At 68.6% G+C, this 56,613-nt stretch carries 55 protein-coding genes, 2 tRNA genes, 1 pseudogene and 1 riboswitch (2 of these 59 only partly in view); of the genes and pseudogenes, 20 read left to right on the top strand and 38 right to left on the bottom strand.

Going from position 1 to position 56,613, the window contains the following annotated elements:
* Positions 1-1,029, top strand: the 3' portion of a protein-coding gene (locus ACGFIV_RS12810; RefSeq protein ID WP_358551788.1) for an NlpC/P60 family protein. It extends 51 nt beyond the left edge of the window; 1,029 of the gene's 1,080 nt are visible here — the last part of the coding sequence; the start codon falls outside the window, past its left edge; it ends in the stop codon at positions 1,027-1,029.
* 167 nt (positions 1,030-1,196) lie between these two features.
* Here ACGFIV_RS12810 and ACGFIV_RS12805 read toward each other — a convergent pair whose 3' ends face one another.
* From ACGFIV_RS12805 to ACGFIV_RS12780, 6 genes are all read right to left on the bottom strand, one after another.
* A complete protein-coding gene (locus ACGFIV_RS12805) occupies positions 1,197-1,388 on the bottom strand; it encodes a LuxR C-terminal-related transcriptional regulator (RefSeq protein ID WP_307784623.1) in 192 nt (63 codons plus the stop codon).
* A 465-nt stretch (positions 1,389-1,853) separates the two neighbouring features.
* The gene (locus tag ACGFIV_RS12800; RefSeq protein ID WP_358551766.1) at positions 1,854-1,979 is read right to left on the bottom strand and encodes a hypothetical protein; all 126 of its coding nucleotides are present in this window, start codon (positions 1,977-1,979) and stop codon (positions 1,854-1,856) included.
* Between the two features lie 70 nt (positions 1,980-2,049).
* A complete protein-coding gene (locus ACGFIV_RS12795; protein ID WP_358551764.1) occupies positions 2,050-2,832 on the bottom strand; it encodes a type III pantothenate kinase in 783 nt (260 codons plus the stop codon).
* Complete coding sequence (locus ACGFIV_RS12790; RefSeq protein ID WP_358551762.1) at positions 2,832-5,462, bottom strand: L-aspartate oxidase; 2,631 nt, start codon at positions 5,460-5,462, stop codon at positions 2,832-2,834. The genes ACGFIV_RS12795 and ACGFIV_RS12790 overlap by 1 nt, the downstream gene beginning before the upstream one ends.
* Before the next feature lie 108 nt (positions 5,463-5,570).
* Complete coding sequence (gene panC / locus ACGFIV_RS12785; RefSeq protein WP_392834488.1) at positions 5,571-6,416, bottom strand: pantoate--beta-alanine ligase; 846 nt, start codon at positions 6,414-6,416, stop codon at positions 5,571-5,573.
* A gap of 23 nt (positions 6,417-6,439) precedes the next feature.
* Positions 6,440-7,330 (bottom strand): DUF2520 domain-containing protein, encoded by an 891-nt coding sequence (locus tag ACGFIV_RS12780; RefSeq protein WP_358551760.1) that lies wholly within the window; start codon positions 7,328-7,330, stop codon positions 6,440-6,442.
* Between the two features lie 272 nt (positions 7,331-7,602).
* Here ACGFIV_RS12780 and ACGFIV_RS12775 point away from each other — a divergent pair, with 272 nt between their 5' ends.
* A complete protein-coding gene (locus ACGFIV_RS12775; RefSeq protein ID WP_358551758.1) occupies positions 7,603-8,544 on the top strand; it encodes an SAM-dependent methyltransferase in 942 nt (313 codons plus the stop codon).
* On the opposite strand, the gene ACGFIV_RS12770 is transcribed toward ACGFIV_RS12775, so the two are convergent.
* From ACGFIV_RS12770 to ACGFIV_RS12760, 3 genes are all read right to left on the bottom strand, one after another.
* Positions 8,525-9,733: a cytochrome P450 gene (locus ACGFIV_RS12770; RefSeq protein WP_392834446.1), complete on the bottom strand. Its 1,209-nt coding sequence runs from the start codon at positions 9,731-9,733 to the stop codon at positions 8,525-8,527. The genes ACGFIV_RS12775 and ACGFIV_RS12770 overlap by 20 nt on opposite strands.
* A gap of 45 nt (positions 9,734-9,778) precedes the next feature.
* On the bottom strand, positions 9,779-10,555 hold the full coding sequence (locus tag ACGFIV_RS12765) for a TerC family protein (protein ID WP_358551754.1): 777 nt from the start codon (positions 10,553-10,555) through the stop codon (positions 9,779-9,781).
* A 219-nt stretch (positions 10,556-10,774) separates the two neighbouring features.
* Entirely contained in the window at positions 10,775-11,560 is a 786-nt protein-coding gene (locus ACGFIV_RS12760) for an ATP phosphoribosyltransferase regulatory subunit (RefSeq protein ID WP_392834442.1), read from the bottom strand.
* A 263-nt stretch (positions 11,561-11,823) separates the two neighbouring features.
* Between ACGFIV_RS12760 and ACGFIV_RS12755 the strand changes: the two genes are divergently transcribed.
* Positions 11,824-12,588 (top strand): class I SAM-dependent methyltransferase, encoded by a 765-nt coding sequence (locus ACGFIV_RS12755; protein ID WP_358551750.1) that lies wholly within the window; start codon positions 11,824-11,826, stop codon positions 12,586-12,588.
* Between the two features lie 38 nt (positions 12,589-12,626).
* Here ACGFIV_RS12755 and ACGFIV_RS12750 read toward each other — a convergent pair whose 3' ends face one another.
* Both ACGFIV_RS12750 and ACGFIV_RS12745 read right to left on the bottom strand, forming a co-directional pair.
* Positions 12,627-13,718 (bottom strand): alanine racemase, encoded by a 1,092-nt coding sequence (locus ACGFIV_RS12750; RefSeq protein ID WP_358551748.1) that lies wholly within the window; start codon positions 13,716-13,718, stop codon positions 12,627-12,629.
* A gap of 36 nt (positions 13,719-13,754) precedes the next feature.
* Positions 13,755-14,519: a GntR family transcriptional regulator gene (locus ACGFIV_RS12745; protein WP_358551746.1), complete on the bottom strand. Its 765-nt coding sequence runs from the start codon at positions 14,517-14,519 to the stop codon at positions 13,755-13,757.
* A gap of 211 nt (positions 14,520-14,730) precedes the next feature.
* Between ACGFIV_RS12745 and ACGFIV_RS12740 the strand changes: the two genes are divergently transcribed.
* The 6 genes from ACGFIV_RS12740 to ACGFIV_RS12715 all read left to right on the top strand — a co-directional run bounded on the left by ACGFIV_RS12740 (position 14,731) and on the right by ACGFIV_RS12715 (position 19,765).
* Positions 14,731-15,159: a hypothetical protein gene (locus ACGFIV_RS12740; RefSeq protein ID WP_358551744.1), complete on the top strand. Its 429-nt coding sequence runs from the start codon at positions 14,731-14,733 to the stop codon at positions 15,157-15,159.
* A 400-nt stretch (positions 15,160-15,559) separates the two neighbouring features.
* Positions 15,560-15,835, top strand: coding sequence for a hypothetical protein (locus ACGFIV_RS12735; RefSeq protein WP_392834436.1), 276 nt, complete (start codon positions 15,560-15,562; stop codon positions 15,833-15,835).
* Between the two features lie 173 nt (positions 15,836-16,008).
* Entirely contained in the window at positions 16,009-16,320 is a 312-nt protein-coding gene (locus tag ACGFIV_RS12730) for a hypothetical protein (protein WP_358551740.1), read from the top strand.
* Between the two features lie 189 nt (positions 16,321-16,509).
* Complete coding sequence (locus tag ACGFIV_RS12725) at positions 16,510-16,866, top strand: helix-turn-helix transcriptional regulator (RefSeq protein WP_358551739.1); 357 nt, start codon at positions 16,510-16,512, stop codon at positions 16,864-16,866.
* A gap of 171 nt (positions 16,867-17,037) precedes the next feature.
* Positions 17,038-17,153: riboswitch (SAM riboswitch) on the top strand.
* A 161-nt stretch (positions 17,154-17,314) separates the two neighbouring features.
* Positions 17,315-18,565: an aminotransferase class V-fold PLP-dependent enzyme gene (locus tag ACGFIV_RS12720; protein ID WP_392834485.1), complete on the top strand. Its 1,251-nt coding sequence runs from the start codon at positions 17,315-17,317 to the stop codon at positions 18,563-18,565.
* 18 nt (positions 18,566-18,583) lie between these two features.
* A complete protein-coding gene (locus ACGFIV_RS12715; protein WP_358551738.1) occupies positions 18,584-19,765 on the top strand; it encodes an NADH-quinone oxidoreductase subunit D in 1,182 nt (393 codons plus the stop codon).
* 160 nt (positions 19,766-19,925) lie between these two features.
* On the opposite strand, the gene ACGFIV_RS12710 is transcribed toward ACGFIV_RS12715, so the two are convergent.
* From ACGFIV_RS12710 to dacB, 11 genes are all read right to left on the bottom strand, one after another.
* A complete protein-coding gene (locus ACGFIV_RS12710; RefSeq protein ID WP_358551736.1) occupies positions 19,926-20,381 on the bottom strand; it encodes a DUF3180 domain-containing protein in 456 nt (151 codons plus the stop codon).
* 150 nt (positions 20,382-20,531) lie between these two features.
* The gene (folK, locus tag ACGFIV_RS12705) at positions 20,532-21,038 is read right to left on the bottom strand and encodes a 2-amino-4-hydroxy-6-hydroxymethyldihydropteridine diphosphokinase (RefSeq protein WP_358551734.1); all 507 of its coding nucleotides are present in this window, start codon (positions 21,036-21,038) and stop codon (positions 20,532-20,534) included.
* Positions 21,038-21,421: a dihydroneopterin aldolase gene (gene folB / locus ACGFIV_RS12700; protein WP_358551732.1), complete on the bottom strand. Its 384-nt coding sequence runs from the start codon at positions 21,419-21,421 to the stop codon at positions 21,038-21,040. The genes folK and folB overlap by 1 nt, the downstream gene beginning before the upstream one ends.
* The gene (locus ACGFIV_RS12695) at positions 21,418-21,855 is read right to left on the bottom strand and encodes a nuclear transport factor 2 family protein (protein ID WP_358551730.1); all 438 of its coding nucleotides are present in this window, start codon (positions 21,853-21,855) and stop codon (positions 21,418-21,420) included. Before ACGFIV_RS12695 ends, folB begins: the two co-directional genes overlap by 4 nt.
* Complete coding sequence (folP, locus tag ACGFIV_RS12690) at positions 21,852-22,712, bottom strand: dihydropteroate synthase (RefSeq protein ID WP_358551728.1); 861 nt, start codon at positions 22,710-22,712, stop codon at positions 21,852-21,854. The genes ACGFIV_RS12695 and folP overlap by 4 nt, the downstream gene beginning before the upstream one ends.
* Before the next feature lie 98 nt (positions 22,713-22,810).
* Positions 22,811-23,398 (bottom strand): GTP cyclohydrolase I FolE, encoded by a 588-nt coding sequence (folE, locus tag ACGFIV_RS12685; protein ID WP_358551726.1) that lies wholly within the window; start codon positions 23,396-23,398, stop codon positions 22,811-22,813.
* Between the two features lie 3 nt (positions 23,399-23,401).
* On the bottom strand, positions 23,402-25,420 hold the full coding sequence (gene ftsH, locus ACGFIV_RS12680; protein WP_358551724.1) for an ATP-dependent zinc metalloprotease FtsH: 2,019 nt from the start codon (positions 25,418-25,420) through the stop codon (positions 23,402-23,404).
* 278 nt (positions 25,421-25,698) lie between these two features.
* The gene (gene hpt / locus ACGFIV_RS12675; protein WP_358551722.1) at positions 25,699-26,256 is read right to left on the bottom strand and encodes a hypoxanthine phosphoribosyltransferase; all 558 of its coding nucleotides are present in this window, start codon (positions 26,254-26,256) and stop codon (positions 25,699-25,701) included.
* A 15-nt stretch (positions 26,257-26,271) separates the two neighbouring features.
* Positions 26,272-27,249 (bottom strand): tRNA lysidine(34) synthetase TilS, encoded by a 978-nt coding sequence (gene tilS, locus ACGFIV_RS12670; protein ID WP_358551720.1) that lies wholly within the window; start codon positions 27,247-27,249, stop codon positions 26,272-26,274.
* Between the two features lie 144 nt (positions 27,250-27,393).
* On the bottom strand, positions 27,394-28,485 hold the full coding sequence (locus ACGFIV_RS12665) for a zinc-dependent metalloprotease (protein ID WP_358551718.1): 1,092 nt from the start codon (positions 28,483-28,485) through the stop codon (positions 27,394-27,396).
* 28 nt (positions 28,486-28,513) lie between these two features.
* A complete protein-coding gene (dacB, locus tag ACGFIV_RS12660) occupies positions 28,514-29,911 on the bottom strand; it encodes a D-alanyl-D-alanine carboxypeptidase/D-alanyl-D-alanine-endopeptidase (protein ID WP_392834424.1) in 1,398 nt (465 codons plus the stop codon).
* 103 nt (positions 29,912-30,014) lie between these two features.
* Here dacB and ACGFIV_RS12655 point away from each other — a divergent pair, with 103 nt between their 5' ends.
* A complete protein-coding gene (locus ACGFIV_RS12655; RefSeq protein WP_358551049.1) occupies positions 30,015-30,542 on the top strand; it encodes an inorganic diphosphatase in 528 nt (175 codons plus the stop codon).
* Positions 30,543-30,694: 152 nt separating this feature from the next.
* Here ACGFIV_RS12655 and ACGFIV_RS12650 read toward each other — a convergent pair whose 3' ends face one another.
* The 9 genes from ACGFIV_RS12650 to ACGFIV_RS12610 form a co-directional block, all read right to left on the bottom strand.
* Positions 30,695-31,345, bottom strand: a complete 651-nt coding sequence (locus tag ACGFIV_RS12650; protein ID WP_358551047.1) for a hypothetical protein — start codon at positions 31,343-31,345, stop codon at positions 30,695-30,697.
* On the bottom strand, positions 31,329-32,897 hold the full coding sequence (locus ACGFIV_RS12645; protein ID WP_358551045.1) for a hypothetical protein: 1,569 nt from the start codon (positions 32,895-32,897) through the stop codon (positions 31,329-31,331). Before ACGFIV_RS12645 ends, ACGFIV_RS12650 begins: the two co-directional genes overlap by 17 nt.
* Before the next feature lie 403 nt (positions 32,898-33,300).
* Positions 33,301-34,401 (bottom strand): saccharopine dehydrogenase family protein, encoded by a 1,101-nt coding sequence (locus tag ACGFIV_RS12640; protein ID WP_392834418.1) that lies wholly within the window; start codon positions 34,399-34,401, stop codon positions 33,301-33,303.
* Between the two features lie 86 nt (positions 34,402-34,487).
* The gene (locus ACGFIV_RS12635; RefSeq protein WP_358551041.1) at positions 34,488-35,261 is read right to left on the bottom strand and encodes an FxLYD domain-containing protein; all 774 of its coding nucleotides are present in this window, start codon (positions 35,259-35,261) and stop codon (positions 34,488-34,490) included.
* A gap of 151 nt (positions 35,262-35,412) precedes the next feature.
* A complete protein-coding gene (locus ACGFIV_RS12630; protein ID WP_358551039.1) occupies positions 35,413-37,023 on the bottom strand; it encodes an ATP-binding cassette domain-containing protein in 1,611 nt (536 codons plus the stop codon).
* Between the two features lie 168 nt (positions 37,024-37,191).
* Positions 37,192-38,640 (bottom strand): multicopper oxidase family protein, encoded by a 1,449-nt coding sequence (locus tag ACGFIV_RS12625; protein WP_358551037.1) that lies wholly within the window; start codon positions 38,638-38,640, stop codon positions 37,192-37,194.
* 932 nt (positions 38,641-39,572) lie between these two features.
* The gene (locus ACGFIV_RS12620) at positions 39,573-40,742 is read right to left on the bottom strand and encodes a zinc-dependent alcohol dehydrogenase (RefSeq protein ID WP_358551035.1); all 1,170 of its coding nucleotides are present in this window, start codon (positions 40,740-40,742) and stop codon (positions 39,573-39,575) included.
* 35 nt (positions 40,743-40,777) lie between these two features.
* The gene (locus tag ACGFIV_RS12615) at positions 40,778-41,698 is read right to left on the bottom strand and encodes an SRPBCC family protein (RefSeq protein WP_358551033.1); all 921 of its coding nucleotides are present in this window, start codon (positions 41,696-41,698) and stop codon (positions 40,778-40,780) included.
* 311 nt (positions 41,699-42,009) lie between these two features.
* Complete coding sequence (locus ACGFIV_RS12610) at positions 42,010-42,693, bottom strand: TetR/AcrR family transcriptional regulator (protein ID WP_358551031.1); 684 nt, start codon at positions 42,691-42,693, stop codon at positions 42,010-42,012.
* A gap of 320 nt (positions 42,694-43,013) precedes the next feature.
* On the opposite strand from ACGFIV_RS12610, the gene ACGFIV_RS12605 reads away from it, so the two are divergent.
* From ACGFIV_RS12605 to ACGFIV_RS12595, 3 genes are all read left to right on the top strand, one after another.
* Positions 43,014-44,393 carry a glycoside hydrolase family 6 protein gene (locus ACGFIV_RS12605; protein ID WP_358551029.1) on the top strand — a complete coding sequence of 460 codons (1,380 nt, stop codon included), beginning with the start codon at positions 43,014-43,016 and terminating at the stop codon, positions 44,391-44,393.
* Between the two features lie 168 nt (positions 44,394-44,561).
* Positions 44,562-45,461 carry an aminoglycoside phosphotransferase family protein gene (locus ACGFIV_RS12600; protein ID WP_392834408.1) on the top strand — a complete coding sequence of 300 codons (900 nt, stop codon included), beginning with the start codon at positions 44,562-44,564 and terminating at the stop codon, positions 45,459-45,461.
* Positions 45,462-45,781: 320 nt separating this feature from the next.
* Entirely contained in the window at positions 45,782-46,438 is a 657-nt protein-coding gene (locus tag ACGFIV_RS12595; RefSeq protein WP_358551025.1) for a DUF2306 domain-containing protein, read from the top strand.
* A 146-nt stretch (positions 46,439-46,584) separates the two neighbouring features.
* On the opposite strand, the gene ACGFIV_RS12590 is transcribed toward ACGFIV_RS12595, so the two are convergent.
* The gene (locus tag ACGFIV_RS12590) at positions 46,585-47,154 is read right to left on the bottom strand and encodes a hypothetical protein (RefSeq protein WP_358551023.1); all 570 of its coding nucleotides are present in this window, start codon (positions 47,152-47,154) and stop codon (positions 46,585-46,587) included.
* A 190-nt stretch (positions 47,155-47,344) separates the two neighbouring features.
* Here ACGFIV_RS12590 and ACGFIV_RS12585 point away from each other — a divergent pair, with 190 nt between their 5' ends.
* Together ACGFIV_RS12585 and ACGFIV_RS12580 are read left to right on the top strand one after the other, a co-directional pair.
* Entirely contained in the window at positions 47,345-47,578 is a 234-nt protein-coding gene (locus tag ACGFIV_RS12585; protein WP_358551021.1) for an RNA-binding S4 domain-containing protein, read from the top strand.
* Positions 47,579-47,775: 197 nt separating this feature from the next.
* Positions 47,776-47,848, top strand: a tRNA-Arg gene (locus tag ACGFIV_RS12580).
* A gap of 257 nt (positions 47,849-48,105) precedes the next feature.
* Here ACGFIV_RS12580 and ACGFIV_RS12575 read toward each other — a convergent pair.
* Positions 48,106-48,510 (bottom strand): hypothetical protein, encoded by a 405-nt coding sequence (locus ACGFIV_RS12575; RefSeq protein ID WP_358551019.1) that lies wholly within the window; start codon positions 48,508-48,510, stop codon positions 48,106-48,108.
* Between the two features lie 254 nt (positions 48,511-48,764).
* Between ACGFIV_RS12575 and ACGFIV_RS12570 the strand changes: the two genes are divergently transcribed.
* Positions 48,765-49,457, top strand: coding sequence for a DUF4365 domain-containing protein (locus ACGFIV_RS12570; protein WP_392834402.1), 693 nt, complete (start codon positions 48,765-48,767; stop codon positions 49,455-49,457).
* Positions 49,376-49,823: pseudogene (locus ACGFIV_RS12565) on the top strand (response regulator transcription factor). The gene ACGFIV_RS12570 and the pseudogene ACGFIV_RS12565 overlap by 82 nt, the downstream one beginning before the upstream one ends.
* Positions 49,824-49,850: 27 nt before the next feature.
* On the opposite strand, the gene ACGFIV_RS12560 reads toward ACGFIV_RS12565, so the two are convergent.
* A complete protein-coding gene (locus tag ACGFIV_RS12560) occupies positions 49,851-50,306 on the bottom strand; it encodes a MaoC family dehydratase (RefSeq protein WP_358551015.1) in 456 nt (151 codons plus the stop codon).
* An 87-nt stretch (positions 50,307-50,393) separates the two neighbouring features.
* On the bottom strand, positions 50,394-50,825 hold the full coding sequence (locus ACGFIV_RS12555; RefSeq protein WP_358551013.1) for a TIGR03668 family PPOX class F420-dependent oxidoreductase: 432 nt from the start codon (positions 50,823-50,825) through the stop codon (positions 50,394-50,396).
* A 600-nt stretch (positions 50,826-51,425) separates the two neighbouring features.
* Here ACGFIV_RS12555 and ACGFIV_RS12550 point away from each other — a divergent pair.
* The 3 genes from ACGFIV_RS12550 (at position 51,426) to ACGFIV_RS12540 (ending at position 52,995) form a co-directional block, all read left to right on the top strand.
* Positions 51,426-51,839, top strand: a complete 414-nt coding sequence (locus ACGFIV_RS12550) for a ribonuclease domain-containing protein (protein ID WP_358551011.1) — start codon at positions 51,426-51,428, stop codon at positions 51,837-51,839.
* Between the two features lie 7 nt (positions 51,840-51,846).
* The gene (locus ACGFIV_RS12545; protein ID WP_358551009.1) at positions 51,847-52,224 is read left to right on the top strand and encodes a barstar family protein; all 378 of its coding nucleotides are present in this window, start codon (positions 51,847-51,849) and stop codon (positions 52,222-52,224) included.
* Between the two features lie 249 nt (positions 52,225-52,473).
* The gene (locus ACGFIV_RS12540) at positions 52,474-52,995 is read left to right on the top strand and encodes a phospholipase (RefSeq protein ID WP_358551007.1); all 522 of its coding nucleotides are present in this window, start codon (positions 52,474-52,476) and stop codon (positions 52,993-52,995) included.
* Positions 52,996-53,142: 147 nt separating this feature from the next.
* Here ACGFIV_RS12540 and ACGFIV_RS12535 read toward each other — a convergent pair whose 3' ends face one another.
* The 3 genes from ACGFIV_RS12535 to ACGFIV_RS12525 all read right to left on the bottom strand — a co-directional run.
* Positions 53,143-54,606, bottom strand: coding sequence for a methyltransferase domain-containing protein (locus tag ACGFIV_RS12535; RefSeq protein ID WP_358551005.1), 1,464 nt, complete (start codon positions 54,604-54,606; stop codon positions 53,143-53,145).
* Between the two features lie 1,253 nt (positions 54,607-55,859).
* Positions 55,860-55,949: transfer RNA gene (locus ACGFIV_RS12530), tRNA-Ser, on the bottom strand.
* A 374-nt stretch (positions 55,950-56,323) separates the two neighbouring features.
* A protein-coding gene (locus tag ACGFIV_RS12525) for a YceI family protein (RefSeq protein WP_358551001.1) crosses the window boundary here: on the bottom strand, positions 56,324-56,613 show its 3' portion. Its footprint extends 274 nt past the window's final position; the window shows 290 of its 564 coding nt (coding positions 275-564); the start codon falls outside the window, past its right edge; the stop codon is at positions 56,324-56,326.

Raw genomic sequence — 56,613 nt, 5'->3', positions numbered from 1 at the left:
CGAGAACGGAGCCCGCGTTCCTGGCTCGGCACGGTCCTGGGAGCGCCCCGACGCCTCCCGCGCCGTATCGCGCTCGTCACCGTCACCCTGACGGCCGTGACCTTCGGGTCGCCCCTGATGAACGCCACCGCCGATCCCAAGCCCAGCCTGAACCAGCTGAAGACCCAGGTCGAGCACCTCTACAACGAGATCGAGTCGCTCACCGAGCAGTACAACGGCCAGAAGGAGCGTCTCGAGCAGGCGCGGCGCTCGGCCGACCTCGCCAAGAAGACGCTGGCCAAGAGCCAGACCGATCTGGAGGAGAAGCGCCGCAAGGCCGGGCTGTACGCGCAGGACGCCTACATGACCGGCGGCATCGACTCCTCGCTGGCGCTCGCCATGTCCGGCGACCCCGCGGGCTACCTCGACCGGGCGGCCACGACCTACGCCCTCCAGTTGCAGCAGGGCGAGGAGGTCTCGCAGATCACCAAGGCCATGGACATGGCCGAGCGCGCCAAGGCGAGCGCCAAGGCCCGCGAGGTAGAGGTCAAGCAGCTCGTCACCGACCTTTCGGTCCAGCGCGACAAGATCCGCGCCCTGGTCACCAAGACCGAGACCAGCCTGTTCAGGCGGGCGCTCTCCCAGGTGGGCCAGTCGTTCGGCAGGGCGACGAAGGTCGACATCCCGATCCCGGGACAGGGCAAGGCCGCGGAGGCCACCAAATGGGCGCTGACGCAGCAACTCAGGCCGTACGTCTGGGGCGCCGCGGGCCCGACCACCTTCGACTGCTCCGGCCTGGTCATGTGGGCCTACCAGAAGGTCGGCATCAGCCTGCCCCACTACACCGGCGACCAGTGGACCGCCGGCACCCACGTGAAACGGGAGGATCTTCGCGCCGGCGACCTGGTCTTCTTCTATAGCGACCTGCACCACGTGGGCATCTACATCGGCGGCGGCATGATGGTGCACGCGCCTCACACGGGTGACGTGGTGCGGGTGGCCCCGCTGGGCAACCGGCCGTTCGCCGGCGGCGTGCGCATCGCCGACTGACAGTGCCCCAAGATGTCACAGGTGCCCGTACGGGCCTGGGGCAGCCGTCGAGGCGACACGGCGGGCAGGCGGTGGTTCATGCCTGCCCGCGTGCTTCCCTCGCCACACGGCGCGCACGCTCGGCTGGATCAGCCCACGACGCGCCGTCCTCAGCCGGCCGCCCTCGGTCAGATGAGCCTGCGTCGCGCCGCCCAGGCCACCGCCTCGATGGCGGTGGCGACGCCGATGCGATCGCAGATGCCCCGGAGGCGCCGCCGCACCGTGCGGCCGCTCACGTCCAGCCGGCGACCCACTCTGTCGACCGTCACGCCCTTGGCCAACTCGGCGAGCAGAAGAAGATCATCGTCGCTCAATCCCACACCGTCTGATCCCGGGGGAATGTCATTCCCCCGGGAAACCAGATCCGGATACGCCATCGGGTGTCCTCCCCCACGACGAACTCGGCAACATACTGAATGCTTCGGCCCGCCCGTCAGGAACGGTAAACGCCATCTCGAAAGGTCGTCAAGCGCCGACCTCGATACGCGTTCCGTTCGTGATTGACATACCAGTCCATATGTGAACTACTCATGACATGTCTGCGAACCTATAGGTTGGCCGGACACCGACCGAGATCAGCGTGAGCACCCGTCACGGCCCGGCGAGACGCGACCGCGGTCCTGGTGGATGGCGGGTTCCCGGCCCGGCCTCGGGATCATCCTCGGGCACGGATATATGATCAGCGCTCATTTCCGCTCATGAAATGATGGGTTGTTTCAGACTTTTTCCGACTGGCCGCACCCGGCTGCGCGACATGCCACCGTGCCCTGATTTGTCGCTATCGATCACGCCCTGGCGTCGTAATCGGCGCGGCCCGCCTCCACGTCCTCGATATGGATCTCCGCCCGCCGCTTGATCACAATCATGCCCGGCAGGAGCGACACGCTCAGTGCCGTCAGCTCGTACCTCACATGAGCGGCTCGCGGGCGGTGATGTTCGGGGGGCGCCTGGCGCCGGTGTCCTGAAGGCGGACCGCGGGGCTCAACCGATGTTGCGGTTGTAGATGAGACGCAGGCCGATGAGCGTGAGCCACGGCTCGTGCACGTCGATGGAGCGGGCCTCATCGACCACCAGCGAGGCGAGGGAGCCCGTGGCCACGACGGTCACGTCGTCGGGGTCGGCGGCGAGCTCCGGCGCCATGCGCTCGACGATGCCGTCGACCTGGCCGGCGAAGCCGTAGATGATGCCGGCCTGGAGCGCCTCGACGGTGTTCTTGGCGATCACCGAGCGCGGCCGTACGAGCTCGACCTTGTGGAGCTGCGCTCCCGCCGCCGCGAGCGCGTCCACCGAGATCTCTATGCCCGGGGCGGTCACCGCGCCCACGTACTCGCCCTTGGCGGAGACGGCGTCGAACGACGTCGCCGTGCCGAAGTCGACGATCACGCACGGCCCGCCGTACAACGTGATGGCGGCGAGCGCGTTCACGATGCGGTCGCTGCCGACCTCCTTGGGGTTGTCCATGCGCACCGGCACCCCGGTGCGGACGCCGGGCTCCACGATCACGGCGGTGACGTCGCCGTAGTAGCGCCTGCACATCTCGCGCATCTCGTTGAGCACGGAGGGGACCGTGGAGCATATGGCTATGCCGCTGATGTCGGCCCCCTTGAGCAGGGGGCTCTGGCCGAGCAGCCCCTGGAGGACGACCGCGATCTCGTCGGCGGTGCGCCGCGCGTCGGTGGCGAGGCGCCAGTGCTCGATGACCTCCTCGCCTTCGAACAGGCCGAGCACGGTGTGGGTGTTGCCGACGTCGATCGTTAGCAGCATCAAGCCTCCCGAAGGTCCAAAGCGATGTCGAGTGCGGGCGCCGAGTGGGTCAGCGCACCGACAGCAAGGTAGTCAACACCGGTTTCGGCCACTTCACGCGCCGAATCCAGGGTGAGTCCTCCGCTGGACTCAAGGCGTGCCCTGCCGTCCACGAGCCGGACGGCGTGCGCCAGCTCCTCCACGCTGAAGTTGTCCAGCAGGATCTCCTCCGCCCCTTCCGCGAGCACCGGTTCGAGCTGGTCGACGCGATCGACCTCGACCTCTATCGGCAGCCCGGGATAGGCCTGTCGCACAGCGCGGAACGCCTCGGCGACCCCACCGGCCGCCACCACGTGATTGTCCTTGATCAAGGCCGCGTCGGAAAGCGACATCCGGTGATTGACCCCACCGCCGCACCGCACGGCGTACTTCTCCAGGGCTCGCAGGCCGGGCAGGGTCTTGCGGCTGTCACGGATGCGCGCGGTCGTCCCCGCCACCGCCTGGACCCAGCGGTGGGTCAGGGTGGCGATGCCGGACAGGTGGGTGAGCAGGTTGAGCGCCGTGCGCTCGGCGGTGAGGAGGTCGCGAGCCGGCCCGGAGACCGTCATCAGCACGTCACCTCGCGAGACCCCCTCGCCGTCCTTCACGTGGCGCTCGGCGGTCAGGCGGCCCCGGGAGGAGAAGGAGAACACCGCTTCGGCGACCGCGAGCCCGGAGACCACGCCGTCGGAACGCGCCACGACGTCGCCGGCGGCCACCTGGTCGTCCGGGATCGTGGCGATGGTGGTCACGTCGCCTTCCTGGGACAGGTCCTCGGCGATCGCGGTGCCGATCAGCGCCATGACCGCCGCCGGGTCGAGGCCCGCCACGACGAGGTCGGTCTCGACCTGGTGCGGGAGCATGGTCGTGCGGTCCTCGTCGTGCTGCCGGTAGGTCATGGCAAGTCCCTCCTCGGTCAGGGTCACGTCAAGGTGCCCCAGCCACCAGGCATCATTTCGTTCGGGGAAGTCCTCGCGCCAGTGCGATCCGCGCGTCTCCTCCCGCGCCCGCGCCGCCGTGACGAGCGCGGTGGCCACGGTGAGCAGGTTCGTGGCCTCCCAGGATTCCGTGCAGGGCTCGACGGCCACAGGGGTCCAGCGGGCGTCCAGGAGGCCGCGGGCGACCTCGGACAGGCTCCGCTCGCTCCGCAGCACTCCCGCGCCGCCGCTCATCCGTCCCTGGACGCGCGGCCGTACCCGGGGGTCGACGAGCCCGGCGGCCCGCCCGTCGTCGACCGGCTCACCCAGCGCGGGCCGTACGGCCGCTGACCCGGCGGGCGCGAGCTCGTCCGACGCGGGGCCTGCGTCCGACGCGGGGCCTGCGTCCGACTTGGGCCGCAGGGAGACCAGGTCGGCCGCGATGCGCTCGGCGAAGACGAGCCCTTCGAGCAGGGAGTTGGAGGCGAGCCGGTTCGCCCCGTGCACGCCCGTGCAGGCCACCTCACCGCACGCGTAGAGGCCCGGGACGCTCGTACGGCCGCGCGGGTCGGTGCGGACGCCACCGCTGGCGTAGTGGGCGGCCGGCGCCACGGGGATCGGCTCGCGCACCGGATCGATGCCGTGTTCCAGGCAGATCGCGTGGATCGTGGGGAAGCGCGAGCGCCACTTCTCCTCGCCGAAGTGCCGGGCGTCGAGGTACACGTGGTCCGCGCCGGTCTCCAGCATCCGGCGCATGATCGCCTTGGCGACCACGTCACGCGGGGCGAGCTCCGCCAGCTCGTGGACGCCGGTCATGAACCGCTCGCCCGCCCCGTCGACCAGGAGGGCGCCCTCCCCCCGCACCGCCTCGGAGATGAGCGGCTGCTGGCCGGTCGACCCTTCTCCAAGCCACAGGACGGTCGGGTGGAACTGTACGAACTCCAGGTCGCGCACGACCGCCCCGGCCCGCAGGGCGAGGGCCACCCCGTCACCGGTGGACACCACGGGATTCGTCGTCGCCGCGTACACCTGACCCATGCCGCCGGTGGCGAGCACGACGGCGCCCGCGCGCACCGCCCCCACGCCGTCCCTCGCGCCCTCGCCCATCACGTGCAGCGTGATGCCGCACGCGGCCCCGGAGGCGTCCTTGAGCAGGTCGAGCACCAGCGCGTGCTCGATGATCTCGACGCTCCCGCCGTCGGACGCGCTCGCCCGCACCGCCTCCACCAGGGCGCGCTGGACCTCGGCCCCGGTCGCGTCCCCGCCCGCGTGGACGATGCGGTCGCGGCGGTGGCCGCCCTCGCGGGTGAGCTGGAGCTCGCCGTCCGGTTCCCTGTCGAACCGGGCCCCGTGGTCCATGAGCCGCCGCAGCGCGGCCGGCCCCTCCGTCACCAGGGTCCTCACGGCCCGCTCGTCGCAGAGACCGACTCCGGCGATGAGCGTGTCGCTGAGGTGGTCGGCCGAGGAGTCGTCGGGGTCGAGCACTGCGGCGATCCCGCCCTGCGCCCAGCGCGTCGACCCCGCCGAGAGCACGTCCTTGGTGACGACCAGCACGCGGGCGCCGGGGGCGAGCTCCGCGTACCGGAGTGCCACGGTGAGCCCGGCGATGCCGGACCCGACCACGACGACGTCTGCGTGGACGGACCAACCGGGCTCGGGCGCGGTGAGCCGCCGGGGGATGGGCGGGTGGGTCATGGGTCGCTCCCTCATTTCGTCACTATGACGATAGGGCATGACCGAACGACGCTCGCAAAGGGGTGGGGCACCCCTGCCGGAGTGCGTCGCCGGTGCCCGCGAGGGCTGTCAGAGGGCGAGCGTCAGGACGACGTTGTCGATCAGCCTGGTCGTGCCCACCCTGGCGGCGACCGCGAGCACGGCCTCACCTCGGTGACCGTCGGCGACGGGAGTGAACGTCGCGGGGTCCACCAGGCTCAGGTAGTCGAGCACCAGGGGCGGATCGGCGTCGGCGGCCTTGTCGAGCACGGCGTGCGCGGCGTGCAGGATGTCCTCGGGACGGGTCTGGCCGGCGCCTTCGCGAAGCGCGGCCGACAGCGCGAGGGCGGTGACCCGCTCGGCCGCCGACAGGTAGCGGTTGCGGCTGGAGAGCGCCAGCCCGTCCGGCTCGCGGACCGTGGGGGCGCCCGCGATCGTGATGGGCAGGTTGAGGTCGGCGACCATCCGGCGGATCATCGCGAGCTGCTGGGCGTCCTTCTGGCCGAAGACGGCGGCGTCCGGCTGGACGAGGTTGAAGAGCTTCAGCACGACGGTCAGCACGCCGTCGAAGTGCCCCGGCCGGAAGGCGCCCTCGGCCACCGTGCCCATCTGGCCTGTGGACACGCCGACCTGGCGGTCGGGCAGGTACATCTCCTCGGCCGACGGAGCGAAGACCAGGCTCACGCCCTCGGCCGCGCACACGCGCAGGTCGGCGTCAAATGTACGGGGGTAGCGGGAAAAATCCTCGTTTGGGCCGAATTGGAGGGGATTGACGAAGATGCTGACCGCCACGTGATCGGCGTACTCCCGGGCGAGGCGGATCAGCGAGCGGTGCCCCTCGTGCAGGGCTCCCATGGTCGGCACCAGGGCGAGCGTGCCCCCGGCCGCCCGGTCGTACCCGCCGCCGATGCCGAGCGCGGCGCGGGCCGCGAGCAGCTCCGGACGGTCTCCGGCGACGATCACGTCCACGAATTTCCTCCAAGGGCGTCGAGCAGGCGTTCGGCCGCCTCGGGCTTGAGCAGCCCGGCGGCCAGGGCACGGTCGGCGGTGAGCCGGGCCAGGGCGACGTAGGCGTCCGCGGCCTCGGGCGCGGCGAGGATGAGCGCGTCCACGTGCTTGCGCACCGTGCCCGCGTCGCCGCGCACCACGGGGCCGGTCAGCCCCACGAGGCCGAGGCGCAGGACGTTGTCGAGAGCGGCTCCGAGCAGCGGGCCGAGCATCCGCCCGGGATTCTCCACCCCGATCTTCTTGAGCAGCTCCTGGGACTCCGCGATCAGGGTGACCATGTGGTTGGCGGCTCCGGCCAGGGCGGCGTGGTAGAGCGCGCGGTCCTTGTCGGCGATCCAGACCGGCTCGCCGCCCATCTCGATGACCAGGGCCTCGGCCACCGGCCTGAGCCGCTCAGGCGCGGTGACGCCGAACGAGCAGCCGTAGACGCGGCGCAGGTCGTCGTCCCTGCCGGTGAAGGTCATCACCGGGTGGATGGCGAACGGGACGCCGCCGGCGGCGGTGGCGGGCTCCAGCACGCCCAGGCCGTACGCGCCGCTCGTGTGCACGAGCATCTTTCCCCGCAGGCTCACGCCGGTCGCGGCGAGCCCCGCGACCAGGCCGGGCAGCACGTCGTCGGGCACGGTGAGCAGGATGAGGTCGGCCCGGCGGATGACGTCGTCGGGCTGGGAGATGCCCACCCCGAGCCGCTCCGCGGCCCTGCGGCGTGAGGCGTCGGAGACCCCGGCGGCGGCCACGACGCGGTGCCCCGCCTGCGCGAGGGCGGCACCGAGGACGGAACCCACTCGTCCGGCTCCGAGGACCCCGACCGCGAGACGCCCCGGGCGGTCGCTTGTCTCCATCACGTTCCTGTTCACAATCGACGAACCAGGCCCAGTCGACCAGCGTAACGGTCGTGCCCGTGCCCGTCCCCGTCCGGCTCCGCCGCTTGGCCCTCGCGTATCCATCGGGCACCTACGTTAAGGACAAAAACCTATATATGCCGCTATATACGATGAACCGTGGGCGGATTGTAGAACCGCTCGCGGCTTGACAGCAGCCTGTCAGCACGACGGTCATGGGGCATACATCCTTGGTAACGTCCAGTCCCGTGTGGGTCACGTGGCGGGAGGCCATGCATCGAGCGCTCTACGGCGACGACGGGTTCTACATCAGGGAGCGTCCGTCTGGACACTTCCGGACCTCGGTGGGCGCTTCACCCGTGTTCGCCCAAGCGGTGCTCCGCCTGCTGCGCACTGTCGACGACGCGCTCGAACATCCCGGCGAGATCGACCTCGTGGACGTCGGCTCCGGCGACGGCCTGCTGGTGACCCAGGTTCTCCACACGGCGGAGCCCGAGTTGGTCGAACGGTTGCGCGTCACGGCCGTCGACCTCGCCCCTCGCCCGGAGGGCCTGGACGACGAGATCACCTGGTCCGGGGCCCTGCCCGAGAAGATCACCGGGCTCGTGGTCGCCAACGAGTGGCTCGACAACGTGCCCCTCGACGTCGCCGAGCGGACCCCCGACGGCTGCCGGCTGGTGCTCGTCGATCCGCGCACGGGCGAGGAGAGCCTCGGCGACCCGCCCGGCGAGAACGACCTGCGGTGGCTGGAGCGCTGGTGGCCACTCAGGTCGACGGGCCTGCGCGCCGAGATCGGCCGCCCTCGCGACGAGGCCTGGAAGTCGGTGATCGTACGGCTGACGCAGGGGCTCGCGGTGGCCGTGGATTATGCACACCCTGTGGATAACCGGCCGCCCTTCGGAACCCTGGCGGGATATCGGGATGGGGCCTGCGTACCCGCCATACCCGACGGATCCTGCGATATCACCGCACACGTCGCCCTGGACGCGTGCGCGGAGGCGGGCGAGCGGGCCGGAGCGATATCCACAACGTTGACCACGCAACGACATGCGTTACAGGGTCTGGGGGTCAGCGGCAGCCGGCCTCCGCTGAGCCTCGCCGGCACCGATCCCGGGGGCTATCTGAGGGCGCTCGCCCAGGCGTCCCAGGAGGCCGAGCTGATCGACCCCGCGGGGCTGGGCGGCTTCGGCTGGCTCAGCCAGTGGAAACGCTGATCTTGAGCGATTCGAGGCCGCGGATGACGTAGTTGGGCTTCCACGCCGGCTCTTCCGTGAGTTCCATCTTGGGGGCGGCCCTCAGCAGGGCTCCGAACGACTCGATGAGCTCCACGCGGGCAAGGGGAGCGCCCAGGCAGAAGTGGATGCCCGCTCCGAACGAGATGTGCGGGTTGTCCTTCCTGCCCACGTCCAGCCGGTCGGGATCCTCGAAGACCTCCGGGTCACGGTTGGCCGAGCCGAACAGCAGGGCCACCTCGACGCCCTTCGGGATGTCCACCCCGCCGATCGTGATGTCCTCCAGCACCCAGCGCTCGAACATCTGCAGCGGGGTGTCCCAGCGCATCAGCTCCTCGACCGCCGTGGGAAGCAGCGACAGATCGCCGCGCAGCCGTTCCAGCTCGTCCGGGTTGCGGAACAGCGACCACCAGCCGTTGCCCGTGACATTCACGGTTGCCTCGTGACCGGCGTTGAGCAGCAGGACGCACGTGCCGACCAGCTCGTCCTCGGTGAGCCTGTCACCCTCGTCGGCCACCTGGGCCAGCGCGCTGATCAGGTCGTTCCCCGGATCCCTGCGGCGGCTCGCGGCCAGCTCGCGCAGGTAGCCCGCGAACTCCGAGGCGGCGCGCACCGCCGTGTGCTGCGCCTCCACGGACGGGCTGAGCTCGTACATGCCGCAGATGTCGGCCGACCAGGGCCGCAGCAGGTGCCGGTCGGCCTCGGGCACGCCGAGCATCTCGGCGATGACGGTCACCGGCAGCGGCTCGGCCACCTCGGAGAGCAGATCGCCGCCCCCGCGCTCGACGAAGCCGTCGACCAGCTCGCCGGCGATCCGCCGCACGCGCGGCCGGAGCTCCTCCACCATGCGCGGAGTGAAGGCCTTGGACACCAGCCGGCGCAGCCGGGTGTGGATCGGCGGCTCCACGTCGAGCATGCCCGCGCGGATCACCCGCCAGAACGGCTCCTGGAAGCCGGGCTCCGCCTCGCGGCCGAACTCCTCGTGCGAGGCCACGTGCAGGTAGGAGCGGCCGAGCCGTCGATCGCGCAGCGCCGCGTTGACGTCCGGGTGCCGCGCCACGAGCCACTGGCCGGTCGGCTCGAAGAAGCTGACCGGCTCGGTGTCGCGGAGCTCTCGGTAGACGTCGTACGGATGAGCGACGAAGTCAGGATTCCAAGGATCAAATCGCACGAAGTCATCGTAAATGGGATTTGCCCCCACAGCCGACAGCCCGGTTCAGGATTTCGCCACGTCACCGGGCTCGGGAGACTCCTCGTAGCGCTCCCGCAGCTCCACCGGCCGCTGGCGGCCCGCCTTCCTGCGCGCCCGGATGTTGAGCAACTCCACGCCCAGCGAGAAGGCCATGGCGAAGTAGATGTAGCCCTTGGAGATGTGCTGCTCGAAGCCCTCGGCGATGAGCACGACGCCGATCAGCACCAGGAAGGCCAGGGCCAGCATCTTGATACTCGGGTACTTCTCGACGAACCCGCTGATTGGGCCGGCCGCGAAGAGCATGACGATGACCGCGACGATCACCGCTGCGATCATTACACCCAGTTCGTCGACCATACCGACGGCCGTGATGACCGAGTCCAGCGAGAACACGACGTCCAGCAGCATGATCTGCACGATCACCGCGCTGAAGGTCGCGCCCGTCCTGGCGCTGGAGTGACCCGACGCGCCCTCCAGACTGTCGCCGATCTCGAAGGTGCTCTTGCCCAGCAGGAACAGGCCGCCGAGGATCAGGATCAGATCTCGCCCCGATATGCCTTGGCCGAAAAGTTCGAACAGCGGCGTCGTCAGCCGTACGACCCACGACAGGGCGAGGAGCAACGCGAGGCGGCTCACCAGCGCCAGCCCGAGCCCCACCTTGCGCGCACGGTCGCGCTTCTCGGGGGGAAGCTTGCCCGCGAGGATCGAGATGAAGATGATGTTGTCGATCCCCAGCACGATCTCCAGAGCGACCAGGGTGAAGAACCCGATCCAGATCTCCGGGTTGACCACCCAGTCCATGACGATCTCCTCCGGCTAGCGATTCGTCCAGGTCACGACCCCCAAGGGCGGCGGCCGTTCCCCTGTCAACGCGCGGGGATCCGACAAAGTTCGCGAAGTTTCGAGACCCCTCGCACCCCCTTAAGAGGTCGCGGAGACGAGGGGGAACCTGCGTCATAGTCACTCGTAAGTCATGAGTGTCAGCATGACCAGCCCTTTACCTGCCGCGACCGTGCCCGCTCAGCCCGCCCCCCCCCGGTCGGCACGAACGCCCCACACCTTCGCCCAGCGCGGGTCAAGATGAGCCTCGCAGGTCAGCCTGTCGATGTCGTCGATCAGCGCGGGGTGACGTTCGGGGCGTTTTCCGGCCTTGCACTCGGCGATCGCGTCGAGGGCTTCCTTGAGCCGGATCGCCGGATCGGGATCTAGGCCAGAAAGCTCGACAAGCCGGTTGAAGATGGCCACGTCGCCGACTCGCACCCGGACGGTGCGCTCAGGGATGCCGAGCTCGTACAGGCTGATGGTGATCAGATGGATGACTTCGATGTCGGCGCTGCCCGACGGTGTCCCAAGAACCTCCAGCCCGAACTGGGTGAACTGGCGCCGCTTGAGCTCATCCAGGCCATCCATGAGCTCGTTGCGAAAGCACGGCGTGAGGTAGAACAGCTTGAGCGGCCAGACGAATTCCGGTTCTTCGGAGAGCAGACGGCCCAGCCATCGGGTGACCGAGATCGTGCCCTCGGGGATCAGCAGCGCGTCGGTGAGCACCGGTGGAGTGTCGTAGGAGCTGTGGTAGTCGGGGACCTTCAGGTAGAAGCAGCCGCGCTGGTCCCATTCCGGCCACGGAGAGCGGCCGACGACCTCCTCAGAGAAGGAGGAGGCCCGCTCGATCAGCGGCACCTCGATCTGGTCGTAGCCGTGCCGTCGGGCCAGATGGGCAAGCGCACTGGTGACAGCCAGGCGTTTGCGCAGCGGTAACCCGAAGATGTCGCCTGTTCCCCTTAGGGGGAGATTTAGCTCGGTCACGTCGGTCTCCGGCCTGTCAGTCGCAGGGAGTGTTGACGAACGGAGTGTGCGTCATGAAAAAGCTGATCACCATTGCAGCTGCAATGGTGATCATTCGGAGGGGTTCCTACCGTTGACTCGTCCACCGAGGTCGTCAGCTGCAGGGCGTTCCGTACCGGCCGCCCGCGACGATGAAGAAGTCAGCGCATGGCTATCCGGCGTGGCACCACGGTAGCGATCATTTCCGCCGCGATGCGGCGTAGCCAGGACTCCAGGGGGCGGACATGACCGAAGACACCGCGATCGACCCTGTCCGTGGCCTCGTCATCGGTGACGCCTTCGGCCAGACGCTCCAGGAATGCTGGCGTGCTCAGGGAGCGCCCGGCGCTGTGATGGAGCTGGTGGAACGAGACGACGGCCTGCTCATGGCCAGCGACGCGGCCAAATACTTCACTCCTCCCGATCAGCTGGATCGACTTGATGGGTGGGCCTGCCAGCAGGCGGCAGGGCGGGTTCTGGACACCGGCTGCGGTGCCGGCCGCCACGCCCTCGCGCTTGCCGATGCAGGATTCGACGTCGTCGGCATGGACAACTCCCCGGGTGCCGTCACCGTGGCCCGCCGGCGTGGCGTCACCGCCGTCCACGGCTCGCTCTACGAACCACCCCCAGATCTTGGCCGATTCGATACGGTACTGCTGCTGGGCAACAATCTCGGCCTGCTCGGCGGATCCGATCGCGCTCCCCAAGTGCTCATGAAACTCTCCGAACTGGCCCATCCGAACGCCCTGCTGATTGGTAGCGGAACCGACCCCTACGGCACCGACAACCCCGACCATCTCGCCTATCACGAGCACAACCGCAGACATGGCCGGATGGCAGGCCAGCTGCGATTGCGCGTCCGCCACGGCCGCACCGCCACCGAATGGTTCGACTACCTGTTCGCCTCCATCCAGGAACTGTCCGACCTGACGGACCGGTCACCGTGGACGCTCGAACACGCCGAAATCGAGGGCGCCGGATACATCGCTCAACTGCGGAAGACGGCATGACCCACCGAGCGAAGCTGTGACCGGTGTCAGTAATCGGCTCAGCCTTCCAGGTAATGGAAGGTGGGCTTCGGATGCATCAGGAAATCGTGGTGGGAGATGTTCCATGCATAGGCGCCTGCCATGAGGAACTCCACGACGTCACCCGTCTTCAGGCTCACCGGCACGTGCCGCGCCATGGTGTCTTTCGGGGTGCAGAGCTGGCCAACGATCGTGGTCGGTTCTCCCCGCTGTTCGATCGCCATTGGCTGGCTGTGCCCCTTGGTTGCGGGTGTCCTGATGTGGTGCGTTCCGCCCGCGACTACCGCGAATAGCTCGCCGTGGACGCGCTTCACGTCGATGACCTGAGTGACGTACCGCCCGCAGTAGACCGACAAGGAACGGCCCGGCTCGATGCGCAGGATTTCACCCGGACGGCGTAGAGCAGCCAGCCCTTCGCCGTACGTCTTCCAGTCGAAACGAGAAGCGGGATCGGCGTAAGACACGCTCATGCCGCCCCCGAGATTGATCTCAGTCACGCCGAGACTGCGCGCGTAGTCGAGCACAGCGGCGGCTAGCTCCAACATGGCGGGCGCGTCCAGGCCGCTGGCCAGATGAGCGTGGATACCGCGAAGCCGTACGGCGTTCTGACCGGCCAGCATCTCAATGCACTCGGAGATGCCGGCGGGATCCATGCCGAACGGCGTCGCACCGCCCCCCATTGCCAGTGACGCTCCGCTGATCGGGACGTCGAGATTGACCCGCAACAGCATGTCAGCCGACCGGCCCGCGGCGAACAACCGCCGAATCTCGCTGGAGCTTTCGATGTGCAACCTCGTCACATCGGCGAAGAGTTCGGCGTCGGTCTTACCAGGCCCGCCCAGTGCAATTGGCGTCTCGGGGAAGAACTTGCGCACATGGGCAAGCTCTCCCCCTGACGCCACCTCGAAGCCATCGACGTACGGCGCGATTACCTGCAACAGCTTCGGATCGGGGTTGGCCTTGACGGCGTAGTAGACCTCGATATCGCCGAGAGTCGCCCGAATGGTGGCCAGGTGGGTATCAAGGTCGGCGAGGTCGTACACGTAAGCGGGTAGCTCGCCCGCGTCGGCCAGTTCCAAGGCCCGTGCGCGTATCGGCAGTGTGGCTGTCATCGCATCGTCTCCGATCGGGTTGTGTCTGGCCGCACGTCAGGCGAGGGGGAAGGTGTTCTCAACCACCAGGTAGTGAGCTGGTGTGACCGTCGTGGTCACTTCCACAATTCGGTGATCTCCCGTCTTGCCGGCGTGGAAGATATCGAGAACGGTCCGCTCAGGGCTGATCTCCAGAGCTTCGGCTTCGGCGTCGGTGGGAGGCCGGACGACGATGCACTCGGTTGCTTCCGTCTGGGGGTAGCCGAGCTCGGCGAGCGCTGACTTGACGCCACCGATGATGACCGGCCCCGGCTCTTCCAGAACCGTCCCTTCGGCGATGGACAGCGGGAACCACGACGTGTTGAGGCGCATCGGGATGCCGGACGCGAGAAGGCGCCTGCGGCGAACGAGGACATTCTCCTCCCTGCGCGGCAGTCCAAGAGCATCGGCGATGTCGTCCGGCGGAACGGCCCTGTTGGTCGTGATCTCATGCTGCGGTTCGAGCCCGATTGCCCGCACTTCTGCGTCGAAGGCTCCGCGCGCCTGCCCACCCTCGCGCGCCTGGCGGGAGTAGCGCGCTGGCGAGTGCAGCATTGGCGGAATGTAGGTGACCATGGTTCCCCTCCCTTGACGAGGGCGGATCATGCCCTCTGCTGCAAGTACCTGCATTGCTCTGTTGACCAAGCTTCGCGATGCGCCGTACCGCTCGGCAAGCACCGGCTCAGCCGGAAGGACCGTGGCAGGCGGGTAAACGCCCTTCACGATCTCTTCTCGGATCTGGGCTGCGATCTGGCGGAAGCCCAGCTTGCTCGGGTGGCTCATTTCCCTCTTTTCGGTCCGCTAGAAACGCCAAACGTTTGATGTTTGTTGACACCCGGCCCTCACAGATACATCATCGGGATATCGACAAACGTTTGGCGTTTTGCTCGGCAGCATACCTGCCGAGTCGAGCGGAAGTCGAACAGCCAGGCGCGGCCATGTCGCCAAACCTGGGCCCGCGCCCTGGCACCCCTTCAAGAGAGGCGTTCTCATCATGCCCAAGACTGACCTGCGGTCCATCACCAACGAGTCCGCATCCGGCGCTGCTGTCCTGGAGCTGTCACTGGTGGCCATGACTATGAGCGAGCCGGCCGTAGCGCCGCACGCCTATGAGATGACCACCGAGCGCATCACCAAGTTCCGGCCGTCGCTGGGGAAGCTGGGGGCGTGGGTAAAGCAGGGCACCGAGCGACTGGACGGGGATGTCGCGGTCTGGTGGCGGGACTACCAGACCCGTCGGCTGAACCTGCGCACGGCCGGTAGGGGCGAGCCGCTGTCCCCGCGGGAGCGGGTCAAGCTCCGCCGCACAGGCGAACAGGCACCCCGCCAGCACGAAATGCGCGTGGACCAGGTGATGGAACGCGGGCTGTGGCCTGACCGCCGCCGCGAGCAGTTCGCGCACGCGAAGGGTGCGATCCGATGAACAATCCTAGGAACGTCCTAACCCGGCCCACGCCCCGGTTCGTCCGTATCCGGCACCGCGCCGAGACCCCGCCGAAGCCTCTCGGTTGCCGGTGGTGCGGACATCCGCCGTACGCACACGACGCGGCCAGCCTCCCATACCGCCGTCACCACCAGTGGGAGCACCCCACCAACGCCCAGATGGGCGCCCGCCTGGACGCGCGCCGCCGCCTCGGCCTGTGCGGTGGCTTCCCCGCCCCAGCGCCGCTACGGCCGCTGAAGGTCCACCCGCCCGGCGTCGGCCCCCGCCACGTCGGCCCCACTCGGCCGGTCACCGTTCTCCCGGCCCCGAAACGCGACTGCTCACCGGACACATCTTCCTCGAGGGACTGGCACGAGCCGTACCGGCGTGGAGCAGTGGCATGAGCCGGGCACGAGGACGGCATGCTCCCGATGCGCCCGCCGTCGACGTCGCCCCAAAGCGTTGGGACCAGGCCAAGCAGGCGGCCGCCGTCCAACTCGACCAACTGGAGCCCGGCTGGCACGTCATGTACGGCACCTGGAACCGCCGGTTCTACGCGATCGCCCTCTGGTCGTGCGAGCCGCTGATGATCAACTCGCACACCCTCGAGGGATTGCGCGAGCTCATGCGTCAGTCCGAGCTCGAAGTGATCCATTCTCCGGGGAGGGCAGCATGACCAGCTGCGACGAGCACGAGCGCGAGCCCATTAGGAATGACGACGAGCCGCGCGACCCATACGGCATGCCCACGACCGCACGGATTTCCGTGGGCGGCTACTTTCCCGGCGCCATCAGTCGGCGCCTTTCGCTCCCCGGGTCGGCTCCGGCCCTACCGGCACAACGCCGGGCCATGAGCGGAGTACCGCGACTGGACCCCGACAACGTCGATGATGAGCCGGTGCTGTGGACGTGGGACGCCGACGATCTGGGCGGGCGCGGAGTTCGTGGCGTGACGGACACGTCCGTCAGGGCGCGCAGAGCGCTACTGGCCGCCTTGCACACCATGCCCGATCGTGGCCGGGGGACAGTCCGCCCGGCGCGGTTGGACCTCTTCGCCTACCCCTACCCGTGCTACCGGTACGGGCCCATCCTGGTGCGCGCTAACCGGGACCATGCCAGCGGCGCGATCGTCTTCCACCATGGCGAGGAGCGATGCGGTTGAGCCGACCCGATGCCGGGCGTGTGACCGAGCACCTGCGCCACTATGGCCGTCCCCTCGCGTGTTCCCTCGTGGAAGAGCTCCTGTGCGGCTGTTGCGTCACCGTGGGTTCGCCACCCTCGAAGCCCTTGGCTGCCGGGTTGACGAGCATGAGGAGCTACCTCGCCGGTACTGCGGGTCCGAGGTGACGCCATGATCGAGCCGGAGCGAATGTGCCGCAAGTGTGTACGCCCGCTGAGCCGGTACAACACCGATGATGTGTGTGGCCCGTGCGCTGCGGACGCTCGACCGGTACCAGCGGAGGTGTGGACCCTTCCTGATATCCGTGAAGCGCTTGCTTCATGGGATCTTGTCGCCGTATGCACGTTGATCCGCGAGCATACCGGGATGAGTCAGGAGAGACTGGCGGAGCTTATCGGGCGATCTCAGTGCTATGTGTCTCAGCTCGAATCGGGGACCCGGCTGGCCAGCGGCGTGACGATGGTACGCGATCTGGTTGATGGCCTGGGCATTCCCACCGAACTTCTCGGTGGCGAAGGCCCGTCATAACTCGGCGTTACTGGCCGCTGCGGTGGTGTTCACCGGTTGCGAGATCCCGGCTGCTAAATGGTGAACACCACCCGGCAGGAGCGGTGACTGCCAGTGCTGCCTGAGAACGGCTCGGGGCGTGGGGCTTGTCACGTTGCGGAGGCGGGGGGAGGTTGGGTTATAGTCCCCGTAGGTCATGAGTGTCAGCGTCAAGCCCCGGCTCGCTGACCGGCAACCCTCGCGCTCGCGGCGGGGTGCCCCGGGTGAGGACCAGGTCTGGTGCGAGGTGCGCCAGTCAAGCGCGGGCTCCGTCATACCAACGCCATGGCCGGGGTCCCATGACCCTAGGAGGCCGGCGTTGTCCGCACTCACTGTCCTGAATCCCGTCGTTTCCGGCTCGGACGCCTCCGGCGGCTCCAGGCCCGGCAGTGCTTTCCAGGGCGAGGCGGCGGGACGTACCGCTCCGGCCATCCCCGCCGTGCTCGGTGGAGATCTGGAGGTCCCGGTCAAGGGCGGCGGGCTCGTGCGGTACGCCAACCTCGACTACGCGGCGAGCGCCCCCTGTCTGGAGCCGGTGAGCGCCGCGGTCGCCGCCGCGCTCCCGGCCTATTCCAGCGTTCACCGGGGAGCCGGGTACGCCTCGCAGCTCACCACGGCGCGCTACGAGCAGGCCCGGCACACCGTGCGCGCCTTCGTCGGCGCCCGTCCCGGTGACGCCGTCGTGTTCACCCGCAACACCACGGACGCGGCGAACCTGCTGGCCCGTTGCCTGCCCGAGGGCACCACCGTCGTGGTCTTCGAGACCGAGCACCACGCGTCCCTGCTCCCCTGGCCCGAGGCGGTACGGCTGGCGCCCCCGCGGTTCCCCGGCGAGGCGGTCCGCGCGGCGGACGAGACCCTGGCGGCCATCGAGGGACCCAAGCTCCTGGTCGTCACCGCGGCCTCGAACGTGACCGGCGAGCTGTGGCCGATCGCCGCCCTGGCCCACATCGCCCACCGGCACGGCGCGCGGATCCTCGTGGACGCCGCGCAGCTCGTCCCCCACCGCCGGCTCAACCTGACCGCGCTCGACCTGGACTACGTGGCGTTCTCCGGGCACAAGCTCTACGCGCCGTTCGGCGCGGGCGCCCTGATCGGCCGGGCCGACTGGCTCGCCCAGGCCGAGCCGTACCTGCGCGGGGGCGGCGCGTCGAAGGCCGTCACCGGAGGCGCCGGGCAGGGGCTGCCGCTGGACGCCGAGTGGAGCGCGGACCCCGAGCAGCGGCACGAGGCCGGCACGCCGAACGTCCTCGGCGCCGTCGCCCTGGCCGCCGCCTGCGACGCCCTCTCGGCCACCGGCTGGACGGCGTTGATCAGGGAGGAGGAGCGCCTCGTCGAACTGCTGCGCGACGGCCTCGCCGCGATCGCGGGCGTCCACGAGCTGTCGCTCTGGGGGCCCGCCCACCCGCGCGTCGGCATCGTCTCCTTCGTGGTCGAGGGCTGGACCGCCAGGGAGGTCGCCGAGACGCTGTCCGCCGAGTACGGCATCGGGGTGCGCGACGGCAAGTTCTGCGCCCATCCCTTCGTCAGGCACCTGCTCGACGCCGTCGGCCAGGCCGCCGACGGTTCGTGCGCGGACGGCACCGCCGGGGCCGTACGGGCGTCCATCGGCATCGGGACGACCGAGGAGCACGTCCGCCGCCTGGTCACCGCCCTCTCGGATCTTGCCTCACGCCGCTGACGTGACAGCATGGGGTTTATGACCGAACCTCGCGGAGCTGGCACCGGAGGCGCGCGCACCGAACGGGTCGTGGGGATCGGGGCCGGGGCCAAGGAACTGGCCACCGAGGACATGATCCTCAACATCGGCCCCCAGCACCCCTCGACCCATGGTGTCCTGCGCCTTCGGCTCACCGTGGACGGCGAGCGCATCGGCAGCGCCGAGCCGATCGTCGGCTACATGCACCGTGGCGCCGAGAAGCTCTTCGAGGTCCGCGACTACCGGCAGATCATCGTGCTGGCCAACCGGCACGACTGGCTGTCGGCCTTCGCCAACGAGCTGGGCGTCGTCCTCGCCGTCGAACGCATGCTGGGCATGGAAGTGCCGGTCAGGGCGGTGTGGGCGCGCACGCTGCTCGCCGAGCTGAACCGCGTGCTCAACCACCTGATGTTCCTCGGGTCGTATCCCCTGGAGCTCGGCGCCATCACGCCCGTGTTCTACGCCTTCCGCGAGCGAGAGACCCTGCAGGCCGTCATGGAGGAGATCTCCGGCGGGCGCATGCACTACATGTTCAACAGGGTCGGCGGCCTGAAGGAGGACCTCCCGTACGGCTGGCTCGACCGGGTCGCCCAGGCGGTCGCCGACGTGCGCAGGCGGCTGCCGGACATCGAGAACCTGATCTCCGGTAACGAGATCTTCCTCGCGCGCACCCGGGGGGTCGGGGTGCTCGACCGCGAGACGATCATGCAGTACGGGGTCAGCGGGCCGATCGCCCGCGCCTCGGGGGTCGATCTCGACCTGCGCCGCGACGAGCCGTACCTGGCCTACGGGGAGCTTCCCGTCAAGGTGGTCACGCGCTCGGCGGGTGACTGCCATGCCCGTTTCGAGGTGCTGCTCGACCAGGTGAAGGTCGCGCTCGACCTCGCCGACGCGTGCGTGGAGCGCCTGCGGTCGCTGCCGCCCGGTCCCATCAACCAGCGGCTGCCCAAGGTGCTGAAGGTGCCCGAGGGCCACACCTACGCCTGGACCGAGAACCCGCTCGGGCTCAACGGCTACTACCTGGTGTCGCGGGGCGAGAAGACGCCGTGGCGGCTCAAGCTGCGCAGCGCGTCCTTCAACAACGTGCAGGTGCTCAGGGAGATGCTTCCCGGCCACCTGATCTCGGACATGGTGGCCATCCTCGGCTCGATGTTCTTCGTCGTCGGCGACATCGACAAGTGATCTTTTTTCGGGGTTTCTCACCACGAATCTCGCGAGACGCGTTTAACACCGTCGATCTCGTGAAGGAACAACATTGCGTAAAGGGACAGGGATCAAGGGATTAAGGGTGGCTCCTTGCAGAGCGGGGCCCGGCCTCGGGGCCGGGCCCCGCTGGTCGTCCTCAGTCCTTCGCGTCGTCGTCGGGGCGCTTGGGCACCCGGCAGCAGTGCTCCAGGAACAGAGCCGCGCAGACGAGCACCACACAGGAGATCAGCGAACCGCCGGCGAGGAAGAAGTCACGCCGGGGGGTGTCCTGGTCGAGCAGCGGGACGACGTGGAAGACGAAGCCCGCGAACACCCCGGCGAACGCGGCTCCCACGTAGGCGGACGCCTTGGCCAGCGCGGCCAGCCGGGCCACGGCCAGCGGCTCCACCGGCTTGGTGCCGGGCCTGCGTTCGATGCGGGCCCGGGTCATCCACCCGCTGTACGCCTCGCCGACCGCCAGGATGAGCACTGTCGGTATGGCGGTCCACGGCACGGTCGGCAGATCTGAGTAGACCTTCTGCAACACGGCCCACGTCAGGACCGTGAAAGCGACCACCAACAGGACGAGCACGCCGGGACGGCTCGGTTTCACGCGATCCTCCTCTTGTCTCCCCACCGCAACCCGCGGACCCCTCGTGCGCCGGCCGGCTGCCCGCGGAGGGTGGTGGGCTCCCGACCGGCCTGTCCACAGGCCGGGGACGGATCGTGCCCCGACCGGCCGGCCACGGGCCTCGGGCGCCCGTCAGCCGGGGGGCTGCAGGGCCAGGTCGGCCCGTAGTCGCACGCCGCTCTGGTCGAGGTCGGCGAGCAGACCGGCCACCGACCCCCGCCCGGGAAGCACCGCCCCTGGATCGGCCTGCGACCACGGCACCAGCACGAACGCCCGTTCGTGGGCCAGAGGATGCGGGAGCGTGAGCTCGGGGTCGTCGGAGAGCAGGTCACCGACCATGATCAGGTCGACGTCGAGGGTGCGCGGACCCCACGGCTCCAGGCGGACCCGGCCGAAGGCGGTCTCCACGCTCAGCGCACGCTCCAGGATCGCCTGGGGGCCCAGCGTCATGGTCTGCCCGATCACCACCGCGTTGAAGTACGGCCGCTGATCGGGCGGTCCGCCCACCGGGTCGGTCTCGTAAACCGGGGACACCGCCACGAAGTCGAGCCCGGGGGCGTCGAAAAGCGCGTCAACGGCACCTTGAAGCGTGTCGAAGCGGCGGCCGACGTTGCTGCCGAGCGCCAGAACGACCTTCATTAGCGCCTCCTCCTCACTGTCACGATCACGTCGTCGAAGGGAAGCGGGATCGGCGCGGCGGGCTTGTGCACCTTGACCTCCACCTCCTCGACCAGCTCGTTGGCGAGGCACGCGCCCGCCAGGCGCTGTGCCAGGGTCTCGATCAGGTTGACCGGCTCACCCTCGACGATGCCTGCCAGCCGGACGGCGAGCTCGCCGTAGTCGACGGTCTTGGCCAGGTCGTCACCGGCGGCGGCCGGGGCGGTGTCGAGGAAGAGCGTGATGTCGACCACGAACTCCTGGCCCAGCTCGCGCTCGGCGGGCAGGCAGCCGTGCCGCCCCCGCGCCCGGAGCCCCACCAGGCTCACACTGTCACGCGGACCCGTCTCGCCGGGGATGGTCATTCGTCGTCCTCGTCGTCGTCATCCTCGCCCTGGAGGACGGGGGAGCCATGGTGGAACCAGAGCCGCCAGCCCGCCTGGGTCCTCACGAAGGTGTTGGTGGCGACCACCCGGCCCGCCGCGAAGGTGGCGTCCTCGGTGTCGGCGGCGGTGAGGATGTTCTCCGCGCAGGTGAGCACCGCGACGTCGCCGATCACGGTGGTGCGGACGTCGGTCAGCACGAACTGGATATAGGGCGTGTTCGCCATGATCAGCGCCCACGAGCGCAGTACCTCGGGCCGGCCGCTCAGCATCGGCCAACCGGGATGGACGCACATCGCCACCCGGCCCTCGCCGTCGTCGGCCCAGATCTCGGTCATGCGGTCGAGGTCGCCGCTCTCGATCGCGGTGTAGAAGGCCTCGTTGAGCTTCTCGATCTCCGCTGCCGTCGTGCTCATAGAACCCCCTCCCCCTCTCGCCAGGCCGCCGCGACACGCACGGCGTCGGCGTTGGAAGGCACGTGGTGCACCCGCACGCACCAGGCGCCGGCGTGGGCGGCCAGTGCGGTGACAGCGAGCGTGGCGTCGTCGGACCGGCCGAAGGGCCTCGGGGTGCCATCGGGGTCGGCCAGCAGGCGGCCGAGGAAGCGCTTTCGCGACGCTCCGATGATGATGGGGTAACCAAGCTCGCCCAGCCTGCCGATGCCGGCGAGCAGGGACCAGTTGTGCTCGGCCCGCTTGGCGAAGCCGAGGCCCGGGTCGACGATGATCTGCCGCTCGTCCACGCCCTCGGCGAGCACGGTGTCGACCCGCTTGCGCAGCTCCTCGGTGACCTCGGTCACCACATCGGAGTAGATCGCGCGCCCGTCCATGTCGTGGCTGTGGCCACGCCAGTGCATCACGACGTAGGGGACGCCGGCCGCCGCCACGACACGCGGCATCGCCGGGTCGGCCAGGCCGCCGCTGACGTCGTTGACCAGGCTCGCGCCCGCGCTCACTGCGGCCTCGGCCACCTCGGCGCGCATGGTGTCGACGCTGACCGTGACACCCTCTTCCGACAGGGCGCGGATGACGGGCGACACGCGCCGCAGCTCCTCGGCCAGGGAGACCCTGGCCGCGCCCGGCCGGGTGGACTCGCCGCCCACGTCGACGATGTCGGCTCCCTGCTCGACCAGATCGAGGCCGTGGCGCACGGCCACCTCGGGGTCGAACCACTCGCCGCCGTCGGAGAAGGAGTCGGGGGTGACGTTGACCACGCCCATGACCAGGCAGCGCCCTTTGTCGGGCACGCCTGGCACCCTCCATGTGGTGGTCATGGCGTCAAGCCTAGGTGCTCCCCAGTGACGATCTGTGCCATGGGTCCGGCTTGTGGATAACGAATCGGATCGACGCACCCGGAGGATCGTGCCCCGGCTCAGCGGCGGCCGAGGATCAGGGCCATCGCCTCGGCGCGGGTCCTGTCGCTGTCGCGGAAGTCACCGCGGACGGCCGACGTGATGGTCTTGGCACCCGGCTTCCGCACGCCCCGCATGGTCATGCAGAGATGCTCGGCCTCGATCACGACGATGACGCCGCGCGGCGCGAGCACTTCCATCAGCGCGTCGGCGATCTGCGACGTCATGCGCTCCTGGACCTGCGGGCGCCTGGCGTAGACGTCGACCAGCCTGGCCAGCTTGGACAGGCCGGTGATCTGCCCCTTGGCGTTCGGCACGTACCCGACGTGGGCGACGCCGTGGAAGGGGACGAGGTGGTGCTCGCAGGTGGAGAACACCTCGATGTCCTTCACCAGCACCATCTCGTCGTGGTCGGCGTCGAACACGGTGGTCAGGACGTCCTCGGGGGCCTGCCCCAGCCCGGCGAACTGCTCGGCGTACGCGCGAGCGACCCGGGCGGGGGTGTCGAGCAGGCCGTCCCGGTCCGGATCCTCGCCGATCGCGAGAAGGATCTCACGAACGGCCTTCTCGATCCGGTCCGAGTCGACCTTGAGCGGAGTCGCACTCACCTGTCAGGCCTCGTCCTGAGGCGCCGGGTGATGGTCGTTGTGCAGCAGGGACCCGGGAGCCGCCTGGTTGCCGACGGGAAGCGCGGTGCCGTTGCCGTTGCCCGCGACCTCCTTGGGCGTGAGGATCGGCGGCCGGTCGGAGGGAAGCCGCTTGCCGTACCCGGAGTACGACGGACGCTTCTCCCTGACGACCACGGGAGCGAAGATCTCGACGACCTGCTGGCGGGAGAGGGTCTCCTTCTCCATGAGCTCGAGCACGAGGTTGTCTAGCACGTCGCGGTACTGGACGAGGATCTCCCAGGCCTGGTCGTGGCCGGCCTCGATCAGGCGGCGGACCTCCTCGTCGATCGTCGAAGCGATCTTCTCGGAGTAGTCGCGCTCGTGGCCCATGTCACGGCCGAGGAAGACCTCGCTGTTGCCGGTGCCGAACTTGCGGGCTCCGAGGTGCTCGCTCATGCCGTACTCGGTCACCATGCGGCGGGCGATGGAGGTGGCCTTCTCGATGTCGTTGGCCGCGCCCGTCGTGGGCTCGTGGAAGACCAGCTCCTCGGCGGTGCGCCCGCCGAGCAGCATCGCCAGCTGGTCGAGCATCTCGGACCGGGTGGCGAGGAACTTGTCCTCCATGGGGAGCGTCATGGTGTAGCCGAGGGCCCGGCCACGGGACAGGATCGTGATCTTGTGTACCGGGTCGGAGTTGGGCAGGGCGTGCGCGACCAGGGCGTGCCCGCCCTCGTGGTAAGCGATGATCTTCTTTTCCTGGTCGGACATGACCCGGCTCTTGCGCTCGGGACCCGCCATGACGCGGTCGATGGACTCCTCAAGGGTGTTCATCGTGATGAGCTTCTGGTCCTGGCGGGCGGTCAGCAGCGCCGCCTCGTTGATCACGTTGGCCAGGTCGGCGCCCGTGAAGCCAGGCGTGCGGCGGGCGATGACGTCGAGGTCGACGTCCTGCGCGAACGGCTTTCCCCGCCCGTGGACGCGGAGGATGCCCTTGCGGCCCTCCAGGTCGGGCCGGTCGATGACGACCTGGCGGTCGAACCGGCCGGGGCGCAGCAGCGCGGGGTCGAGGATGTCGGGCCGGTTGGTCGCCGCGATCAGGATCACGCCGCCCTTGACGTCGAAGCCGTCCATCTCGACAAGGAGCTGGTTCAGCGTCTGCTCGCGCTCGTCGTGGCCGCCGCCGAGGCCCGCGCCGCGGTGCCGTCCGACGGCGTCGATCTCGTCGATGAAGATGATCGCCGGAGCGTTCGCCTTGGCCTGCTCGAACAGGTCGCGCACTCGGGAGGCGCCGACACCGACGAACATCTCGACGAAGTCGGAACCGGAGATCGAGTAGAACGGCACGCCGGCCTCACCCGCGACCGCACGGGCCAGCAGGGTCTTGCCGGTGCCGGGCGGGCCGTACAGCAGCACGCCCTTGGGGATCTTCGCACCGATCGCCTGGAACTTGGCCGGGGCCTGCAGGAACTCCTTGATCTCCTGGAGCTCCTCGATGGCCTCGTCGGCGCCCGCGACGTCGGCGAAGGTGGTCTTGGGAGTGTCCTTGGTGATGAGCTTCGCCTTGGACTTCCCGAAGTTCATGACCCGGGAGCCGCCGCCCTGCATCTGGTTCATGATGAACAAGAAGAGAAGGACGATGATGACGATCGGGAGGAAGCTCACCAGCAGACCGACGAGGAAGTTCTCGGTCGGCACGGTGACCTTGTATCCGCCGGGCAGCTTGCCCGCCTCGACCTGGGTCTGAAGCTGCTTCTGAAGCTCGACGCCCTGCCCCTGGACCCAGTACGAATAGAAGCGATCCTCGCCGCCGATCTTCTGGGCGGTCTTGATCTCTATGCGCTGGTCCTTGTCAACGATCACCGCGTTGTCGACAGCGCCCTTTTGGATCTGGCTGATGACGAACGAGGTGTCCTTCTGGGCATAGTTGCTGTTGCCGCTCCAGAACGTGGAGGCGAGAAGGAGCAGCACGACGATGCCCAGGATCCACAGCAGTGGCCCACGTGTAAATCGCTTGAGATCCATCCGATGCGGAACCCCTGCGGGCCCGTCCCTTCCTGAACACGGCCTGACGCCCCGGGCGAGCCCGGGGTTAGCGGCATCCCAAACCGCTCCTACTGATCACCCGGAGGTGATCGCACCTCCGAGACCTCCGAAGGTACACCGGGCCGCCGCGCAGGGTCACTGCCCCGGCGACACCGGCTTTGTCCTACCAACGTACGTCAGGCGGTCCCGTGTTCCCCACGACGAGACCGAATAACGCTGTATCGCACCAGTTGACGATCAGAAACTTCGCTCAGGGCTTACTCCGCCCCGTACACATGGCGCGCCAGAGTGCCGATGAACGGCAGGTTACGGAAGCGCTCGGCATAGTCGAGCCCGTACCCGATCACGAATTCGTTGGGGATGTCGAACCCGACGTACTTCACATCGATCGGCACCTTCACGGCCTCCGGCTTGCGGAGCAGGGTGCAGATCTCCACGGAGGCGGGGTCACGCGACTGCAGGTTGTGGATCAGCCACGACAGTGTCAGCCCGGAGTCGATGATGTCCTCGACCACCAGGACATGCCGCCCGGCGATGTCGGTGTCGAGGTCCTTGAGCGTTCTGACGACGCCCGACGACTTGGTGCCCGCGCCGTACGACGAGACGGCCATCCAGTCCATCTGGACCTCGATGTGCAGGGCCCGCGCCAGATCGGCCATGATCATGACCGCACCCTTGAGAACTCCGACGATCAATAGGTTCTTGCCCGCGTAATCCGCGTCGATCTGCCCGGCGAGCTCCTTGATCTTCGCCTGAAGCTCTTCCTCGGGGATGAGGACCTTTTCCAGGTCCATGCCCATGTCGGCTGCGTCCACCTGGGGTTGTTTCCTTCATGAGAGGGTGCTGGCGAATATCAGGGTGCCATACCGCCGGACCACTCCGATCCCCCCGGGTAACTCCACCACCCGCTGGCCGCGCCATTCGGTGATCAGCCGGTCGACCTGTTCGATGTGGACGGCCGCCAGCGCGGACGCCGTCGCGCCCGCCGCGAGGGCCGCCCGCTGGATCACCCGCCGCCGCACCGCGCCGGGCAGTTCCTCCAGCCCGGCGACCGTCAGCCCGGCGCCGATTTCCCTGAGCTCGGCGTACACCTCGTCGGCCCATTCGTCGAGCGCGTCGGCGTCGTCCCTGCACAGAGCCGCCGTACGAGCGAGCGCCTCCGTCACGCCGGGCCCAAGCGCCCGTTCGAGCACCGGGAGGACGTCGTGCCGCACCCGCACCCGGGCGTACGCCGGGTCGGTGTTGTGCGGGTCGTCCCAGGGCACGAGGCCGAGCGCCTCGCACGCGGCCCTGGTGGTGCGCCGGGCGACACCGAGCAGGGGCCGCCGGTAGATCCCCGAGGACGCGGGCATGCCGGATAGCGAACGGGTGCCGCTTCCCCGGGAGAGCCGGAGCAGCACGGTCTCGGCCTGGTCGTCACGCGTGTGCCCCAGCAGCACCGCCGACGCGCCGAGCCGTTCCGCGGCCAGCGAGAGCGCCTCGTACCTGGCGTCGCGCGCCGCGGCCTCAGGACCGCCGGCCCTGCCCACCGTGACGGTGAGGGCCTCGGCAGGCTCCAGGCCGAACCGGCCGGCCAGGCCCGCCACCTCCCGCGCGCGCTCGCGCGAGCCCTCCTGCAGGCCGTGGTCGACGGTCAGGAGCCCGCCGCGCAGCCCCTGCCGGGGCGCGGTGAACCCCAGGCAGGCCGCGAGCGCCAGCGAGTCGCTCCCGCCGCTGCACGCGACCACCACGAGGGAGCCCTGCGGCACGTCGGCGAGCGAGAGCCGTACGGCACGTCGGATCTCCGCCACAGCGGGATGCGGTCCCATGCTCCTAGTGTGGTGCGGCCGGGGCACCCCGCCGACCAGCCGCGCCAGAGTGAGCGCGCCGGGTCCGCCGCGGCCAGGACACCCCCGACCAGCCACCCCGGAGTGAGCGCCTCGGCACGGCCGTGAGCCGGGATGGGCGGCTAGCTAGCCCTGCCCGTTGGCGGCCGGTAGCTCGGGCGCGCGGACGACGCGGGAGATCCACTGCTCGGGATTCTGGATCTCGGCGTGGTTCGGCAGCGTGGCGGGCGAACCCCAGACGCGGTTGAACCCGTCGATGCCCACCTCGTCGACGACCTTGCGCACGAACGCCGACCCCTCGGCGTACTGCTTCATCTTCAGGTCGACGCCGAGCAGGCGCCTGATGGTCCTGTCGAACCGGGAGCCGCCCTCCCTGCGGTGCTGGAACTTCGAGCGGATGTCGGCCACGGACGGCACGACCGAGGGCCCGACGGCGTCCATGACGTAGTCGCCGTGCCCCTCGACCAGCGTCATCACGGCCGTGAGCCGGTCGAGGATCTCCTTCTGCTCCGGCGTCTGGATCGCGTCGATGAGGTTGCCCTCGCCGCCCTTGAGCGCGTCGGCGACGGCGTCGGAGGCGGCGCGCATGCGTTCGAGCAGGGTGCCGAGGTCGAGGTCTGAGGCGAGCAGGAACTCGGTCATCTGCGCGCGGACGTACTCGCGAAGCCAGGTCACTCCGGTGAACTGCACCCGGTGGGTCTCCTCGTGGAGGCAGACCCAGAGCCGGAAGTCACGGGGGTTCACGCCGAGCTCGCGCTCGGTGTGCACGATGTTGGGCGCGACCAGCGTGAGCCGCCCCGTGGGCGCCCGCCCGCTGGGGTCCGGCGGCAGGAACAGCTCGTACTGCCCGAGCACGCGCGAGGCGAGGAAGGCCAGCACCGCGCCGACCTCCACGCCGGTCACGCGGGAGCCGACCGCGCCCACGATGGCGGGGATCTGCGTGCGGCCGGAGCTCATGCGCTCGGTCAGCGGTTCGAGGACGACACGGAAACCTTCGACGTTGGCGCGGATCCACCCGGGACGGTCCACGACAGTGGCCTCCTCGGGCGACGCGGCCCCGTCGATGCGGGCGAACTCCTGCACGTGCCCTTCGGCCTCGCGCGACAGCCGCCTGAGCTCGGTGACAGCGTGCCTGGCCTCGTCCCGGCTCACCTGCGGCCCAGGTCGGACAAGGCGTACACCGGTAGTTACGGCCAGATCCCAGTCGATCACCTGCATGTTCACCACCGTACGTCGTGCGGCGCGGTTATGAGCAACCGCACCCGGAGACGAGTGCGGCCATCCGGTCGAGCGCCGCCACAGCCCCGTCCGGGTCAGGCACGTTGTCGGCCATGAAAGCGAAGGCCACCAACCGGCCGTCGGCCGTCCTGGCGAGACCCGTCAGGGTGTTCACCCCGTTCAACGTGCCCGTTTTGGCCCGTACCACTCCCGCCGCGGCCTTGGTGTCCTGCTTGCCGTACCGGTGGCCGAGCGTGCCGGTGAACCCGGCGATCGGCAACCCGCTGATGAGGGCGTGCAGGCGCGGGTTGGCGGGCGAGGCCGACAGGGCGATCAGGCGGGCGAGCGCGGTGGGCGTGATGCGGTTGCGGGTGGACAGCCCGCTCCCGTCGTAGACGGTGACGCCGTCACCCACGCCGAGCCTCTTCAGCGTCCCCTGGACGGCCTGCGAGACACCGGTGAAGGTGCCCGGCTTGCCCTCCTTGAGCGCGACGAGGTGGGCCAGCGCCTCGGCGACGTCGTTGTCGCTCAAGGTCAGCATGTGCTCGACGAGCGCGTACACCGGCGGTGACTCGACTCTGGCGATCTCCGTGGCGGTCGCGGCCGTCTTGGCCCGCCTGATCGACTTGCCGACCTTGACGCCGTACCTGGCCAGCAGGGAGCCGAACGCCTCGGCCGCCGACCTCGGCGGGTCGGGGTGGCGGGCGGAGCCCCGGGGGTCCTGGCGGCCCTCGTCGATCATCAGAGCGGTCACGGGGGCGACGCTGCCCTCGGGCACGTAGCCCGGCTTCCAGCCCGGAGCGGTGCGCGGGCCCGAGAAGAGCGAGTCGTCGTAGCTGAGGCTGACCGAGGCGACGCCCGCGGCCTTGAGCGCCCTGGCCGTACGGGACGCGAGCGCCACGAGCGAGGCGGACCGAGGATAGTCGGAATCTTTACCGGCTTTTGGCCCGGTGAGCAGGGGATCGCCCCCGCCGACCAGCGTGATCGCGCCTGCCTTGGACTGGACGACGCGCGTGGCCACCCGGGTGTCGGGGCCCAGGGAGGTCAGCGCGGCGACGGCCGTCACGACCTTGGTCGTGGAGGCGGGCGTGACGCCGGTGTCGGCCTTGCTGCCGAAGAGCGTGGTGCCTCCTGCGATGTCGAGGACCACCGCGCCGACGTTGTCGCCCAGCGCGGAATCGCCGAGCGCGTGGGCGAGCCGCGCGGCCAAAGTACCCTTTCCCGGGGGAGATCCACCGGGAGGCGGCGCCAGCACCGGTCCCGCCGTCACGATGGCGACGGGAGCCCTGGTCGGCGGGGCGGCCTTGCCTGGCGGCTTGGCGGTCAGGCCGTCCAGCCCGCCCGCGAGTACGAACGCGCCCATGGCGCAGACGAACGCCTGAAGCAGGGCGAGGGTCGCCACCGCGACCAAGCGCTCGCGCCGCACCACCTCACCGACCTCTTTCCCGCATGCGTCATCCTGGATATACGCCTACGAGACATTAACGCCCGTCCGGGACTACCCGGGGGGCTTGAGCGGAGGAACCGCAGTGGAGTTCGACGTTGTCGTTGAGATCCCTAAGGGACAACGCAACAAGTACGAGGTTGATCACAAGACAGGCCGGATCCGGCTGGACCGCCTTCTTTTCACCTCCACGCAGTACCCCGCCGACTACGGCTTCATCGAGGACACCCTCGGTGAGGACGGCGACCCGCTCGACGCCCTCGTGCTCCTCCAGGAACCGACCTTCCCCGGCTGCCTGATCAGCTGCCGCGCGGTGGGGATGTTCCGGATGACCGACGAGAAGGGCGGAGACGACAAGGTCCTCTGCGTCCCCGCCACCGACCCTCGCATGGAGCACATCCGCGACATCCACCACGTGCCCGAGTTCGACCGGCTGGAGATCCAGCACTTCTTCGAGGTCTACAAGGACCTGGAGCCCGGCAAGTCCGTCGAGGGCGCCAACTGGGTCGGCCGGGTGGAGGCCGAGATCGAGATCCACCGCTCGATCAAGCGCCATCTCGATCACGTCGAGCCCGAAGAGGCCGAGGGACATCCGGTCAAGGGCCAGCACTGACCCTCGCCCGCGTCGTCCCCTTTCATGTGAACCGCCGTCGGCGACCGCCGGCGGCGGGCTCTTGAGAAGCCCGAAGTAAGCACCATGGCGCCACATAATCCACAGCTTCCCCATGGTCACATCGCGCACACGCCCTTTGTCACTTTCTGTAATCAGGCAAGGCGGAACAGGCGCGTTATCCACGGGCGCACGCCGGCGGGCGGGGGGACGGGACCCCGGGGGTAGGTGAAGACGGGCGCCTCACGGCCGTACGCCGCGCGCAGCTCGGCCGCCTTGCACCAGTCGGCGATCGTGCGGCTCGCCGCCCAGGCCGCTCCCAGCGCCGGGCGCGCCTCCGCGTGCCGTTCCCAGATGCGCATCAGCGTCACGGTCGCCTGGGCGGCGGTGTACCCGTCGTCGGGATAGGCGGTGCCGGCGAGATAAGGGGCCGTGACCTGGCCCGCGAACCGGGTGTCGAGCACCCAGGTCCAGTTGGAGACCACCAGGCCGAGCGCGACGTCGGGGATCCCGGCGGCGGCGGCGTACATGAGGTGCTGCCGGGGCCCGGTGAGGCGGCGCCCCGGCCACATCCAGGCGATGTCGCCGGGGACCTGGCCATCTGACAGCCAGGACAGCACGGCCAGGCCCCGCGCCGTCTGCAGGCGGCACAGCTCCAGCACGTCGCGCAGCATGCGCGGCCCCGGATCGAGCCACACCGGCCAGTCGGCGCGGTGAATGCGGGGCACGAGGCCGGTCAGCTCGGGCGCGATCGGGTGCGGGAACACCCTGCGGCCCAGATGCGCGTCGTCACGGACGCTGAACACCGGCCGCCGCGGCCTCGATGGGAGCCTCCTCCACGACCCTGTGCCCCGCGTGACGGTGAGAGAAGCTCGGCGCCGGGGTCGCGGACGGGGCGACGGTGGCGGGCGGCGCGACGGTGGCGGGCGGCGAGGTGGAGGAAGGGGACGGCGCGGGCCGGGTGGACGAAGGACAGGGAGTGGGGACGGGGTTGTGCTGGTGGCTGGGCGTCGGCGCCGGCCCGCCGCTCGGATGCTCCCTCGGCGGCGGGGGAGGCGTCGGCGGGGGCGTCATGGGAGGCGCGGGAACGGTGGGCACGGTTGGCACGATGGTCGGGGCCGCGGGCGGGGTTCCGGCCGGCCGCGAGGTGGGAGAGGACGAGGGCGCCGGCAGCCTCGGGACCGGCGTGGGTGCGGAGCCTGGTGGCTTCGGCAGCGGCGCCGTCGGGATGGCGGCCTTACCTCCGGGCCGCAGGACGGCGACGGGCGCCGCGGCCCCGGGAGAGTGTGCGGCGGCCCCGGGAGAGAGCAGGGGAAGGGCCGGCGCGCCGTCGGCGACGGGCGCCACGGTCTTGCCGGGGCCCGGGGCTTGGGCTCCGCCGGGCGGTGAGCCATGCGTGGGGAAGATGTACGCGCCGCGCGCGAGCGGGTCGTCGGCCTGGCGCAGCGCGCCGGCGAAGACTACGGCGGCGGCGATGATCGCGACCGCCGCCACAGCGCCCGCAAGAGCCTGAGGCCAGCGCCGAGGCCCTTTGGTCTCGTGAACGGGAAACCCGCCGGCATCGAGCAACCCCGTGCGACGTGCGACGAACCGCCGGTAAGGGACCAGCTCGGGGTCGATGAAACAGCTCATCACGCGCACGCGCAGGGTCTCGGGCAGCTCCGCCCGCGGGAGCAGGTCGAAGACCTTGGCCGCGGACACCTGGCGCTCGCGATGGGGGGCGCAGACGGCGCAGTCCTCGATGTGCCGGAGGAGCCGCTCGCGGGTCTCCTCGTCGAGGAAGCCGGAGAGCCCGTCGAGGATGCGCGCCCTTCCCTCGCAGTCGTGCGAGGAGTTCCGCGCGACGATCTCGGTGGTGACGAGGTCCTGCAGGCGCTCGCCGGCGGCCTGGCGGAGGTGGTCGGCCCGTTCGGCCGTGGTCCCGAGCACGGTGGCGAGCTCGTGCTCGGGGATGGCGTGGCGGGTGAGCAGGTCGAGGATCTCGCGCTCTTCGACGGACAGGGCCCCCACGGCGTTCACCGCTACCAGGCGGAGGTCGCCGTCCGGGGCCTCCGGCACCACCGGGGCGCCCGGCACGGTCTCCTCGCCGTCGCCCGGCGGGATGACCGAAAGCCTGCGGAAACACTCCCCTCTTGCCAGTGCGTAGAGCCAGACACGCAGCCGCTCGGGGTCGGCCAGCGCGTGGACGTGCGCCTCTGCCGCGATCAAGGTGTCGCGGAGCGCGACCTGCGCGCTGTCAGAGCTTTCGAGCACGGCACGGGCGTATCTGTAGATGCTCTCGGCATAGGTGTCGTAGAGGGCAGCGAGGGCACCAGGATCGCGGGCGCGGAGTGCCTCGACCAGGACGCTGTCATTCATATAACCGACAGTAAAGGCTTGGTAACTGCTCGCTCCACCGTTTCCCGGACAATGACAAGCGTTGTATTAATATCGTAATGAAAGCCAGCAAGATTGCTCGCGGTCGCCGGCATCTAATATGGCCATCAAATTCGACATATCACCATTAAGTGCGGGTAGCGAAGGAAGCGCAGGTCGGGGGCCTCGCGCCTATTCACCATGCCGCCAGGCCGATTCTCACACAGCCGCGCGTCTCTCGATATACACATTTCGCCTGACATGACCGGTCATGACGAGACAGGGGCGATGACAGGGGCGATGACAGGAGCTGGGGACGGCGCCGGCCGGTCACGCCGCCGAACTCAGCCCCGCCTCCACGCACCGCCGGTAACGCCGGGACCAGTCCCGCCTCCACGCAACACGGTCACGCCGCGACCAGCCCCGCCTCCACGCAGCCCTGCGTGAGGCCTTCGAGGCCGAAGGCCTCCACCGGCCCCACGGCTCCCGCGGACGCCACGCCGTCGGTGGCGGCGGTGACGGCCGCCCACGCCAGAGCGCGCGCGGTGAAGTCGTACGGGTCGCCGCCGCGCAGTTCGACCGTGGAGAGCTTCCTGCCGCCCCTGTCGTAGGCCTCCGCGACGATCTGGGACGTGACCCCCTCGCCGCTCGGCACCGGCGAGTCGTCCCTCCCCGACTGGATCACCCGGTCGGCGACGGCCTCGGTGACCCGTTTGGCGCCGGGGATCGCCGCGATGAAGGGCGTCGCCCTCGACAGCACCCCGGCGGCCCTGGTCAGCCCGCCGAGCCAGCCCAGGTAGACATTGACCTCGCGCAGCCCCGAATACATACGGGGCAGGGCGAAATGCTCGGAGGCCCCCACGGAGAGCCCATGCCTGCGGCGGCCATTCACGATAAATGCCCGGGTACGCCCATGCTCGCGAAGAATGCGGCCATAACGGAAGCCGTACATCGGTTCGAGGAGCATTCCCAGGGCGGACGCCCGCGTCCCCGCGCTTGCCCGCCGGGCCATATTGCCCTGGATGAAATACCCGATATCCACGCGAACTGCTTCTGGGCCCGCCTTCCGAAGCGCCAGCGACGCCGCGAGGTTTCCCGGTACATAGTCATATCCGAAGGCCGTGAGCAACGTGGCGCCCGACGCGGCGGCGGCCGGGCCGTACCGCTGGAAGATGCGCCGGATGAACGTCGGCTCCCCGGTCGAGTCCAGGTAGACGCCGCCGGCCTCGATCGCGGCCTCGACGGCGGGCTCCCCCCAGCGGGCGAACGGCCCCACTGTGGAGATCAGCACGTTCCCGGGCTCGATGATCCGCCGTAGCGTCGCAGGACGGCTCACGTCCGCGACGGCGGTCCGCAGCTCCACCGGCAGTGAGGAGGCCAGCGCCTCCAGCCTCGCCTCGTCGCGTCCGGCCAGCAGAGGATGGACACCGCGGGCCAGGAGCGCCTCGGCGGTGAGCCGACCGGTGAACCCGGTCGCACCGAACAGGACAATCCGGGGGGAAGTCATGTAAGTACCGTAACCCCCTGGTGATTTCAAGATCCATAGCGGGGCGGGCCGGTCGCCACCGGAAGTGGGAATCGTCAGCCCGGCGCTCACGGCCGGCGGTCGACCGGCATCGCCTGGGACCCGCGATCCCTCGCGAACGGAGGCGTCTTCGGTTTGTCCATGCTGGGCGGCACGGCGCCGCTCATGGCGAGCTCCTCGTACGGCCGGCCGCTCGATCCCCACGTGCGGGCGGTGATGTCCGTACGGGCCACCGGCCCCGCGCCGTTGAGGCTGTCCACGGTCAGCACGAACCGGCGGGGAGCCCCGGCGTGGACGTCGTCCACGTACGTGCTGGCGCCGCCGACGAGCTTTCCGTCCTTGTCCCTGAGCAGCGCGGTGACCACGAGGCTGGTCGCGGCCTTCGCGTAGGGGTTCCCGACCGCGCCGGTCACGAGGTAGGAGCCGTTTCCCAGCTTCTCGGTGTTGGGCGAGGAGACCGGGAACGGGACGAACGCCGACGGGATCCGCGCCGCCTCCCGCCACTGCGCCGGCTTGTAGGCCACCTTCACGTCGACCGGCTTGGCCGAGGCCATGGCCTGGCCGGTGAACTTGAGCGACCCGGCCGGGGGCACGGCGTCCAGCGGCTGCTCCATGCGGACGACCTCCCTGCCGGCCGCGTCCCGCCCGACCACGGTGGCGGCGACGTTCTCGCCGAAGTGCCACCGGTTCGGGTTGCTGATGACGCCCGCCCAGGTCACCACGTAGCCACCGGTGCCCTGGCTGACCGATGAGGTCTGTTCCTTGATGACGAGCGGTTTGAGCGACTGCTTGGGCCGTGCCTCGTCGCCGCCGCACCCGGCCAGGAGCGTCGTTGCCGCCACTACCCCGAGTCCGAGTACGAGTGCTGTCGTGTTTCGACTACGCTGGGTCACAAGGCCGTCATAGCCCGGTTCGTCATACGCGACTCCTCCGACACGCGCAGGCCGTACCAGGTCTTTAACGCCTCCACACCTCCTGCCGGTGTGTCCGCGGTCAGCGCTCGCGAACCACCCGGGCCTCGTCCCACACCGGCTCCGGCGCCTCGTACACCCGGCCGTCGGAGCCGAAGACCAGATAACGGTCGAAGTCCGCGGCGAACCACCGGTCGTGGGTGACCGCGAGCACCGTGCCCGCGAACTGGTCGAGCCCCTCCTGCAGCGCCTCCGCGCTGGCGAGGTCGAGGTTGTCGGTCGGCTCGTCCAGGAGCAGCAGCGTCGCCCCCGACAGCTCCAGCAGCAGGATCTGCAACCTGGCCTGCTGGCCGCCCGAGAGCGTCTCGAAGCGCTGCTCTGCGATGCTCCCCGCCAGCTCGTAGCGGGCCAGGGCCTTCATCGCCTCGTTCTTCAGCCGGGCGTGCTCGGACATGACGATCTCGCAGGGCGTCCGGCCCTGGAGCTCCGGCCGGCTGTGCGTCTGGGCGAAGTGCCCGGGAACGACCCGGGCCCCCAGCCGCGCCACCCCCGTGTGCCGGATCTCCTCGCCCGCGATGAGGCGGAGGAAGTGGGACTTCCCCGAGCCGTTGGACCCGAGCACCGCGATCCGCTCGCCGTACCAGACCTCCAGGTCGAACGGCCGCATGAGACCGGTCAGCTCAAGGCCCTCGCAGATCACCGCGCGCTTGCCCGTGCGGCCCCCGCGCAGCCGCATGCTGATGAGCTGATCCTTGGGCGCCTCCTCGGGCGGCCCGGCCTCCTCGAACCGCCTCAGGCGGGTCTGGGCCGCGTGGTAGGCCGAGGACATGCCGTCGTTGTACGTGGCCTTCTGCTTGAGCATGGTGACCAGGCGTTTGATCTTGGCGTGCTCCTCGTCCCAGCGGCGGCGCAGCTCGTCGAGGCGCTCGTTGCGCTCCCTGCGCGCCGCCGCGTAGGTGGTGAAGCCGCCGCCGTGGATCCACACGTTGCCCGACTCGACGGTGACGATGCGGTCGGCGGCGTTCGCCAGCAACTGCCGGTCGTGGGAGACGAGCAGAACGGTCTTGGAGGTCTCCCTGAGAGCCTGTTCGAGCCAGAGCTTGCCCGGCACGTCGAGGTAGTTGTCGGGCTCGTCGAGGAGCAGGGTCTGGTCGGGCCCGCGGAACAGAGCCTCCAGCACCAGCCGCTTCTGCTCACCGCCCGAGAGGGTGTTGACCTCGCGGTACTTCACGTTGTCGTAGGGGGCGCCGAGGGCGGCCATCGTGCAGGTGTCCCAGAGCACCTCGATGTCGTAGCCGCCGGCGTCGGTGTAGTCGGTGATCGCCTGGGCGTAGCGCATCTGGGTCTTCTCGTCCTCGCGCTCCATCATGGCGAGCTCGGACTCGTTGAGCTTGCTCGCCGCCACGCGCACCCGCTCGGGGGCGACCGACAGGAGCAGGTCCTGGACGGTGCGTCCGTCACGGATGCTGCCGATGAACTGGCGCATGATGCCGAGGCCCCCGGAGCTTGCGACGCTGCCCTCGACGGGCCGCGCATCGCCCGCGATCAGGCGCATCAGCGTGGTCTTGCCCGCTCCGTTGGGCCCGACCAGCGCCGCCTTGACGCCTTCCCCGATGCGGAAGGAGACCTCGTTCAGCAACGGGCGCCCATCCGGCAGTACGTACGTCAGACGGCCGACCTCTACATGCGCCACGACAGATTCCTCCCCAGCCTTCTCGCGGAGGGTATCCAGCGCGGGCGGTTCCACGCATCTCGATATCGGCGGGCGCGGGCGTTCCGGTTCCCGGATGAGGGCGGTGCCTGCGGCCGGCGCACGCGCTCGGGCCCCTGATCCGTCCGCCAGGGGCCCTCGCCCGCGCGTCTACGGGATGATCTCCATCTGGCCCATCATCCCGATCGATGAGTGCTCCAGGAAGTGGCAGTGGTACATGTACTTCCCGAGGAAGTCGCGGAACGTGGCCTGGATCTTCACCGACCCGCCCGGCGGGACGAGCACGGTGTCCTTGAGGCCCGCGTCCTGCGGCAGCGGCGCGCCGCCGTTGCGCTGCAGCACCCTGAACTGCTCAAGGTGCAGGTGGAACGTGTGGTCGAGGGGGAAGGTCTCGGCGTTGATGATGTTCCAGATCTCGGTGCTGCCCCGCTTGATCTGGAAGTCGACCCGGTTCGGGTCGAACGCCTTGCCGTTGATCATGCCGACGGGGTCGGTGCCCGACAGGTCGAAGCTCATGGCCACGTCCCGGACGACCGTCGCGGCCGGAAGGGCGGGAAGCGCGCGGAGCACAGAGGGGACGCGGCTGCTGTCCGAGGCCTGCCGCACCACGTCGAACCTCAGCACGGGGTCGCTGCCGTTGGAGAGCACCAGCTTGGTGCCGACCGGGTAGCGGGAGAAGTCGACGACGACCTCCACTCGCTCGGCCGAGGCGAGCGCCAGCTCGGTCACCTGTACGGGCGCGGGGAGCAGCCCGCCGTCGGTGGCGATCTTCGTCATCGTCTGGCCGCCGAGGTTCAGCTGGAAGACGTGCTCGTTGGAGGCGTTGAGCAACCGGAACCGGTACTTGCGCGCCGCGACCGGGAAGAACGGCTGCACCTTCCCGTTGGCGAGGATCGTGGTGCGGTTGGCCGGGTCGGCGAAGACCAGCGCGCCGCTGGCGTCGAACTCCGCGTCGCGGAGCAGGATCGGCACGTCGTACGCCCCGGAGGGCAGGCCGAGGTACTTCTCGCTGTCGTCCTCGATCACGTACATGCCATGCAGGCCCCGGTAGACGTGCTCGGCCTCCATGTGGTGGGCGTGGTCGTGGTACCACAGCGTCGCGCCCTGCTGCGTGTTCGGGTAGTCGTACACGCGCGCCTGGCCGGGCTGGATGACGTCCATCGGGTGACCGTCGCTGACCGCGGGCACGTGGCCGCCGTGCAGGTGGACGTTCGCCGGCATGTCGATCTGGTTCTGGAACATGACCTTCACCCGGCGCCCGGTCTTGGCCCGGATGGTGGGGCCGACGAGCTGGCCGCCGTACGTGAGCACGGGGGTCTGGACGCCGGGCAGGATCTGGGCGTTGGCCGCCTGGATGGGAATCCTGTAGATGTCCACGCCGGCCGACTGCGTCGGCTGGAGCACCGTCGAGACGGGCATCTGAGTCGTGAACGGTGCGAGGGCCGGCCGTACGGTGCGGGCGGTCCGGTTGCCCAGGAGATATTCCTTGCTCAGGGGCTCGTCGCCCTTCGCGCCGGCCGGAGCCGACTTCGTGAACGGCAGCAGCATCGCTCCGCCGGCGGCGGCACCGAGCGCCAGTAATCGTCGTCGGTTCAGCATCAGTACCCCAATCAGTGCACAGCCGGGGCGAGGTCCCCCGCGACCCGCGACGCACCCCCGGGCGAGATGTTCGCCAACAGAAACCTCGCACCCGCGTCTCATGCGCGTCTTCTTCCAGATTGCTCACCTTTCATTTCAAAGGACGCGATTCGGTGGCAACCCCTAGATTCGGGCGAGGACCTGTCAACCCCTACCCCGACGCGATTCGCTATCGGCGACGTCCGGCATTAAACGCGCGCTGTTGACATCGATCGAACGGGGCTGGTACCTCTATTGCGATAACCTCGAAGGCAGAAATGTTCTATTCGCTCGAAGTGACGCGGTGCGGGCCGTGACGGCTCAGGCGAGCCGGTCGATCTCATGTCCGCCGCATTCATCTGCTCCCCCGGCCTGGCAGACCTCTTTGTGAGAAACGGCCCTGGCGGCGCGCCGACCGATTCGGCGGACGGCGCGAATTCATCATCCGAGGGTCGCGTATATAGCCGACGGCGCCTACTCGATGGGCGGGGCGGGGAACCTTCCCGAGCTTCTTGTGCTGCAGGACAAATACGGGCTCTTCCTGTGGTTCGACGACCCGCACGCCATTTCCGTCTGGGGGACAAGGGTGAGGGGTACGTCAAGCCGCATATCGGCGAGCTCAATCCTCAATCCGCTGACCCTGGTGACCGGTTCTCTGGAGAAAGGCTTCGGATGCGCCGGCGGCATCGTCATGCTGGGCCGTAAGGACGGCTCGTCCCACGGGACGCGGTGGCCGGCCGCGAGGCAACCTCGCGGCCGACCTTGCCGGCGCCATACTGATCACCCGCAGGGGTCCGAGGATCCCGCTGGTGCTGGGCGGGTCGCTCGGCGCCGCGGCGATGGCCCTCCTGGTCGGGGCCGTCGATCGTGGACGTGCCGCCGCGCGTCCGTACCGGCGATCCGGGCCCAGCCCGCTACGGCTTGAGGACGATCTTGTTGCAGCCGTCCTCCTTGTGCTTGAACATCTCGTATCCGCGCGGGGCGTCCTCCAGCCGCATCTCATGGGTGATGACGAAGCTGGGGTCGATGTCCCCGGCGCGGATCCTCCCGAGCAGAGGTTCCATGTACCGCTGGACGTGGCACTGGCCGGTCCTCATCGTCAGGGACCGGTTCATGAACGAGCCCATCGGGAACTTGTCCACCAGACCGGCGTAGACGCCGATCACCGAGACGATCCCGCCGTTGCGGCAGGACAGGATGGCCTCGCGCAGCGCGTACGGGCGGTCGGTCTCCATCCGCGTCGCCTGCTTGGCCCGGTCGTAGGCGTGCACGGCGGCGATGGGGTTGTGAGCCTCCATGCCCACCGCGTCGATGCACGCGTCCGGGCCCCTGCCGGCGGTCATGTCGCGCAGCGCGTCCGGGATGTCGACCTCCTCGTAGTCGAGCGTCTCCGCACCCGCGCTCGCGGCGATCTGGAGGCGGTAAGGGAAGCGGTCGACGCAGATGACCCGCTCGGCGCCCATCAGGAAGGCGCTGGCGATGGCGAACTGGCCGACAGGGCCGCCTCCCCAGACCGCGATGACGTCGCCGGGCTTGATGTCGCACATCTCCGCGCCCATCCAGCCGGTCGGGAAGATGTCGGACAGGAACAGCACCTGCTCGTCCGGCAGGTCGTCCTCGATCTTGATCGGCCCCACGTCGGCGAACGGCACGCGCGCGTACTGCGCCTGGCCTCCCGGGAAGCCTCCCAGCATGTGCGAGTAGCCGAAGACGCCCGCGGGAGCGTGGCCCATGAGCTTCTCGGCCAGGCCCGCGTTGGGATTGCTGTTCTCGCAGACCGAGTACATGCCGTGCTCGCAGGCGAGGCAGTTTCCGCAGGCGATCGGGAAGGGGACCACCACCCGGTCGCCGACCCGCAGGTTCGGCACATCCGGGCCCACTTCCACGACCTCCCCCATGAACTCGTGGCCGAGGATGTCGCCCCTCTCCATGGTCGGGATGAAGCCGTCGTACAGATGCAGGTCGGAGCCGCAGATCGCGGCCGAGGTGATGCGGACGATGGCGTCTCGGGAGTTCAGAATCCTGGGGTCGGGGACCTCCCGGACCTCGACGGTGTTCCGGCCCATCCAGCAGTTGGCCTTCATGGGATCCTCCTCACGTCGCGGGCTGCGGGACGGTCTCACCGCACGGGCTGGGCGGGACGCTGCACGGCCTGCCGCAGCGCTCGGACGCCCTCCGGGCTTCCCTCGGAACGGACCACCTCGCCGGTCTCCATGACCTGCTTGAACCGGCGCAGGTCGTCGCGTACCTGCTGCTCGGGGTGCTCGCCGAGCAGCCTGGCGAAGGCGAGCCCGACCTTGCCGCCCGGCGGGTCGTACTCGATCTCCACCCGCACCTCCGTGCCGCGCCCGCCGGGCGCGTCGGTGAAGCTCACGGCGCCCCTGTTACGGACGGTGGCGCTCTCCGTGGACCTCCAGGCGATCAGCTCTCCCGGACGGTCGTCGACGATCTCGGCGTCCCACTCGATGCGCTTCCTCGCGGGCCCCATCGCCTTCCAGTGCGAGTAGCCGCCCCCGATCGCCTCCACCGACTCCAGATGCGCCATGAAGCGCGGAAGGTTCTCGAAGTCGTGCCAGAACTCGTACACCTCCTGGCGGGGACGGTTGACCGTGATGGCCGCGTGCAGTTCCCTCACGCCCGCCGGCTCGGTGCTCGGCCCGCGCCGGTTCGCCCGCATGGCCGTGTACAGGTCGACGGCCGTGAGTCCCGCGACCGCCACCATGACGGCCGTGACGCGACGGCGCCTCCAGTCCTCGCGTACGGCGATGGCGCGGCCGAGGACCGCCAGGTCCATGGCGTCGCCCGCCACCCGGGTCCACACCCAGGGGGCGGGTCTCCGGCCGCCCAGCAGGACCATCGCGTGGAACAGCTCGCGGACGCCGACCACCCGCACGATGCCCCGGGCCTGGGGCGAGTCGTCCAGCCCGCCGAGGCGGGTGATGGGACCGGGCGCGGCGAGCTGCGCCGCCCCGAGGCCGAGGCTCGCCCAGCCGAGTGTTCCGGCGAGACGGTCGGTCTTGCGCTCGTACTCTTCGCTCATGTGAACCCCACATGTGCTTTTCGATCTCGGTCCACCGGCGGCTCGACCGGTGATCGGGGCCGATTCGCCGCCTGCGGCGCGGCCTGACGATCACTTACCGCCGGCGGTGAAACTTGTCGTGTTCCAGGGCCCGTACCCCCTCCGACTTGCGACGACACAAATCCCCATAATCATGGACAAACCGCCATTTTTATGGATGGGTTATGACATTTCGCTTTGACTACGTTGCCAAGGCCATGGCGTCCATCCGCTACCCTCACCCGAGTTGATCTGCTCTCAGGGGCGCGATGTCACCTGAGACGCGGCGGCGGTCACACGGTGAAGGGGCGGATCACGGCGTCGGCCTCCGCGTCGTACTGCGGGGCGGGGTCGAGGCCCATGGAGGCGAAGTTGCCCTCGATCTCCAGGGTGACCCAGCCGTGCAGGCGAGCCCAGAGGGTCGTCGCCTGAAGCGCGGCGGTCGCGGTGACCCCCGCCAGGCCGCGGCGTTCGGCCCACTGTTCGAGCTGGGGCCCCAAAGGGCCCGGCACGGGGTGAGGAGCCGTGCGGGTGAGGTCGGACATGACGCCGGCGGCGACGTTCATCGCGAGCTGCGACGCGTGGACGAGCTGCTCGGACTGCGCGTCGTAGCCGGGCAGGGGCGCCCGGAACAGCAACCGGTAGCGGTGAGGCTCGGCCACCGCCCAGGCGCGGTAGGCGTGCACGAGGGCCACGAGGCGGGCGGCCGGGTCCTCGCGCGAGGCGGTCGCGGCCTCCAGCGCGGCGGCGAGATCGCGGTACGCGTCGATGACCAGGTCAGTGAGCAGGCTGTCCCGGTTGGCGAAGTACCGGTACAGGGCGGGCCCGGACACGCCGAGCTCCTTGGCGATGGCGTTCAGCGACAGGGCCTGCGGGCCGCTCTCGGCCAGCTGACGCAGCGCGAGGCGTTTGACGTCGTCACGGACCTGCGCCCGGAACCGGCCACGCAGCCCCGCGCCGTCCGGGTGTTCGCCCACCGGGTTCCTCCCTGGCTTTCGACGTGTTCGACAGAGGTGAGTGTATGGTCTAGCGAATCGATGAGGCTGTAACTCCTCGCCCGAGGATCGGCGATGAGTACCGGCCCCGTCACCGACCGTCGAAGACCCGCGTCACAATGGGCCCCGGCGTGCCGTGATGAAAGTTTCACCTGGCACATGAGGCGTCGACATGCCCTGCCTGCGGCTATTAAGTTGAGAGCCCGGCCTTAATAATCAAGCCCTTCTGGGGACCGTTGGCGGCTACCTACGATCCGGGAAATTGGTGGGAGCGCTCCCACCGTACCGGACGGGAGTAATTCATGGCTCGCAGAAGGCCCTTGATGGCGGCCGTCGCCGCCTTGGCCGCCACGGCCGCGACGGGGGCGGCCGTCTTCACCTCGTCCGCCGCCCAGGCCGCCGACTCCGCTTTCTACGTGGATCCGCAGACCAACGCGGCCAAATGGGTGGCGGCCAACCCCGGCGACAGCCGTACCGCGGTGATCAGGGACAGGATCGCCGCCGTCCCCCAGGGCCGGTGGTTCGCCAGCTACAACCCCACCACCGTGCGCGGCCAGGTCGACACGTACGTCGGCGCGGCGGCGGCAGCGGGCAAGATCCCGATCATGGTCGTGTACGACATGCCGAACCGTGACTGCGGCGGCGCGAGCGCGGGTGGGGCGCCCGACCACACGGCGTACCGCGCCTGGATCGACGAGATCGCGGCCGGCCTCGGCGGACGCCCGGCGACGATCATCCTGGAGCCAGACGCTCTGGCGATCATGACGAACTGCATGGACTCCACCCAGCAGGCCAGCGTGAAGGCCTCCATGGCCTATGCCGGCAAGAAGTTCAGGGGGACGTCCTCCCAGGTCAAGGTCTACTTCGACATCGGCCACGACGCGTGGCTCTCCCCCTCGGAGGCCGCGTCCCGGCTGAACGGCGCGGACGTCGCCAACAGCGCCGACGGCATCGCCCTGAACACCTCGAACTACCGGGCCACCCCGGGCCTGGTGTCGTACGCGAAGAGCATCATCTCCTCGACCGGCGTCTCCAGGCTGCACGCGGTGATCGACACCAGCCGTAACGGCAACGGCCCGTCCGGCAGCGAGTGGTGCGACCCGGCCGGCCGCGCCACGGGCACCTGGAGCACGACCAACACCGGTGACGCCGCGGTCGACGCGTTCCTCTGGGTGAAGCCTCCGGGCGAGTCGGACGGCTGCATCGGCCCCGCGGGACAGTTCGTGCCGCAGCGGGCGTACGACCTGGCCGTCGCCGCGCCCCCGCCCACCGGCAACCCGACCCCCACCCCGACCCGGACCCCCACGCCGACCCCGACTCCCACGCCTACTCCGACCCGGACTCCGACTCCCACGCCCACCCCGACGTTCACGGGCAACGTCGGCTGTACCGCCACCTACAAGGTCACCAGCCAGTGGCAGGGCGGTTTCCAGGCCGAGGTCACGGTGAAGAACGCCGGCACGGCCTCGATCAGCGGCTGGAAGGTCCAGTGGACGCTCTCCAGCGGACAGACGATCTCGCAGCTGTGGAACGGCAACCTTTCGAGCAGCGGCAGCAGCGTCTCGGTCACGAACCTGAACTGGAACGGCAGCGTCCCGGTCAACGGAACCACCACATTCGGCTTCCTCGGCAACGGATCCGGTAACGCCACCCCGTCCCCCCTCGTCTGCACGGCCTCCTAGAGCAGACCCGTCCCCGAGCCCCCGCGCGCCACGCGGAGGCTCGGGGACGGCCGTGAAAGCCCAAGCTCATCGCGGACCTCGAAGACACGGCCGATCTCCCCAGGAACACCGCCGCCGGCGTCGAAACCCGGTTGCCGCGGTAGGCCTCGTCCGCGATGATGCGGGCGCATGGGCGCAACGAAGATGCATGCCGATGAGATCGAAACCGATGTCGGACTGGTACGTCGCCTACTCGCGGGCCAGTTCCCGCACTGGGCCGATCTGCCGGTCGAGCCGGTCGCGTCGTATGGCACCGATCACGACATCTATCGGCTCGGTGACCACCTGGTCGCTCGGCTGCCGCGCATCGGATGGGCCACCGCGCAAGCGGCGAAGGAGGCGGAGTGGCTGCCGAAGCTCGCTCCGCACCTGCCACTCGCCGTTCCGGTGCAGCTCGCGATGGGGCATCCGGCCGAGGGCTACCCTTTCGGCTGGTCGGTGTACGAGTGGTTGCCGGGCGAGAACGCCAACGGCACGATCGACGACCTCGATCAGGCGGCCGTCGACCTGGCCGCGTTCGTGACCGCGTTGCGCCAGGTCGACACGGCCGGTGCGCAGCCGCGGGCTCCTGGCGCCCGAGGCGGGCCGCTCGTGGAGGCCGACGAGCATGTCCGCCGGTCGATCGCCCAGCTCGGCGACCGCGTCGACGGCGCGGCCGCGCTCCGTTCGTGGCAGGAGTCCCTGGACGCCCCGGCATGGGACGGGTCGGACGTCTGGGTGCATGGCGACCTGCTGCCGGGCAACCTGCTCGTCGTGGACGGCCGGCTGTCGGCGGTGATCGACTTCGGCGGCCTCAACACGGGGGACCCCGCGTGTGACCTGCAACCCGCGTGGAACGTCTTCGCAGGTCACAGCCGCGAGCGGTTCCGAGCGGAGTTGGCGGTCGACGACGCGTCATGGCTGCGTGGCCGAGGCTGGGCGCTCGCCCAGGCTGTGGCCGCCATGCCCTACTACTGGGACACCAATCCCGGGATGATCCGCCAGGCCTCCCACGCGCTGGCGCAGGTCCTCGCCGACGGCGCTCCCTGATCTGCACAGCGGCCGTCGTCCTCAGGTGACCGACAGGCTGTAGCCACCGCCCGCCCGGCGTTGATCCGCTGCCGACGCCGAATCACCAATGTAAAAGCCCCGAACGGAAGGGTTATCAGCCGAAAGTACGCCTGATTTCCGGACGATCGGTTGGCTCAGGTCAGGCCCTTCTGTCGATGTAAGGCCACCCCCTCGCTCGCGAGGATCGGGTCATGACCGATGAGAGTATGACGGTGTCGCCCCGAAGGAGCCGCCCCGCGGGTGACCGGAACAGAGCACGGACTCACGCCGCAGCTTCCTCCGGTCGGGCAGGGTGGCTTGTGCCCGCCGGGCTGGTGGTGCTCAGCGTCATTCCGGCGATCGCGGGCGTCGTCCGGCTGGGCCAGCTGAGTGGTGGTGCGGCGATCACGCCCGACAACGCACGGTTCTTCATGGAGCCCCTGCCCGTGCTGGTGCACATTCCGAGCACCCTCCTGTTCAGCCTTCTGGGGGCCTTCCAGTTCGCGGCCGGGTTCCGCCGCCGGAGGCCCGGCTGGCACCGCGCCGCCGGGCGGCTGCTGGTCCTGTGCGGACTCGCCACAGCTGCTTCGGGTCTGTGGATGACACTGTTCTATCCTCGCCCCGTGGGCGATGGCGATCTTCTCGCCGGTTTCCGGCTCGTGTTCGGCACGGGCATGCTTCTGTGCATCGTTCTCGGCTTCGCCGCGGTGCGGCGGCGGGATTTCGTCCGGCACCGGGCCTGGATGATGCGCGGCTACGCGATCGGCTTGGGCGCGGGCACGCAGGCGCTGACCCAGTTGCCATGGATCCTGATCGCCGGCATGCCGGGAGAGCTTCCGCGAGCGCTGCTCTCTGGCGCCGCGTGGATCATCAACCTGGCCGTCGCCGAATGGTTCATCGGCAGGCGGCCGGGCGGTCGAACCCGCACCTCCGCCTCCCCGGCCGTCGACAGCCGGCCCGTACACGGAAAGGTGTAGCCAGGCTCGTCCCCGCTGACGACGACAGCGGGGCGGGAATTGGCCGCTCGGCTACACCCTGTTCCCAAGAAGTCCCAGGTCCGGTGACCATGGAAGCCAGGTGTTCCTGTCCTGGTCAGGTGCGTGGGCCCGGCTTTCGCTGGTGCCTACCGGAACGGCAGCTCGGCGTGAACGCGCCACCCACCCTGGTACGGCCCGGCCGTCACCGACCCGCCGACCTTGCTCGCGCGACGCCGCATCGTGGTGAGCCCCTCGTGCTGGCTCCGGGGCAGGGGCGTCTTCCCTCTCATCCCGTTGTCGACGGTCAGCGTGACCCGGTCGGGCTGGTAACACAGGACCACCGTCGCGTTCGGCGTTCCGTGTTTCAGCGTGTTGGTCAGGGCCTCCTGGATGATCCGCATACCAGCGAGGTCCACGGGGTCGGGGAGCTCCCGGGGCGTTCCCGCGAGGTGGAGACGTATCGTCAGGCCGCCCTGGCGTGACGATTGCACCAGATCGGCCAGGGTCGGGCGTGGATAGTCGTACTGCGTACGGAGCAGCAGCCGGGTGAAGTCCGTGACGTGCTGGGAGTGGGCGTGGGCGGCCACCGCCCGGTTACGCCGCCTGCGCAGGAGCGCCGCCAGGACCACCACGGCTCCGAGGCAGGTCAGCGCGATCGCCACGACGACCTGCGTCGAGGAACCGCCCATCGCGTACAACCCTGGCTGCTGAATCATGCCTTCAATCCGCAGGTCCGAGGGCCACGTCGCGTGACCCGGCTGGTTCATTGCCGCCGAGCGCCCCCGCCACGCCCGGAACCGGGAAAGTTTGCAGAGCATTTGTCCGGTAGTGATGCCTTTCGCCCATCAATCCCATTCGCACCGCCGCCAGCTCTCCGGCCGCCGCGGGTCTGCCTATGCTGTGGGCGTGGATGAGAACTTCCTGGAGGACACCTTCCAGTTGCGCACTGACTACATACCTCTGTGCGACCTGCTGAAGTACTGCTCCGTCACAGAGAGCGGCGGCGAGGCCAAGCACTTCATCGCCGAGGGCAACGTCATGGTCGACGGCGACGTCGAACTGCGCAAGACCTGCAAGATCAGAGCCGGCCAGGTCGTCAGCGGCATCGACTTCGAGATCCGCGTGGTGGCCGCCCCCTGACAAAGGCACCGAAGCCCAGACGCGCGGGGTGTCGCTCCCTCCCGGTGCTCGTGTCGCCGGGACACCCGATGACTTCCCACCCGGCATCGCGAGCGCCCACCCCCCCGCAGCGGGACCATCGCCCTCATGCGCCGAGCGGCTTCCATAACCGGTTCGGCACACCCACGAAGACCCGCTATGCTTATCCAGGCAAGCAGGCGGCCGTAGCTCAATGGATAGAGCATCTGACTACGGATCAGAAGGTTGGGGTTTCGAGTACCTCCGGCCGCGCACAGTCTGACCAGGGCGTTCCTTGATTCACAAGGAGCGCCCTTTGTCATTTCAACCTCGGGTGTAGCAGTAGATGTGAACCTCTGCTCGGCATCGCCCGACTCTGGGTCGAAGGTCGTGATCCGCTGAAGCCGGGCGAGTGCGGGTCGGTGAGATTGCTTCCCCTGACCTTCGAACACCGGCGACATCTCAAGCCAGGCGATGTGATCACCATGCACGAGATCCGAGCCCCATCGGGACCGCGCGTATCACTGTGATCAGCCTGCCCGTGACAGCCGGTTCCTAGTTGCAGTTCTAGTTGCAATCCAGCCCCGTTCACCCGTTTCGGAGGGACCAGCCACGCCCTCCTCCAGCTCGGCCAGATCCGCCGGTGTGGTCACAGTGCCGTCTGAGCGCATGACCGCTTCCCGCAGCAGCGGGTCAGCAGCCGCATGATCCTTCCTGCGGTGGTTCACCGAGATCACCATCCGGAGTGTCCCGCCGCCGTGCGGAAGCACGTAGGCGAGGATTTTGTACTCCTGGCCGTCCTCGCCGATGACGTTCTCCCAGTCCTTGTCATCGTTCTCTTCCATCACGGCGAGCTCGTCGTAACGCGCGACACGTCGCCACCGGTCCAGGTACTCCTCCGCGATCCCCGCCGCGATCTTCTCGTTCAGCTTCACCGGATCATCCTGCCGCTCGTGCCATTAGCGGCCATTAGACAGGGTGACGAGCGGTCAACCACGGTCACTCATGACCTGCCGAATGCCCAGCTCAGCGCCTCTACGAGGCGTGATCCAATGCACTTCCCAAGCTGACAGCGCAGGCTCCAACGTCCCTCTCCGAGGTCCGATGTCATAGGCGTGAGGCAGGGTGATTGAGGACAACGCTGGACCGGATCTACCCCAAGCCAGCGAGGAACCTCTAGGAGGGTGGTATGCCGAAGATCTCGAAAGGGCGGCGCGTAGGACAGGCTGCCGTAAACGCGCTGCGCACCCTGCTCGAAGATCACGATCACATCGTTCAAGAGATATCTGGGCAGAACGACTTTGGTGAAGACTTTTACGTCACCTTCACCGACGACGGGGATGTCACAAGCGACACGATCAAGGTCCAGGTCAAAGGTGGGGACAAATGGCGGCGAGGCAACGGCTACGCGGTTCCTATCGGCCAGCACGTCGACACCTGGGCGAATGGGAACATCCCCGTCTACTGCGTAGTGTACGACCCGGACACCAAGAGACTGCATTGGGCGAACGGCACCCAACAGCTCCGCCGGTTCGGCCCTCTCAGTCCGCCACGCTTCATCGGTGTTAGCCCAAACGCGGTACTGGACGACACCACCATAGATTTCTTCGTGGCCCAAGCCCGCCGCTATGTCGGACGCTACCGAGGCCGACAGGCAGTCCTTACCCATCTGGGCGAGACCCATCTGGGCGAGATGTCTGGAGTCGAATTCGATCCTACGGACCACGTTCTGCACTTCGTCAATGGCGACGACGAGGACCTCATTTTCTGGAAACGCCGGGGGACGTGGTGGCGACTCTGCTGCTCAGCACCCAAGGCTGGGAACCGGTCAGGATCCTGGCCGCCGATGATCATGCGACGGTGCGTGCGGGCGTCGTGCTGATCCTGGAAGGCCACCCCGACATCGAGGTGGCCGGCGAGGCGGCAGACGGGCACGCGGCCGTCCAGATGGCGTGAGCCGCGACCCGATGTCGTCCTGATGGACATCCGCATGCCCCCGCATGGACGGCCCGGCGGTTGATCGCGGAGTTCGCCGGGACGAGCGAGCGCAGGCCGTACGACCTCGGGGTCCTGACGCCGCGCGAGCGCGAGGTGCTGGCCTGCGTGGCACGCGGACTGTCGAACGCGGAGATCGCCCGCGAGCTCGACATGACCGAGGCCACGGCGAAGACCCACGTCAGCCGGGATGCTGGGCGAACTCGGCCTGCGCAGCCCCGTCCAGGCGGCCATCCTGTACTCAGGGACGTAGACGATCTAATCAGGCCAAGTGGATGGTCTACTCGGGGACGTACAGCGAGAGGCTCTCGGCCACGCAGGCGGGCTTGCTGGAGCCCTCGACCTCGACGGTGACGCGGAGACTGGAATGCGTGCCCGCCGGAGTGCCCTTGACGTCCAGGAGCTCGGCGCCCGCGCGGATCTTCGCTCCCACGGGCACCGGCGACGGGAAGCGCACCTTGTTGAGCCCGTAGTTGATCCCCATCTTCAGGCCCTCCACCCTGAAGAGCTCCATCATGAAGGAGGGAAGCAGGGCGAGGCTGAGGTAGCCGTGGGCTATCGGCCCGCCGAAGGGGCCGGCCTTGGCCCGCTCGATGTCGACGTGGATCCACTGGTGGTCGTCGGTGGCGTCGGCGAACAGGTTGACCTGCTCCTGGGTGACCTCACGCCACTCGGTGTACCCGAAGTGCTCGCCGGTGGCCGCCTTCAGCTCGCTCAGGTTCGCGAAGATCCGCATAGGTGGAATCTTATTCTTCCGGGGAGGATCGCGGCCAGGCTGAGCACTGGATACTCCTCCAGCTTGCCCGGGGTACGTCCGCAGGCACTACAGCTCTCCGGAGTACGACCAGCTCGCGTACCGGGTGACCTCGATCAGGATGACCGGCCCCTCAGGAACACGATCCGCATATTGCGGATATTTCGCGACCAGCGATGCCAGGGCGGGGAGTCGCTCCTCGTCGTGCTCGACGATGGTGGCGACGCCGTCGGCCCGTACCCACCACAGGGTCGCCCAGTCGTCGTCGTAGTGGTCGACCAGGACGGACACCCTCGGGTTGGCCCGGATGTTCCGCAGCCGCCGCAGGCCGGTGGTGGTGCTCTTGGGCTTGTGGTCGACGGCGGTCACGATGCGATCGCCGTCCAGGGAGAACGTCACCGGGACGAGGTGCGGCGTGCCGTCCTCGCCGACGGTGCCCAGCCTGGCCACCCGCGCGTCTCTCATCCTCGCGCGGGCCTGCTCGTCTCCACGGGTCGCCACCCGCGTATCCAAGCACGGCGCGTACGCTCCGCCCGCGATCACCGCAGGTACGGCGTGGTCAGGTGTCGGGCTGGCGGGGGTAGACGTGCTCACCCGGGTGATCGGGGGGCAGAACGCAACGGCTGTCGGCGTCGGCCTCGGCGCAGCGTACGGCTTCGTCCCGCCGCGGGAGCGGTGGCGACTCGGAACGGGGCGTTTCCATAGGCTCGCTGCCTGTTCTCCAGGGAGGGGGCACCTGGACCAGGACATGATCGCATGCGGTGGATTGATGTTCCCCCTGCCTTAGAGAACGATTTTTCACCATTTGTCGGGGTGTGGTCCGGCTGAAGCCGCGACGAGGAGGCAAGCCCGTGGTACGGCCACAGGACCCCCATTCCTTGGTCATCGGACGGCCCGGCGAGGCAGATGGACCGCCCGTTCGCTGATCACATGGAACCGGGCAGGACGGCGAGGGGAGGCCATCACGCGCGGCGTGAGCTCGGCGTCGGCCCGGAGCAACAAAGAGTTCATCGCACCTTTGGAGACCTTTGCCTTTCTTTGACCCAATTCGACAGCAATCCTGACGGGTGTCGGTCCTCGCATCCCCCGCAAGGAGGCCTCGTGCACACCCTGCAACGCCCCCGACCTTCCTGGCTGGCACGGCTCATCGTCATGCTCGCCGCGTTCACGTCCCTGATCGGCGTCGTCGGCATCACCCCCGCTGACGCGTCGGTCATCAGCTCCTGCACCATCTCCCGGTGCTCCGACGCACGGTCCGCCAAGGCGACCTGGTCCTCCAAGGGCTACCCCACCACCGCTGGCTGGTACTCCTGGCCGGACGGCAGGTACAACTACACTGGCGGCCAATTCCAGAACCGAGAGGGCCAGCTCCCCAGCGGCGCCACCTACTACGAGTACGACGTGTACTCCCGGGCACGAGGCGCCGCGCGTGACGCGTACCGGATCGTCGTGAACCGCAGCACCGGCGTGGTCTGGTTCTCGCCGAACCACTACACCGACTTCTACAGGCTCTAGGAGTCCCATGACATCCGCCGCACGTCCGCTGCCGCGATGGCTGACGGTGTCGACCGGTCCAGCGCCGGCGGTCGTCGACGGACGCTCATGCCAGACCCGCGCCGCCTTCTTCGAGGAGGCGGCGCGGGTCCTGCGCTTTCCGGACTACTTCGGCCGCAACTGGGACGCTCTCGCCGACTCCCTGCGCGACGCGACCAGTAGCGGAAACGTCGCCCTCATCGTGGACCACGCCGAGGAACTCCTCAGCGCCGAACCCCCGGAACAGTTCGCCATCTTGCTGTCCGTCTTAGCCGACGCCGCTCCCACCGGCCTGACCCTGACCCTGCGCACCGACCCCACCCACGAACCGCGACTCCGCCTGCGAATCGCCACCGCCCTCGCATGACCTGCGAGCCGCCGCGGGGCGCCGCGCCGCGATCCACGCCGATCAGCGCGCAGCGTGCCCGCTCTCGCGGCTCGACTTGTCGGAACAGGCCATTACAGGACGTTGTAATTGTTGTAAAGAGCGATCATCTACGAATGCCCGCGCCAATCTTCACGAAGATCCGTCCCAGCGTTTCAGGATATTTCGCTTCATCGTAGGCGGTGGTAGCACCCTGCCCTGAGAGGCACCCCCCAAACAAAGGCAGAGCCCATGCTCAAACGAGCCCTCGCGACCGCCGCCCTCTCCCTCGTCACATTAATCGGATTAACGCTGCCCGCCTACGCGGTGACACTGGAGCAAAAGATCGCCGCACTTTCCACGTTCTCCCAGCCCACGGCGGCCAGCGCAGCCAGCTGGCGCTCTGCCTGGCAGAACCAGGCGAGCTGGGCCGACTATGCCTTCGACTGGTCGACCGACCTCTGTTCGACCAGCCCCGACCAGCCGCTCGGCTTCGACTTCAGAATGCCATGCCGTCGCCACGACTTCGGTTACCGCAACTACAAGGCGGTGAACCAGTTCCCGGCGAACAAGTCGCACATCGACGACGCGTTCTACTTCGACATGAAGCAGGTCTGCGCGGGATACTCCACCATCCCAAGGAACACCTGCAACGGCATCGCATGGACGTACTACCAGGCGGTCAAGGAATTCGGCACCCTCAATGTAACCCAGGCGGAGATCGAGCGAATCCGCCAGAACGTCGAACAAGCCGCCAAGAACTCCGAGATGTAGCCCATCCCGCTCCCCTCACGTGCGGATTACCGCACTCTTGGGACTCCGCCGGGCCGGTTTCGTGCTGGCCCGGCACACCCAGCGGTGGTGTGATGAGCGTTGTGCGCCGCGAACACGGGCGAAACACTCACGCGGACCAGGTGAATATCACGAAAGGTCGCGGCCGACGCTCTCTTCCGGGGCGGGAGAGAGCCGGTAGATCTGAGTTTCGAGATTGATGCTGATTTCAGAATTGGTGCTGAAGTAGTAGTCCTCGGCTTCCTTGAACAGTTGCTCGATGCCGCTCTGTGAGCGTACGAACGACAACAGATTCCACGCGTCAGCGTGTCCGAGACGGATCCTGTCCGGACCGAAGCCCGGCTGGGCGTCCCCCGCGTTCCCGAGCGTTGTGGAGAAATGCCGGACGAGTTCGAAGCCGAACTCCGCGGCACGATTCGGCAGGTCGCTCATGACCAGGCGATCGCCGACATAGTTGCGGTCGTAGGCCCTGACCACGCGCTGGATCGCCTCAGGGGCGGAGAAACTGGCGTCGTTGACGTCGACCACATACAGAAGCCCACCGGGCCGCAAGATCCGGCGCATTTCGAGCAGGGCAAGATCCGGACTGCGAAGATGCACGAACAGGAAGTGCGACGTGACCACGTCGTGTGATGCATCAGCCTCACCTGTGGCGTAAGCGGTACCTTGCCGGAAATCGCACTCCGGGAAGTTCGATCGGGCTCTGGCGAGCAGTTGGGGCGCGGGTTCGACGCCCTGCACGCGGTAGCCGGCGAGTGGCTCCTCCTTCGCGATCGCCGCGAGATACTCCCCAGGCCCGCTCCCGATGTCCACCAGCGACGCGGGCGCGGGCACGAACGGTGTCGCGGCCAGGCGGGGTCGCTGCTCGGCGAGTATCAAACGGCCCTGGGCCGTCAGACGGGGCGCCTCCGTCTGGACGGCCAGCAATTCGAGGTAATGGTTCTCCTCCGCGAGGCGCTCCACCGCCAGGAGATCGTCACGCCCGTTGTCCGCGAGAAACCTGACAAGCGAGGGAACGGACACGGCGCTGCCGGTGCACGAGTGCTCCCTGGCGAGATCTCGGTGCTTGAGGTAGAACTCCTCCAGGGCCTCCTCGCCCTCTACCTTCATTACGGCGACCGCGTCGTCGCCCGAGCCGACCTCGGTATGGTAGACGAAATTCCTTCTGGCGTATCGATCGATGAGATACGGCTGTGCGCTCACGCGCACAATGAGAAAGAAACGGGACGGCCGTAGCGCCTCACAGATCTGACGCACCATCGAGGTCGCCATCTCTGCGCTGATAAGGGCGCCCCGATGGGTCGGAAGTCCAACTCGCTTGCCGATCTCAACCGTGAGCCCGCCCGTCTCCGGCAGCTCCATGGCGGCCAGGTCGGGTGCCCCCGGTTCGTAGACGTACGCGGAGATGACCGCCACGATCTTGCCATCGGATATGGCGCAAAGGTGAAGGCCCTCTGGATCTCTCTCGTGGTGTAACCTGTTCTCTTGCCAGCCTAGTTCGTCGGTGAAAACGCGTCTTCGAACGGCGAGGATCTCTTCGCCGGCATCGCGCCAGTCAAGCCATCGGACTTCTATTTCACTTCTGTTATCCATCGCCAGTCACCTCACATGGCTCGTGGAGTGGGAGTGACCATTCCGAGGTACAGCGCCCACCGTTTCGGCCCTGCCCACACTGGCTGATCATCCTTGTGATCCGCTTAAAGTCACTTCGCGGTGATTGCAGACTTTAAGGGTTGACTTCACGCGCTCCACCGGTTGCAGGATGAGGCCGGTCCCGGCGATCAGGCCGGGACGGTACGCATGCGCTCACCCGGGCCCGGGACCCAAACCGCATCAGCAGCTCTGATCCTGCCCGTCCCGATCAGTCCCGCCTGGACCAACGGGCGCGGCCGGTCTCTCCGGAACGGGGTTGAACGGGGCTGGATTGCAACTAGAACTGCAACTGGGAACTCGTCGTCACGGGCCGTGATCCCGACGATGCGTGCCGTTTCGGCGGCCGATCGCGCCTCGTGGGGACGTATGGCCTGATCTTCCTGTCTTGCGGCCCTGAGCGGAGATCAGCGGCCATCATGCGATCGTGAGGGTGATGATCCCCTGCTCAGACCTGAAAGCCGACTTCTCGGTATGCGATCATCAACGCCATGACCTCGATCAGAAAGGGCCATGCCGCGTAGGCGCCCTTCTGCGGTCCGCGCACGAGGATCGGTGTGCGGAACCCACAGAGCCTCGATCCACCATGTCCCCGGTCTCGGACGCCGGGCCATGGCCGCAGTGATCACATTGGAGCACACCCGTATGCGGCCGGGTGAGGTGGCGGCGGCATTGCTGGCTTGGACGCAAGCGGTCGTCCCCGGCACCGCCGACCGGATCGCACCTGCGTGCGTGTGCCCCGAGTGTTGCGGAGACGGGCCACGCCGGCGGCTCGAACAAGCGATCATCGCTTTGCCGCGTTGGGCTAAGCCGTACCTGTACGCCTTGGTTCTCCCTATCGACAGACGCTTCGTCGCTCGAACGTCGCCGGACCCACACGCCTCGCCCGAATGGCCATGGTGGCAGCGACGACGCTAATGAGAGGCGCCGCCGGCCGCGACCGGTGCCCACGCCGCACGCCCGGACGGCGGGCGGGTGGAGGGCCGGGTACGGCGGCGCGGCGCGCCGCCGCTTGATACATAACAGAACAAAAGGTGTGGAAGTCGATCCTCGCGAAGGCCGGTCTGCGTGACGCTCGGCTTCACGATGCGAGGCACACCGCAGGGACGCTCCACGTCGAGCAGGGCGTGAACTATGACCCTCTGCGAAGATCAAAAAGGCCCTCGTCCCGATAACGGGAGAGGGCCTTTGAAGTGCGGAGGCTCGGGGATTTGAACCCCGGATGGGCTGTAGACCCAAACCGCATTAGCAGTGCGGCGCCATAGACCTGACTAGGCGAAGCCTCCTGATGACCCGTCGGCTCGCTGGGAGGCCGACTGGCTCAGCACAGAGTACCGGCCTTGATGCTAGGCGGCAAAGTGGATTCGCCGTGGCGGCCGAACATGTCGTGGAAGGGACGCTTCCTCCCGAGCAGCCGGTCGGCCGATCTCTCGCTGTTGCCCCGGTCCGTCGCTGATCGTCCCCTGGCATTCTCCGCAATTCGCCTGGTCAGGCGCTGGTCGGCCAGGGGTGGTGCCGTGGATCGGCGTGTCCCCGCCGAAGAGGAGAGAGGTTTCCCACACTCTGTATCCACAGCCTGTGGATACAGAGTGTGGGAAGTGCGGGTCACCGCAGGACCTCGCTCTTCACCGGATCAGACTCGCCGGAGTCCTCCCGACGATCAGGCGCGGCGAGTGGCCTCGCCCTCGATCTCAATCTTGATCTTCTTGCCGACCAGGACGCCGCCCGTCTCCAGTGCGACGTTCCAGGTGAGGCCGAACTCCTCGCGCTCGATCTCGGTCTCGATGTCGAAGCCGAAGAGCTCCTGGCCCCAGGGGTTGGTGCCGGCGCCGCCGTACTCGACCTTGAGCGTGACCTCCTTGGTGACGTCACGGATCGTGAGGTCACCGGCGACCACGAGCTCGTCGCCGGAGTGGCTGACGACGCGGGTGCTCCGGAAGGTGAGCTCGG

Source organism: Sphaerisporangium sp. NPDC049003 (assembly GCF_043197795.1).
Classification (GTDB): Bacteria; Actinomycetota; Actinomycetes; order Streptosporangiales; family Streptosporangiaceae; genus Sphaerisporangium.
Note: the sequence above shows the minus strand (reverse complement) of the source record. Positions and strands in the feature narration are given on the sequence as shown.

Coding starts and splice junctions, on each gene's coding strand:
- ACGFIV_RS12795 (WP_358551764.1), bottom strand. CDS start 2,832: ATGCTGCTAACGATCGACGTCGGCAACACCCACACCGTGCTCGGCCTG.
- ACGFIV_RS12790 (WP_358551762.1), bottom strand. CDS start 5,462: ATGACCCACCCGCCCATCCCCCGGCGGCTCACCGCGCCCGAGCCCGGT.
- ACGFIV_RS12780 (WP_358551760.1), bottom strand. CDS start 7,330: ATGGAGACAAGCGACCGCCCGGGGCGTCTCGCGGTCGGGGTCCTCGGA.
- ACGFIV_RS12775 (WP_358551758.1), top strand. CDS start 7,603: ATGCATCGAGCGCTCTACGGCGACGACGGGTTCTACATCAGGGAGCGT.
- ACGFIV_RS12765 (WP_358551754.1), bottom strand. CDS start 10,555: ATGGACTGGGTGGTCAACCCGGAGATCTGGATCGGGTTCTTCACCCTG.
- ACGFIV_RS12755 (WP_358551750.1), top strand. CDS start 11,824: ATGACCGAAGACACCGCGATCGACCCTGTCCGTGGCCTCGTCATCGGT.
- ACGFIV_RS12750 (WP_358551748.1), bottom strand. CDS start 13,718: ATGACAGCCACACTGCCGATACGCGCACGGGCCTTGGAACTGGCCGAC.
- ACGFIV_RS12745 (WP_358551746.1), bottom strand. CDS start 14,519: ATGAGCCACCCGAGCAAGCTGGGCTTCCGCCAGATCGCAGCCCAGATC.
- ACGFIV_RS12740 (WP_358551744.1), top strand. CDS start 14,731: ATGCCCAAGACTGACCTGCGGTCCATCACCAACGAGTCCGCATCCGGC.
- ACGFIV_RS12735 (WP_392834436.1), top strand. CDS start 15,560: ATGAGCCGGGCACGAGGACGGCATGCTCCCGATGCGCCCGCCGTCGAC.
- ACGFIV_RS12730 (WP_358551740.1), top strand. CDS start 16,009: ATGAGCGGAGTACCGCGACTGGACCCCGACAACGTCGATGATGAGCCG.
- ACGFIV_RS12725 (WP_358551739.1), top strand. CDS start 16,510: ATGATCGAGCCGGAGCGAATGTGCCGCAAGTGTGTACGCCCGCTGAGC.
- ACGFIV_RS12715 (WP_358551738.1), top strand. CDS start 18,584: ATGACCGAACCTCGCGGAGCTGGCACCGGAGGCGCGCGCACCGAACGG.
- folK (WP_358551734.1), bottom strand. CDS start 21,038: ATGAAGGTCGTTCTGGCGCTCGGCAGCAACGTCGGCCGCCGCTTCGAC.
- folB (WP_358551732.1), bottom strand. CDS start 21,421: ATGACCATCCCCGGCGAGACGGGTCCGCGTGACAGTGTGAGCCTGGTG.
- ACGFIV_RS12695 (WP_358551730.1), bottom strand. CDS start 21,855: ATGAGCACGACGGCAGCGGAGATCGAGAAGCTCAACGAGGCCTTCTAC.
- folP (WP_358551728.1), bottom strand. CDS start 22,712: ATGACCACCACATGGAGGGTGCCAGGCGTGCCCGACAAAGGGCGCTGC.
- ftsH (WP_358551724.1), bottom strand. CDS start 25,420: ATGGATCTCAAGCGATTTACACGTGGGCCACTGCTGTGGATCCTGGGC.
- tilS (WP_358551720.1), bottom strand. CDS start 27,249: ATGGGACCGCATCCCGCTGTGGCGGAGATCCGACGTGCCGTACGGCTC.
- ACGFIV_RS12665 (WP_358551718.1), bottom strand. CDS start 28,485: ATGCAGGTGATCGACTGGGATCTGGCCGTAACTACCGGTGTACGCCTT.
- ACGFIV_RS12645 (WP_358551045.1), bottom strand. CDS start 32,897: ATGAATGACAGCGTCCTGGTCGAGGCACTCCGCGCCCGCGATCCTGGT.
- ACGFIV_RS12640 (WP_392834418.1), bottom strand. CDS start 34,401: ATGACTTCCCCCCGGATTGTCCTGTTCGGTGCGACCGGGTTCACCGGT.
- ACGFIV_RS12625 (WP_358551037.1), bottom strand. CDS start 38,640: ATGCTGAACCGACGACGATTACTGGCGCTCGGTGCCGCCGCCGGCGGA.
- ACGFIV_RS12620 (WP_358551035.1), bottom strand. CDS start 40,742: ATGAAGGCCAACTGCTGGATGGGCCGGAACACCGTCGAGGTCCGGGAG.
- ACGFIV_RS12615 (WP_358551033.1), bottom strand. CDS start 41,698: ATGAGCGAAGAGTACGAGCGCAAGACCGACCGTCTCGCCGGAACACTC.
- ACGFIV_RS12605 (WP_358551029.1), top strand. CDS start 43,014: ATGGCTCGCAGAAGGCCCTTGATGGCGGCCGTCGCCGCCTTGGCCGCC.
- ACGFIV_RS12600 (WP_392834408.1), top strand. CDS start 44,562: ATGGGCGCAACGAAGATGCATGCCGATGAGATCGAAACCGATGTCGGA.
- ACGFIV_RS12590 (WP_358551023.1), bottom strand. CDS start 47,154: ATGATTCAGCAGCCAGGGTTGTACGCGATGGGCGGTTCCTCGACGCAG.
- ACGFIV_RS12570 (WP_392834402.1), top strand. CDS start 48,765: ATGCCGAAGATCTCGAAAGGGCGGCGCGTAGGACAGGCTGCCGTAAAC.
- ACGFIV_RS12560 (WP_358551015.1), bottom strand. CDS start 50,306: ATGCGGATCTTCGCGAACCTGAGCGAGCTGAAGGCGGCCACCGGCGAG.
- ACGFIV_RS12545 (WP_358551009.1), top strand. CDS start 51,847: ATGACATCCGCCGCACGTCCGCTGCCGCGATGGCTGACGGTGTCGACC.
- ACGFIV_RS12540 (WP_358551007.1), top strand. CDS start 52,474: ATGCTCAAACGAGCCCTCGCGACCGCCGCCCTCTCCCTCGTCACATTA.
- ACGFIV_RS12535 (WP_358551005.1), bottom strand. CDS start 54,606: ATGGATAACAGAAGTGAAATAGAAGTCCGATGGCTTGACTGGCGCGAT.